This is a genomic window from Citrobacter sp. Cpo090, assembly GCF_030332665.1.
Lineage (GTDB): Bacteria > Pseudomonadota > Gammaproteobacteria > Enterobacterales > Enterobacteriaceae > Citrobacter > Citrobacter portucalensis.
The window spans coordinates 1-57,671 of the sequence record NZ_JAOWHK010000022.1 but is presented as its reverse complement, the minus strand read 5'-3'; the positions used below and the strand labels follow the sequence as shown (position 1 = coordinate 57,671).

The 57,671-nt window shown below is 50.4% G+C and carries 53 protein-coding genes and 2 pseudogenes (1 of these 55 running past the window's edge); 19 read left to right on the top strand and 36 right to left on the bottom strand.

Translation table 11 applies throughout. The features are described 5' to 3' along the window. The 28 genes and pseudogenes from OGY83_RS01600 to tssB form a co-directional block, all read right to left on the bottom strand. On the bottom strand, positions 1–286 hold the 5' portion of the coding sequence (locus OGY83_RS01600) for a hypothetical protein (RefSeq protein ID WP_021580253.1). The gene continues 20 nt to the left of window position 1, outside the view; only the first 286 of its 306 coding nucleotides appear in the window; its start codon is at positions 284–286; the stop codon falls past the left edge of the window. A 65-nt stretch (positions 287–351) separates the two neighbouring features. After that, positions 352–2,097 (bottom strand): 3'-5' exonuclease, encoded by a 1,746-nt coding sequence (locus OGY83_RS01595; RefSeq protein WP_286635076.1) that lies wholly within the window; start codon positions 2,095–2,097, stop codon positions 352–354. A gap of 235 nt (positions 2,098–2,332) precedes the next feature. Further along, positions 2,333–3,577: pseudogene (locus OGY83_RS01590) on the bottom strand (GIY-YIG nuclease family protein). A gap of 155 nt (positions 3,578–3,732) precedes the next feature. Further along, entirely contained in the window at positions 3,733–4,134 is a 402-nt protein-coding gene (locus OGY83_RS01585; RefSeq protein ID WP_286635043.1) for a YdcA family protein, read from the bottom strand. Positions 4,135–4,289: 155 nt separating this feature from the next. Further along, positions 4,290–4,721, bottom strand: coding sequence for a type VI secretion system baseplate subunit TssE (tssE, locus tag OGY83_RS01580; RefSeq protein WP_286635042.1), 432 nt, complete (start codon positions 4,719–4,721; stop codon positions 4,290–4,292). A gap of 79 nt (positions 4,722–4,800) precedes the next feature. After that, entirely contained in the window at positions 4,801–5,838 is a 1,038-nt protein-coding gene (locus OGY83_RS25240) for a cytotoxic necrotizing factor Rho-activating domain-containing protein (RefSeq protein ID WP_502873049.1), read from the bottom strand. A gap of 33 nt (positions 5,839–5,871) precedes the next feature. Then, a pseudogene (locus OGY83_RS01575) lies at positions 5,872–8,097 on the bottom strand (type VI secretion system Vgr family protein); the annotation flags it as partial. A gap of 4 nt (positions 8,098–8,101) precedes the next feature. Continuing rightward, entirely contained in the window at positions 8,102–8,626 is a 525-nt protein-coding gene (gene tssJ / locus OGY83_RS01570; RefSeq protein ID WP_286635040.1) for a type VI secretion system lipoprotein TssJ, read from the bottom strand. Between the two features lie 33 nt (positions 8,627–8,659). Beyond that, the gene (gene tssG, locus OGY83_RS01565) at positions 8,660–9,748 is read right to left on the bottom strand and encodes a type VI secretion system baseplate subunit TssG (RefSeq protein WP_286635039.1); all 1,089 of its coding nucleotides are present in this window, start codon (positions 9,746–9,748) and stop codon (positions 8,660–8,662) included. Beyond that, entirely contained in the window at positions 9,712–11,481 is a 1,770-nt protein-coding gene (tssF, locus tag OGY83_RS01560; protein ID WP_286635038.1) for a type VI secretion system baseplate subunit TssF, read from the bottom strand. The genes tssG and tssF overlap by 37 nt, the downstream gene beginning before the upstream one ends. Positions 11,482–11,514: 33 nt before the next feature. Next, positions 11,515–13,128: a type VI secretion system protein TssA gene (gene tssA / locus OGY83_RS01555; protein WP_286635037.1), complete on the bottom strand. Its 1,614-nt coding sequence runs from the start codon at positions 13,126–13,128 to the stop codon at positions 11,515–11,517. Positions 13,129–13,396: 268 nt separating this feature from the next. Continuing rightward, positions 13,397–16,768: an ImcF-related family protein gene (locus OGY83_RS01550; RefSeq protein ID WP_286635036.1), complete on the bottom strand. Its 3,372-nt coding sequence runs from the start codon at positions 16,766–16,768 to the stop codon at positions 13,397–13,399. After that, a complete protein-coding gene (locus OGY83_RS01545) occupies positions 16,761–17,969 on the bottom strand; it encodes a KPHS_23130 family T6SS system protein (RefSeq protein WP_286635035.1) in 1,209 nt (402 codons plus the stop codon). The genes OGY83_RS01550 and OGY83_RS01545 overlap by 8 nt, the downstream gene beginning before the upstream one ends. A 2-nt stretch (positions 17,970–17,971) precedes the next feature. Continuing rightward, positions 17,972–18,235 (bottom strand): PAAR domain-containing protein, encoded by a 264-nt coding sequence (locus OGY83_RS01540; RefSeq protein ID WP_105494149.1) that lies wholly within the window; start codon positions 18,233–18,235, stop codon positions 17,972–17,974. 551 nt (positions 18,236–18,786) lie between these two features. Further along, on the bottom strand, positions 18,787–19,362 hold the full coding sequence (locus OGY83_RS01535) for a hypothetical protein (RefSeq protein WP_286635032.1): 576 nt from the start codon (positions 19,360–19,362) through the stop codon (positions 18,787–18,789). A gap of 170 nt (positions 19,363–19,532) precedes the next feature. Then, positions 19,533–19,778: a hypothetical protein gene (locus OGY83_RS01530; protein ID WP_286635030.1), complete on the bottom strand. Its 246-nt coding sequence runs from the start codon at positions 19,776–19,778 to the stop codon at positions 19,533–19,535. A 218-nt stretch (positions 19,779–19,996) separates the two neighbouring features. Continuing rightward, positions 19,997–20,188, bottom strand: coding sequence for a hypothetical protein (locus OGY83_RS01525; RefSeq protein ID WP_137520924.1), 192 nt, complete (start codon positions 20,186–20,188; stop codon positions 19,997–19,999). Positions 20,189–20,614: 426 nt separating this feature from the next. Further along, on the bottom strand, positions 20,615–21,058 hold the full coding sequence (locus tag OGY83_RS01520; RefSeq protein WP_286635028.1) for a hypothetical protein: 444 nt from the start codon (positions 21,056–21,058) through the stop codon (positions 20,615–20,617). Further along, a complete protein-coding gene (locus OGY83_RS01515) occupies positions 21,055–23,283 on the bottom strand; it encodes a glycoside hydrolase family 24 protein (RefSeq protein WP_286635027.1) in 2,229 nt (742 codons plus the stop codon). Before OGY83_RS01515 ends, OGY83_RS01520 begins: the two co-directional genes overlap by 4 nt. Before the next feature lie 15 nt (positions 23,284–23,298). Then, positions 23,299–25,656: a type VI secretion system Vgr family protein gene (locus tag OGY83_RS01510; RefSeq protein ID WP_286635025.1), complete on the bottom strand. Its 2,358-nt coding sequence runs from the start codon at positions 25,654–25,656 to the stop codon at positions 23,299–23,301. Next, positions 25,653–28,322: a type VI secretion system ATPase TssH gene (tssH, locus tag OGY83_RS01505; protein WP_286635023.1), complete on the bottom strand. Its 2,670-nt coding sequence runs from the start codon at positions 28,320–28,322 to the stop codon at positions 25,653–25,655. The genes OGY83_RS01510 and tssH overlap by 4 nt, the downstream gene beginning before the upstream one ends. Before the next feature lie 162 nt (positions 28,323–28,484). Beyond that, positions 28,485–28,817 (bottom strand): type II toxin-antitoxin system RelE/ParE family toxin, encoded by a 333-nt coding sequence (locus tag OGY83_RS01500; RefSeq protein WP_286635021.1) that lies wholly within the window; start codon positions 28,815–28,817, stop codon positions 28,485–28,487. A 132-nt stretch (positions 28,818–28,949) separates the two neighbouring features. Then, on the bottom strand, positions 28,950–29,441 hold the full coding sequence (locus OGY83_RS01495) for an Hcp family type VI secretion system effector (protein ID WP_286635020.1): 492 nt from the start codon (positions 29,439–29,441) through the stop codon (positions 28,950–28,952). 5 nt (positions 29,442–29,446) lie between these two features. Further along, positions 29,447–31,138: an OmpA family protein gene (locus OGY83_RS01490; protein WP_286635018.1), complete on the bottom strand. Its 1,692-nt coding sequence runs from the start codon at positions 31,136–31,138 to the stop codon at positions 29,447–29,449. After that, positions 31,138–31,827 (bottom strand): type VI secretion system protein TssL, short form, encoded by a 690-nt coding sequence (tssL, locus tag OGY83_RS01485; RefSeq protein ID WP_001248378.1) that lies wholly within the window; start codon positions 31,825–31,827, stop codon positions 31,138–31,140. Before tssL ends, OGY83_RS01490 begins: the two co-directional genes overlap by 1 nt. After that, a complete protein-coding gene (gene tssK / locus OGY83_RS01480; protein WP_286635017.1) occupies positions 31,824–33,173 on the bottom strand; it encodes a type VI secretion system baseplate subunit TssK in 1,350 nt (449 codons plus the stop codon). The genes tssL and tssK overlap by 4 nt, the downstream gene beginning before the upstream one ends. Before the next feature lie 15 nt (positions 33,174–33,188). Further along, the gene (gene tssC / locus OGY83_RS01475) at positions 33,189–34,733 is read right to left on the bottom strand and encodes a type VI secretion system contractile sheath large subunit (protein WP_286635016.1); all 1,545 of its coding nucleotides are present in this window, start codon (positions 34,731–34,733) and stop codon (positions 33,189–33,191) included. Positions 34,734–34,754: 21 nt separating this feature from the next. After that, a complete protein-coding gene (gene tssB / locus OGY83_RS01470; protein WP_286635014.1) occupies positions 34,755–35,252 on the bottom strand; it encodes a type VI secretion system contractile sheath small subunit in 498 nt (165 codons plus the stop codon). A 506-nt stretch (positions 35,253–35,758) separates the two neighbouring features. Between tssB and OGY83_RS01465 the strand changes: the two genes are divergently transcribed. Beyond that, positions 35,759–35,950 carry a DUF4222 domain-containing protein gene (locus OGY83_RS01465; protein WP_001287796.1) on the top strand — a complete coding sequence of 64 codons (192 nt, stop codon included), beginning with the start codon at positions 35,759–35,761 and terminating at the stop codon, positions 35,948–35,950. Positions 35,951–36,002: 52 nt separating this feature from the next. Here the strand turns inward: OGY83_RS01465 and OGY83_RS01460 are convergent, their stop codons facing one another. From OGY83_RS01460 to OGY83_RS01450, 3 genes are all read right to left on the bottom strand, one after another. Beyond that, positions 36,003–36,236, bottom strand: a complete 234-nt coding sequence (locus OGY83_RS01460) for a hypothetical protein (RefSeq protein WP_105493456.1) — start codon at positions 36,234–36,236, stop codon at positions 36,003–36,005. Positions 36,237–36,331: 95 nt separating this feature from the next. Further along, the gene (locus OGY83_RS01455; RefSeq protein WP_286635011.1) at positions 36,332–36,955 is read right to left on the bottom strand and encodes an ECs1377 family protein; all 624 of its coding nucleotides are present in this window, start codon (positions 36,953–36,955) and stop codon (positions 36,332–36,334) included. 504 nt (positions 36,956–37,459) lie between these two features. After that, the gene (locus OGY83_RS01450) at positions 37,460–37,687 is read right to left on the bottom strand and encodes a hypothetical protein (protein ID WP_155522400.1); all 228 of its coding nucleotides are present in this window, start codon (positions 37,685–37,687) and stop codon (positions 37,460–37,462) included. A gap of 324 nt (positions 37,688–38,011) precedes the next feature. Here OGY83_RS01450 and OGY83_RS01445 point away from each other — a divergent pair, with 324 nt between their 5' ends. Beyond that, the gene (locus OGY83_RS01445; RefSeq protein ID WP_097316295.1) at positions 38,012–38,491 is read left to right on the top strand and encodes a ProQ/FINO family protein; all 480 of its coding nucleotides are present in this window, start codon (positions 38,012–38,014) and stop codon (positions 38,489–38,491) included. Between the two features lie 18 nt (positions 38,492–38,509). On the opposite strand, the gene OGY83_RS25150 is transcribed toward OGY83_RS01445, so the two are convergent. The 4 genes from OGY83_RS25150 to OGY83_RS01425 form a co-directional block, all read right to left on the bottom strand. After that, the gene (locus OGY83_RS25150; protein ID WP_353622037.1) at positions 38,510–39,058 is read right to left on the bottom strand and encodes a UCP030791 family putative phage-derived protein; all 549 of its coding nucleotides are present in this window, start codon (positions 39,056–39,058) and stop codon (positions 38,510–38,512) included. A 283-nt stretch (positions 39,059–39,341) separates the two neighbouring features. Beyond that, entirely contained in the window at positions 39,342–39,578 is a 237-nt protein-coding gene (locus OGY83_RS01435) for a helix-turn-helix transcriptional regulator (protein WP_000958091.1), read from the bottom strand. Between the two features lie 68 nt (positions 39,579–39,646). Further along, positions 39,647–40,222: a hypothetical protein gene (locus tag OGY83_RS01430; protein WP_286635009.1), complete on the bottom strand. Its 576-nt coding sequence runs from the start codon at positions 40,220–40,222 to the stop codon at positions 39,647–39,649. A gap of 383 nt (positions 40,223–40,605) precedes the next feature. Continuing rightward, positions 40,606–41,337: an inovirus Gp2 family protein gene (locus tag OGY83_RS01425; protein ID WP_286635008.1), complete on the bottom strand. Its 732-nt coding sequence runs from the start codon at positions 41,335–41,337 to the stop codon at positions 40,606–40,608. A 1,737-nt stretch (positions 41,338–43,074) separates the two neighbouring features. Between OGY83_RS01425 and OGY83_RS01420 the strand changes: the two genes are divergently transcribed. The 17 genes from OGY83_RS01420 (at position 43,075) to OGY83_RS01340 (ending at position 55,534) form a co-directional block, all read left to right on the top strand. Continuing rightward, the gene (locus OGY83_RS01420; RefSeq protein WP_286635006.1) at positions 43,075–44,109 is read left to right on the top strand and encodes a hypothetical protein; all 1,035 of its coding nucleotides are present in this window, start codon (positions 43,075–43,077) and stop codon (positions 44,107–44,109) included. Positions 44,110–44,316: 207 nt separating this feature from the next. After that, positions 44,317–45,201 (top strand): GTPase family protein, encoded by an 885-nt coding sequence (locus OGY83_RS01415; protein ID WP_286635004.1) that lies wholly within the window; start codon positions 44,317–44,319, stop codon positions 45,199–45,201. A 119-nt stretch (positions 45,202–45,320) separates the two neighbouring features. Beyond that, positions 45,321–45,998, top strand: coding sequence for a hypothetical protein (locus OGY83_RS01410; RefSeq protein WP_187205745.1), 678 nt, complete (start codon positions 45,321–45,323; stop codon positions 45,996–45,998). Positions 45,999–46,003: 5 nt separating this feature from the next. Continuing rightward, complete coding sequence (locus tag OGY83_RS01405) at positions 46,004–46,237, top strand: DUF905 family protein (RefSeq protein WP_001278282.1); 234 nt, start codon at positions 46,004–46,006, stop codon at positions 46,235–46,237. An 89-nt stretch (positions 46,238–46,326) separates the two neighbouring features. Then, positions 46,327–47,145: a DUF932 domain-containing protein gene (locus tag OGY83_RS01400; RefSeq protein ID WP_286635003.1), complete on the top strand. Its 819-nt coding sequence runs from the start codon at positions 46,327–46,329 to the stop codon at positions 47,143–47,145. 91 nt (positions 47,146–47,236) lie between these two features. Further along, positions 47,237–47,722: an antirestriction protein gene (locus OGY83_RS01395; protein ID WP_286635002.1), complete on the top strand. Its 486-nt coding sequence runs from the start codon at positions 47,237–47,239 to the stop codon at positions 47,720–47,722. A 14-nt stretch (positions 47,723–47,736) separates the two neighbouring features. Continuing rightward, positions 47,737–48,213 (top strand): JAB domain-containing protein, encoded by a 477-nt coding sequence (locus OGY83_RS01390; RefSeq protein ID WP_286635000.1) that lies wholly within the window; start codon positions 47,737–47,739, stop codon positions 48,211–48,213. Between the two features lie 68 nt (positions 48,214–48,281). Continuing rightward, a complete protein-coding gene (locus OGY83_RS01385) occupies positions 48,282–48,503 on the top strand; it encodes a DUF987 domain-containing protein (protein ID WP_000692303.1) in 222 nt (73 codons plus the stop codon). Between the two features lie 18 nt (positions 48,504–48,521). Beyond that, positions 48,522–49,163, top strand: a complete 642-nt coding sequence (locus OGY83_RS01380; protein WP_286634998.1) for a DUF8835 domain-containing pootine — start codon at positions 48,522–48,524, stop codon at positions 49,161–49,163. Positions 49,164–49,212: 49 nt separating this feature from the next. Beyond that, positions 49,213–49,581 (top strand): type IV toxin-antitoxin system YeeU family antitoxin, encoded by a 369-nt coding sequence (locus OGY83_RS01375; protein ID WP_061356704.1) that lies wholly within the window; start codon positions 49,213–49,215, stop codon positions 49,579–49,581. Positions 49,582–49,670: 89 nt separating this feature from the next. Then, positions 49,671–50,045 (top strand): TA system toxin CbtA family protein, encoded by a 375-nt coding sequence (locus tag OGY83_RS01370; protein WP_286634997.1) that lies wholly within the window; start codon positions 49,671–49,673, stop codon positions 50,043–50,045. Then, a complete protein-coding gene (locus OGY83_RS01365) occupies positions 50,042–50,533 on the top strand; it encodes a DUF5983 family protein (RefSeq protein WP_286634995.1) in 492 nt (163 codons plus the stop codon). The genes OGY83_RS01370 and OGY83_RS01365 overlap by 4 nt, the downstream gene beginning before the upstream one ends. 11 nt (positions 50,534–50,544) lie before the next feature. Then, complete coding sequence (locus tag OGY83_RS01360) at positions 50,545–50,742, top strand: DUF957 domain-containing protein (RefSeq protein WP_000839282.1); 198 nt, start codon at positions 50,545–50,547, stop codon at positions 50,740–50,742. A gap of 84 nt (positions 50,743–50,826) precedes the next feature. After that, positions 50,827–51,672 (top strand): DUF4942 domain-containing protein, encoded by an 846-nt coding sequence (locus OGY83_RS01355; protein WP_286634993.1) that lies wholly within the window; start codon positions 50,827–50,829, stop codon positions 51,670–51,672. Between the two features lie 70 nt (positions 51,673–51,742). Continuing rightward, positions 51,743–53,278: an EAL domain-containing protein gene (locus tag OGY83_RS01350; protein ID WP_286634991.1), complete on the top strand. Its 1,536-nt coding sequence runs from the start codon at positions 51,743–51,745 to the stop codon at positions 53,276–53,278. Between the two features lie 317 nt (positions 53,279–53,595). Next, the gene (locus OGY83_RS01345; protein WP_123268534.1) at positions 53,596–53,790 is read left to right on the top strand and encodes a hypothetical protein; all 195 of its coding nucleotides are present in this window, start codon (positions 53,596–53,598) and stop codon (positions 53,788–53,790) included. A gap of 82 nt (positions 53,791–53,872) precedes the next feature. Continuing rightward, the gene (locus OGY83_RS01340; RefSeq protein WP_286634990.1) at positions 53,873–55,534 is read left to right on the top strand and encodes a fatty acid--CoA ligase; all 1,662 of its coding nucleotides are present in this window, start codon (positions 53,873–53,875) and stop codon (positions 55,532–55,534) included. A gap of 219 nt (positions 55,535–55,753) precedes the next feature. Here the strand turns inward: OGY83_RS01340 and OGY83_RS01335 are convergent, their stop codons facing one another. After that, positions 55,754–57,475 (bottom strand): SulP family inorganic anion transporter, encoded by a 1,722-nt coding sequence (locus tag OGY83_RS01335; RefSeq protein WP_286635075.1) that lies wholly within the window; start codon positions 57,473–57,475, stop codon positions 55,754–55,756. Positions 57,476–57,671 lie beyond the last annotated feature (196 nt).

The window sequence follows — 57,671 nt, the reverse complement described above, 5'->3', positions numbered from 1 at the left end:
GGGAAAGGTATTCCACCGCGCGGATAATTGCCGGTGTCACATCCCACCGCCGTTTCAGAACCGGTAACAGCTCATTAAGGTTTCTGATATAACGCTCAGTGAACAGCCGTTGTCCGTCCCTGGTTAAATGAAAACCGGACTGATTACAGGTAATGGTGATATGGCAGGTATCGTTGCCAATATATACAGCTTCCTGAGGTCTGAATCTGACATTCCAGTGCCAGGAGTACGGCGAATGGTTCAGATAAAAAAGACGCATCTGAATATCGTTAAATAACGGGTTCATGGCGAATTAAATAAACCTGATAATAACAGTATGGTGAAAGCCCGGAATAAAGAAATGGTCCGGTATTATGCAAAATCCTCAAGGTGGCGACTGATACTGTTTTCACGATAACAGGTCACCAGTAATTCACGGGTTGCCCGGGTGAATGCCACATAAAGCACCGGAATCACTTCAGACTCATCCGCCGCACCAGAATGAACGAAAGAAGCATTGATAACCGCCACATACGGAAACTCCAGCCCCTTACTGCTCTGGTACGTCAGTAAATGCACCACATCCTTGCGTCGCGAGTATGTCTTCTTGCCTTCCTTGTCAAAGCAGGTGGCAAAAGGTATCCCACGCTGTGTCATAACCTCTGTCAGTTGTTTCACTGAAAACTCTGCCGGACACAGCACAGCCATATCACTCCAGTGACCGCACAGGGCATGGCGCTTCTCCAGCCAGTCTGCAACCTGTCTGGCTTCATCACGTTCAGAAGCACAACGCAGGATTTCCGGCTCTGTGCCTTCTTCACCGCCTGCCTGTGGCTGAACGAGCGGTATTTCACGGTTCTGATGTTTTTCAAAATACTCGCGGGAGAATGCATAAGCAAAGTGCAGAATGCGTTTCGGATTACGATAATTGACCGGCAGGACAGAAGTGCGTCCCTGCGCCTGAATCCCCACACTGGCCAGAGAAAAGTTCAGGGCCCGCTCCCGCCGGTAAATGGACTGGGCATCATCGTACATCAGGAGCAGTGAACGGGATGCGTTATCAAACAGACGGGCAATCAGGGCCAGCCAGCGACTGTCAAAATCATGCCCCTCATCCACCAGTACAGCATCATATCCGGTTCGGGTGATTTTTCCGCTGTCCACGGCCTCTTCCAGTGCACTGAAGCATTTCTCCGGGTAATCCTTTCTGTCAGCCGTCACCTGAATACCGTGGCGTTTTACCATTGAGGCACACCAGCTGTGAAAATGGGATACCGTAACCCGTGACGCCAACCCTCTGGCTTCAATGCATTCCCGCAGATAACTGGCCAGGGTAATGTTGTAGCACAACACCAGAATCTTTCCGGGTGTGGTTTCAGCCAGGTAAAGGCAACGGAACAAAAGAATCATGGTTTTTCCGGAACCGGCCACACCATGAATGACACGATGCCCGTCACCAATATTTCTGGCCAGAATCTCCTGCTGAATATCCATGATTTTGATTTGTGAGTTCTGTTTCACGGTCACTTCAGGAAACAGATGGGCGCGCAGAATATCTCTCATCCGGGGTGTCACCCGGGTTCTGAATCCCGTGGTAAACATCCCGGCAATTTTTTGCCGGAATACCTCAGGTAAAACAGACTGCGTCATTTCATCCTGGCAGATTGTCTGTGCTGAAGGAAAAATTTTTTCCACCGTATTCTCATCATTCCCTGCCAGTGTCTTCAGTTGCTGACGGGTAATGCGGGTAAACACCACACCATACGCCCAGGCCAGGTTCAGCCGTCCCTTATACTGACCGTCATTCTGCCGTAAGCCCGGGTCTGCAGGTAAGGCATTAACCGTATCACAGGCATAACGACGAACCTGTACCAGCGGATTTATTTCTGATTTCAGAAGACCGCCGGTTTCCAGCGTGACCTGCTCCTGATTTGCCTGGCGCAGCGTGGAAACCGTCCAGTCCTTGACCTCCAGAAATACCAATCCGTACTCCGGGTCAATAATGACAAAATCCGGATGCCGGTTTTTCCGTCCCACCGGAATATCGTACCAGACAAGGCAGTCATCATTCAGGAAGCTCTCCAGTCGTGAAGCCACCCTCCTCTCCCCTGACGTCATTCTCTCCTCAGTGGACGCCGATACATTTATCAGTTTCGCCATAAACGCACCTTAATCTGTAAACCAAAAAAATAATCACCACCGACACCCACGACGTTATATCGTGAGTGTCGCTTTATTCAGAAATAAAAAACAGAATCATTAACATGACCGGAATACGGTGAACCATGCTGCAGGATATCTGCAGATATCCCTCCTGTTATATCCGGCCGGAATAAAATCAGAACACTGATTGTCAGGCAGCTTCATTTTCCGCGTACTCCAGACTCTGCAGATACTGCAGCGCCGCCGGGTCAGCCACATATTCCACCTGCCCGTGGTGACGCTCCACTTCATTAATGATTTTCTCAAGCTTCACGCGGAAAAATTCTTTACGCAGATTAATCCTGTTGATGCGGTATTTTTCCAGACTGTCATGAAGTATTTTTTCCAGCGCGGGCGCATCATCACAGGAAATCATGGCGTGAACATCAAAATCAAACGGAACAGAAGCACCACTTAACTCTTTGACCCTGTCCATGGGTTCCAGTCGTCGGGTCATGCCAATTTTAAAAACATCCTCACCAAACGAACCAATATTCGAAATGATATAAACATGCCCCTGTTTTGTAAGCTGAGCCATGGATTTAGCACGTTCGTACTGCGCATGCGCTTCCTGAATTTTCTGTTCCAGCTCCAGGCGTTGTTTCTCTAACTCCTCCCTGTGAGCCCCTTCTGCTGCGCGCAGCGCCTCCTCAATCAGTTTCTGCTGCTCAGCAAGACGCCGTTCTTCCTCTTCCGCTTCCCGCTGGCGCCGGTCAAGTTCATCCTGACGCTCTTTTTCTTCACGCATCTGACGCTTAAGCTCTGCCTGATATTCCTTTTCTTCCTGCGCTTTTTCCAGCAATGCCACTTTGTCCAGAAACTGTTGCCTGACACTCTCCCAGTCAGAATTATCTTCCAGGTTAAGAAAGGCAATTTTCTCACTGACAGCAGCGTAAGCCTCTCTTTCCTTACGAAGCTGGTCATATTTGCTTTGCCAGTTATTAATCGTTACACCAGCCAGCAGAGTCTTCGCCTTAAATTTCCAGGCAGAATCAACAATCCGCTGCATTGCACGACTGGCCTTCTGTCTGGCGGTATGAAACTCCTCACGGCGTCTGGCAAGTTGCTCCTTTTCCTGTCGTATTCACCGGGCTATCGCGGCATTGACAGTTTCATTAAAATCCCGCTCCCTCTGAACCAACTCTGAAACGGCCTGCTCAAAGGCTGCTGTTTTCTTTCTGAGTCTCCGGTAAATAAAAAAACGAAGTAAAATTGCAAATACAGTAAGCAAACCAAAAAACAAACCAATAATACCTGCCGGATTCGATACTGCATCAATAAAGCGCTCATTAAGATTTATCAGCGCCCTGACCGCCACATAAATCCCCCAGAGAATAACGCAAATTAAAATCAGGACAAATCCCGCTGCATTATCATCTTTTTTTCTTCCTGCCATGACTTTCCTTTATTTTCCTTCTCAGTAACTGAATATCTCTGATTAACGCCCTCCGGAAATATTTATACCCGGAAGGCTGTCCGGCTTTATGATGCCCGCCAGTACAGAATTAACTGCAGGCTGAGCACAGATTTCTCTGCTATTTCAGTGTCAGATTAATACTGATTACCGGAACAAATGGGCAGATGCGTAAATCCGGGTTTGCTGGCCATATAAAGCGGCGCACAGGTGGGTTTACGGGGTTCAGTGACCGGTACAGCCTCATTTTTCTCAGCCACTAACGGTTGTGACACCTTCCGGACAGCCGCTGATTTTTTCTTCTGAACCGGCTTTGTGGTAACCGGTGATTTCACCTGACGTTTGTCGGGCGCCACGCCATAACCGGAACAAAAGCGCTTCGACTGACTCAGACTTCCGTCATTGCAGACAAAACGTCCGTCAGACGTGCAGTGTGAAATACCACCTTTAGCACCCGAGCAGGGTTTTCTTCCCCGCGCAGCATCTGCCTGAACCGAAAATAAAAGCCCTACGAACAGAAAACAGATAATTTTCTTCATTTAAAACTCATACATTGTTATTGCTGATATGACAGAGTTATCAGAATGATGAAACATTCAGCCAGAGTTGGCATAAGCCAGAATAATGTCACATTCACACCTGACATATATCCATCGCTGTTTATTTATTTCTGTTCTGCCCTCCCTGCTCCGGCTCACGTCTGAACGTACCGCTGCTGTTTCAGATGGCGCAGCAACACCCTGCCCTCCGGCATAAATGTTGTTCCGTAACGAACCAGCCCGGCATCTTTAAGTTCTGCATCAATGACATAATACAACTCACTTGGCTGAGTCTGTTCCTGCATCGTCACGTTGACACGCTTAATGCGTGGCTCGTACTTCAGCAGAACATCTGAAAGCACGCGCATCAGTTGATGTGCCGTACCCGGCATTCTCTGCAGAATGGTTGTCATATCCGGCAGACCATAATCCGGAAGATGTTTAAGGCTTCCGGCCCGGGTATTCAGAATACGCTGCATGTTGTCCAGAATAGAGAGGATAATCTGCTCATCTTCACAAAGAACATTAATTTCAAATCCTTCTGAAAAATTACCATACAGCTTCTCATAAAGAGATAACTCAACCATTAATCACCATATTCTATTTAAGATGCTAAACACGAGCGCCTGCACTCTGACATACAGATTAACCAAATACTCTCAGCAACTAATATAACTGTAATTTTACAGAATCATTTACCGAGATATTTCCATCCATATTAACAATAACATCTTCAGAAATAGTTTTTACTCTTGCGCCTCCCTTACTGATATATATTAACGCATAAGAATATGCAGCTCTGACTTCAAACCCTACACGTTCCCGCTGATTATAGTTAAATGTGACGATATTACCTTTTGTTTTAATCACATTTCCGTCCTTACCCATATATGTAATAATAACACTATCAAAATCAGCAAAGACCTGCAACAAGTCCTCATTTCTATTGCACACTGTTATCTTTTTTCCATTTATTATTGATACAAGAGACGCAAGGGATTGAACACCATCGCCTCCAGTTTTCCAGTTATTATCCCCTGGTTTCTGTCCTGTATGAAAAGCGTAAAAATATCCGTCTTTTATTGCATAGATCATTGTGCACCCGCTCAGTGCACCAGATGAAAAAATTACAGTATCAGACACATCCGCCAAATGAATTTTGGCACAGACTGTTCCTGATTGACCATTTTTTATATGGAAAACCTTTATGTCATCATCTAATGCATGCGATGACCAATAATGACCGATGATGCCTGCCCCTCCGGGCTTTGATGTTATTGACTTTCCTCCTGATATATTAACAACATGCGAAAAGCAATTTGCATTATCAGAATAAAAGCCCTCATTAATTATTGGAAAAAAATCCCGGCACTGATAATGCAGATCATAGCGAAATAACTCAACACCAAATTTAATTAAACAATTATCATGCCCTGAGGAAATTAAAAGACCACGACCACATAAAACTGAGGATATGCCTTTTGCTAACATCGCTGAATCATCTTTCATGTTAAGACTCAGCCTCTTCGTTACAGTAATCTTTCTCCCATAAACAGGTACAGGTGACGTTGGTTCAGACCTGGTATTTTTTCTGAAGCTTAATCTTTTAATTAATGAGGGTCTTTTTCCCTTTTCTACATTAGTCGTCCGGGAACATACCTTTAGTATAGCGCCAGACTTATCTTTATCTGTTAAGGTTTTCACAGTATTTTGATTAGCCCATGTTGCTTCGGATGATATTGCCTCGGCCGAAGTGAGATTTATTCTTTTAACTTTACATAAATATGCACCATTCGTACCATACTCGACCTTCCCGGCTTCAAGCCGCAGATAGCTCCCCCCACCAATCAGCGTGATGCGTTTTTTCCCGGCAAAGGAGATATCACACGCTGAGCTCAGCGTCAGCTTCTTCTCAGCAAACAACCGCATGCTGCCGTTTTGCGCCTGAACATCCACTGCACCTTCCCCGGATTTCAGGCTAAGTTGACCGGTCCGGGCAAAAAGCCCCAGCCTTTCTCCGGCCAGCGCGGTCAGGTTGCCCATTGTTCCGGTACTGATATCACCTCCGGCGTTAACTGCCACATTTCGTGCTGCACTCATCTGCATATCTTCACCGCTGGTCAGCGCCATTCCTTCCGGTGCCGAGAAAAGCACAGCTTCATTGAGCAGTTTCAGCCGCTGCTCAAACATCTGTATCTGACTGTCAATATCAGCCTTCAGCGCCTGTGCCCGTTCTGCGGCATTTTCCAGTTGCTGCAGTTGCTGATTAAGCCTGTCGATTTCCTTCAGCGCGGCATCCATGTCCAGTGCCTCGCCCTGTGCTTTCGCCTGCACATCCGCAGCAACAAAAAGTCCCTTCCCCGCTCTCAGGGTTCCCCACTCATCGGTACGCAGCTCTGTGCCTTTACCCCGCAGTTGCCCCTGGCTGTCCACCAGATGTCCGCTGTTAAGCTGTGTCTTACCGTACTCCGTGGCGAGTTTGATATGCTCCTCGCCGCGCCTGTCCTCCATCCGCAGTTTTGAGTTAGCGGGGGTTCTGAGGATGTTCCGGGTGTGATTGTCCCGGTTCACGGGGTCAGGATGCTCAGCATCGTGCAGTGCATACGCGATGTAGGGCAGGTCAATATCGCCATTGCTGTATGCAATCGCCACTTCAGTGCCATCAATGAGCGGCGTATGCCAGCCCAGTGTTTCACCTGCACAGGGTTTTGCCATCCGCAGCCACAGGTAGCCGAATCCGGGTTCCGTCCCCTCCCGGTCGAAGTCCATCTTCACCCGGTAGCGCCCCTGCCCGTCCAGATGGGCGTAGATATCATTCTTCTCGCGACTCTCAATCCGTGCCGGAAGCGTGCCCGGGATAACCGGACGCGGGATTTCTGCCGGTCGGAAACAATAACGTTCGGTGTAAGGCATTCCCCGGGCTGACACATGCAGCCGGGTATCCCGGGCTCCCCGGTAAGTCACCAGTGTGAGGACAATCCCTTCCTTCAGGTCCGTAATGACATCACCCTGCGGCTCCAGCACCTGCCCCGGGGAGAGGTGTGCAGCGTTGCTGAACAGGTGAATGCGGGCCGACCTGTTAAGCTCCCGCTCGTGGTGAAGCCGGGCGTAAAACGCACCAGACTCGGTTTCCGGCTCCGGGCTGGCATCGTCTCCCGCTTCACGATAAGGTGCTGCGTAACGGTAATGCTCCCCGGTGGTGACCGCATCATTACGCACGCTGACCGTCGCATTCATCGGCGTGGTGGCTGTCCGGTAGTTGTAATCACGCGTGGTGACAGTGCCGGTGGCGACGTTGTGCCAGGTCCGCACATCCCAGACCGATTCTGCTGCGCCGTCGAACACCCCCGAGGGCTCGCTGTAAGGCAACTGCACATCAAACTGGTAGTGAAGCTGGCTGTCGGCAAAAATGTACGTATCCAGTCCGCGCACATCATCCATCTCCGTGCGCCAGTAAATCCCCACCTCAGACAGAATGCGCTGAATGAACTGCAAATCCGTTTCCTGCCACTGGGTGATAATTTCACGCGACGGGTAAGCGCGTTCCAGTCTGAATTCAAAATCAGCGCCCTCCAGCCCGTGTTTGCGCAGCACCTGCTCCACCACCTCAGGAACGGACTGATTCTGAAATACGGCACACTGCCGGGTGTGCTCCAGCAGTGCCAGACGGGAGCTGAGTGTAAGCCGGTAGTGGGACTGGTCTTTCGATGTGGACAGCCATTCCAGACGGGTCACAATTCCATGGACATTTTTGCTGTTACGCATCCGCAACGACGCATATTTCATCAGCACCTCTTCCGGAGGAATGTTCGCATTCCGGGAGGTGAACCCGATGTCCCATCGGAACGGCTCACTCAGTGCTTCCCTGCCACGAAAGCGTAAAACATCAGGCTTTACTGCACTGCCATTAATTTCCAGAAAGTAACGGGTCTGCCCGTCAAAAAACGCTGACCGGTTATCCATCACGTCACTCCTTTACCGGCACGAGGCTGAGCCAGCCATCACCCAGTTCAATGGTGAGGGGCTTATCCGGATTGAGGTCATCACGCGTCAGTATCAGGCGCCAGCGATTGTCCTTCTGATCCGGGCGGTTAAACAGTCCCACCACAGCCACGAACTGCGCATCTTCATCCATGGGCATATTGAGCGTCACGCTACCATCGGGCATCACCAGCAGTTCTTTTGAGGCCAGCACGTCGTCCTTAAGTACGGTATCGGCCCGGCGCAGCAGCATCTGGTAATCGGCGGCATCAACCGCTTTACGATCCCTGAGCTGGTAAACCCGCACCATCGTCGCCAGTGGTGTCTGTGCACCATCAGCGTTAATGGCCGTACGCGGGGTAAAATCCAGATGCAGCGTTTTGATTTTTTTATAGAAGATGGATTTCGTGATGCTGATCGTGCCGTCCGTGACGGTCTGCGTCAGACCGCAGCCTGCGAGCAGGCCACAGGCAATAAACATCGGCGCCCACCAGCGGATTACTGTTACCATTCAGGCATTCCTTTATTGAGAGAGAACAGGTGATTATTCGAAGCGATAATGTCCGTCTTCAGCAGGCGGTAGCGCAGCACATTTCAGCCCTTCGTAGCAGCCCAGACTGACCGTAAGACTCTCCCGGCCATTGCTGAGTTTCCCCGCTTTCAGCCCCAACAAACCGGTACGACCCAGCTGAACAGGCCTGCTTTTGCCCAGGCGGGGCTCAGGCAACAACTGCACGGGTACAGTAAGACGCAGCCGGACGTCACTGCGGTAGCCAAGATAAACGCGCAGCAGGACCAGCAAATCGGTATGGAGGACACCACCGGGCAACCAGCCTTCCGCCTCGTTCGGATCCGCTGTTTCCAGTGTCATCAAGAGCCGGCTGCATGCTTCCCCTGCCGTTTTACCCAGCGTGGCCCGCTGCGAAAGACGGATGCGATTTCCGGCACCCAGTCCACTGCGGTTACCGATATGGACCTTAACCGGATCGGGTTCGGTGATAAGTGCGCGGGTATTCGGTGCCAGCAGACTCACCAGAGCCCGTATGCCTTCAGCATTGCGGGTGGGTAATCGCATGGCACCCAGTAAGGCCAGAAAACGGGAAACCGGCGTTGCCACCCGTTCAGCGGTGCCGGGTATACCGAGTCCGACCAGTCCCAGCAGACACTGCGATGTGGCATCGCGCCCCCCCTCCTCGAAAGTGGCCGGATACGCATATTTTCGCCAGATCCGGTAGTACTGCGTGGTTATGCGGTGGCTGAAAATATCCAGAAATGAGGTGAACGCCTCTTGTCCTTCACGGCGCTGCGCAATATCATCCAGCCAGGACGTCGGCAGAGGTGAGTCCACTCCATACATTCCGAGAAATGTCGTGCGGATTGTTGGGGGCAATGTCGGATGATCTTCGTCGATCTCCACCGCTTTCAGGGTGCTGACCGGGAATCCCATCCCGGGCCAGGGTCTGAATCGCACCGGATCATCACCCGGATGGCTGGTCGTGCCCAGTTTTGGCCCGTCCGGATTTTCCTGCTCCAGTAGCTGACAGAAACGATAAAAACTGACCCGCCAGATATCGTTGTTAAGGGCCAGGCCCCGCGTCAGCCCGGTACGTGCAGGCTGTGATTCTCTTTCCATCTCAGTCGTTTCCCTGTGGGTTGCAGTACCAGTGTGAGCTGGTTGAAAAGGTGGACATCAGCGTAGAGCGCAAAAAAACGGTGCAACATCTCCCCGAAGAGATTCACATCGCCCTCGCCGGCAAAATTATCCATATTCAGCGTGACCTCAATGTCCACGCCACGGAGCATAAAGCCCTTTTCAAAACGGCGGTTCAGGGTGTGCTTCACGGCAACGATGGCTTCAAGCCGGCGGCGGTTCATTTCATCGTCGGTCCAGTCATAGAGCGCCAGCGTCCCCCGTAGCACCTCCGGATTGTCCATCATGCTGAGAAAGTTTGATCCGAGGTGACTCATCACCCGCCAGTGAAACCGGTCATTTGCCGGGGGATACAGTGGCATCGTCGGTGCGGTGAGGTTCATGACTCTGACGGGGACTTTGCCGGTTTTGACCACCCTGTCCAGGAGCGTACTTTCCAGCGCTCTGCGCGGAAGCTGCCCGTTGGTAGCGGTGATTCGCATCGAGAGGGACTCCGGTTTATCAGACAACTGCTCCAGTTCGAACGAACGTCCCCCGAGAACTAACCATGTGTCATACAGGCCGGAGGGTCCCCGTTTCACGCGGGTGTGGTAATAACGTTCAGGAGCATCGTGGCGCATCATACCGCCCCGGTGCCGGAAGCTGGTGAACGGGACATAAGGGTGTCTGCCATTCTTCACCGAACCGTGAATGTTATCGACGCTGTAAATTTCGGTGTGGCCATCCTGAAGGCGCAGCGGCCTAAGCAGGTACTCGTTATCCAGCGGGTTAAGGATCAGCGGGTCGGCTTCCAGGGTAAAGAGATTGATAACCGGCGCACAGTGCAGGCGAAAGTTTTCTGTCTCAAAAGGCAAACCGGATGCCCAGGCTTCACTGAGCACAATGTCGATTTCAAACCAGGTACTGCCCGCCGTGAGCCCGATGGTGTCGAGGCCGCGCAGTTCAACAAACATAAACTTCGGACGGAAGCTGAAATACTCCAGCAGCAACTGGTAACCACTGAAGGCAGTATCGGCTTTCTTCCACAGGCAGTCATTGTCGTCAAAGCCCATGGGTCTGCACCAGCCGTCAAACTGATGACGTCCGGTATATGTCCCGGCATGACGCGCATACATGGCATGTACACGCCGGGTCATTGCCAGATGCAGCGCAGCACTTACCGACGCCTCTGCATTAAGAAAAATGGCGACTTTGTCGATCCCGGCTTTACTCCAGTCCACTTTTTCAGGGCATTCGAAGCGCAGACGGATAGCAGAACGGCCATCGGATTCAGTATGGAGACGGACATCTGCAAGGTGCAGCGGTTGTATTAACACATCACGGGTCGTCCGGTACTGACAGGCGGTTTTATGCGGCCCGACAGGACGGGACAGAACGGAGAAGCCTTCAGCCAGTATTTCGGCCTGACGCAGACTACGCCAGTCAGGCGAGAACTCAACAATGGCCAGCGACGGGATAGTCCGCATATAGTGCGGCCACAGCAGACTCACCAGACCTTCGGTGAGCTCCGGCAGGTCATCATCCAGCTTTTCACGCAAACGTCCCATCAGGAAGGCAAAGCCTTCAAACAGACGTTCCACACTGGGATCGCAGGCGCCAGGCTTATCCAGATTCAGCATTGCTGCCCGATCAGGATGGGCAAGGGCAAACTCTTTACCGGCTTCCCGCAGATAGCGCATCTCTGCTTCGTAATAGCGCAGGGTTAAATCATCCATGCACGGCATTCCTGAAAATGATTAAAGAGAACATCAGCCACAGAGCACCATGGCACGGGCCGGGTCAATGGCGATCAGCCCCGCCAGCAGCGTATCCATCTCAGGCATCAGACGGGCTTTATCAGATTCGCTGCGACCGGCTTTCATCCGTAGCAGCTTCAGGCGTCGGGCCCGGACTTCAAACAGCAAAGCGGGCTCCCAGTCTTCCAGCGTCAGCTGTGGCGCACGGGTAATGAGTTCACCAAGCAGGTGAAGCGCCATATCGTTCCGGCCATACTGCTCTGCCACCCGGGCCATGAGCAGGCGTATCAGCCAGCGATGACGTGATGTATCCATCCCCGGTCGGGACTGGAGCCAGGCAAGCGCCGCTTCAGGCCCTTCCGTGTCACCCTTTTCCATGGCTTCAGACTCAAGGATCAGCACATCGTCAGTCTGGCCATTAACAACGGCAGGAATGGCAGCTTCATCGCCATACATCACCTCTTCTTCATTCACTTTTTCAGCGATCCAGGCGAGGGTGACCTCGTCGGCAAAGGGGGTGCCGTCATTCCATGCCAGTCCTTCAAGACCAGGAAGACGTTTAAGCAACAGCCGCAGATCTGACAGGACAGCGTCAGACCAGGAATCCCAGGGCTGACCAGCATGACTGAGCCCCTGCCAGAGATACCACTGAAGATCGAGCCAGAAATGATTCACCCCTTCGCAATACATCTGACTGGCCAGTTCAATCAGCTCAACCCAGTTTTTCTGAAGCCAGAGTCGCTTAAGCTGAGCGCGATACCCGGTTTTCGGGGGGACCAGGCGGGTGCGTCCGCTACTGTCCAGTGAAGGGAGCTGATCAACCGTATCCCACCGCACCGTCTTCATCAGCCGGTGAGAAGCCAGCCAGCCCTGCGGCTGCCCGCTCAGCCAGCGGGAAAGTAACCTGGCCTGGTCGAGTAAGTCGCGGCCCGATGTCACTGCTGCCAGTTGTGGTGAGTCCGGGGGAGCTGATTCCCCCCCGGGCTCCCGGGTGCTGCTGTTCTGGGGGACCAGAGCCTCCATGCCCCCTGAACGTGCCAGACGATTTTCAAGCGCGGAACAAAGCCCCGCAAAAGACGGCTTCTCAGCTTCCGGCCAGTCTGCCACGGCGGCTCCCAGCAGGCTTATGGCCCCCGCCGTCAGACCGGCCTCATTGCTGTCCACCCCGGGCCATAACAGCAGTGCATCAGTCACTTTTGCACTGTTCAGCCACTCCAGCGCAGCTTTCCGGGCGGCAGGGCGCCGGGGATGACATGCCTGTCCGTAGCGGGTCAGCATCGCAACAAGAAGTAATAAGCCTTCGGACAACCCTTTTTCACCGTCGCGGGTGAGACGGGCCAGCACGTACCAGGTCACGACTCGAATATCTCTGGCGCATTCGCAAAGGCACTTCTGAGCCAGTTCGCATAACAGCGCTGAATCGGTACCTGAAATCTTATTGATCTCTTCACGCATCAGCTGAAAATTATCATCGTATGCAGGATCGTCCCCGGTTTCAGATCCGGAGGTGAACGGATGCAGCCAGTTATCCCAGAGCGACAGGGCCTCATTTGCGCGGGAAATGAGGCTCAGCCTTTCTTCCTGGCTGGCGGCGCAGGCCGTTAACAGGGATTCAGGTGAACTCATTCTTTTTCCTGTTTGTCAGTCTCTTTCATAAACCTCACGACAGCTTCCGGAGAAGCGTCGTCCTTACTGTTGACGATTTGTGGTGGCCTCCATTTCAGCAACATACTTTCTCCTGCTGAGTGGGGTTGCCCTTCCGGTCGCTTACCAGTTGTTTTTTCTGACATGGGGGCGAAAACGCCAACGGGCGTGAAGGAACCGTTCTCTGAAAGGGTGAAAAATGAGCCCATCAGTCCCCGGACCGGCGCCGGATGAATGCCCCTGTTCATCTTTACTCAACACCTTCCGTGCCGGCGGCGACGTTAAAAATGGCGGTGGGCAGCGTAAACCCCTGTAGCTTCAGTAAGGCAAGCGGGCCGTCGCCCAGCTCGCTGCGCATGACGAATTTCAGAGAATTACCATCGGCAGTGATCCACACCAGTTGTGTGCGGCTGGCATCAAGTGGCGTGATCAGGGCTTTGTCCAGCAGGCGAATAAACCCCCAGTTCCCCTGGTGACTGGCGTAGAGTTGCATACCGCTGCTTACACTTCGCCAGCTGAGCGACACACCTGGATAGTAAGTATTCCCCGGCCAGGTGAAGCTCTGCCAGCTTTCCATCTGATTGAAGTAATCCAGATTCTGTTCATCGAGGGTAAGCTGCACTCTGGCAACATCCCGTGAAGGACGCGCCATCAGTTCGAAGTGAACCCCCGCATCGCCCTGAGAGAACACGATATCTGACAGCTCTGCCAGCTGATTAATCGCCCGGAGGAAATCCGGACTGACAACCATCCCCTGGCTTGCGGAAGGATCAACAACCCAGCGACTCCCCTCCTGGTGGAGGAGCCCGCCAAGATGAGTTTTCAGGAACGTCGTGATCCGACCCGAGTCGCTACGCAGGAACTGTGCCAGTAACGGCAGGGAGGCATCGCTGCCGGTGGCTTTAAACGGGTACCGCCCCGCAAAAGCCTTATTCCACTGATCGACTATGGTTGTCTGCCAGCGGGCATTGAGGCTGCCCGCAGCCGGGACAAGCACCTGCCGCCAGGCCAGATCCAGCGGTTGCACAAACAACGACTGACCAAATCCACTCCATTCCTGCCCCAGACTTGCTGCAACCAGGCTGCCGTAATCGCGGGTGTCCGTCAGATCGATGGCTTTGCCCTGAAACACGGCCCGGGCCAGCATCTGCGACATCGCCTGCGGATCCGGGGCGCTGGTAACCTGCTGAAGCTTCAGCCGCATCTGGGTTACACGGGCGAGCCAGGACCGGAAGCTCAGATTACCGTTGCTACCCGCCCCCTCTTTCCCCTCCATCAGCCCCGTCAGCGGTCCAAATACCCCATCGAGCGGGCCTTCAGGGCCCTGTGCCTGTTCAATAAACTGCCTGCCATTTTTATTCTTATCGAGCAGCTTTTTCGCTGAATCCACGATTGAATCAGCCAGTGCCTCACCTTTCAGCCCCGTATTCCCCTGGTAGTTCAGCGTGTTCATCAGTGCAACTAACGGAGACTGACGGACATCACCGATCAGACTCAACTGGGCAATGGCTTCGGAAAGTGACGTGGGTTCATGCCACTGTATGCTGTTGAGCATGTTCAGCCAGGCATTGCCAAAATCGGTAAAATAGCGTTCAGTCAGGCGGGTCTTCAGCACCTCCGGAGAGATATCGCTCCCTGTCTGATTCGTCTTATCCGTCAGTACCCAGTCAATTTCATCGCGGCGTGTTCTGACGACTTCGTTAACCGCATCCTGTACCTGCTCTTCCCAGGCCTGGCGCGTAAACATTCCCGGAACGACTTCGTCAGTGCTGAATACCGTAGAGGCATCGGTGTCACCGGTCATATCCGCAAGTGTTAAATCAGGCCAGTTGCTGGCCACGCGCCTAAGCATCTCCTGATATAATCCGGACTCAGCATTCCGCTGGCCAATTTGCTTAAGCAGAATCTGACGGACCGTGCTGATTAATTCATCGTCAGGCTTAATTTTCCATTCCGGATGCGCCGGAAGGTTTTGCGCATAAAACCCCAGCAGTTTCGGTGCGACGTTCTGCCATATGCCATCCGGCACATTCCGGCGTTTCGGTAAGGCTTTCAGCGCATTTTTTGCCAGCCAGCCGGCGTCCGCTTTGTCCGGACGCGCCAGCATCAGATAACTTTTGAGTATGTCGTAAGTATGCTGTGTGCCCTGCGTACGGGCATCACTGGCAGGAGGGAGTTGCACAAAGGCATTCAGCTGCTGCCTGAGGCTGTCTGCTGTGGCATCCCTCATCAGTTGTGCGTTATTTTTCGCATACAGCGGCCAGAGTGCGGCCAGCATGTCGCCGTCCTGATTAAGACCAAAGCGGGTGTACCATGGCGCACCAGTTGCCTCACGATGTTGCAGACGGGCAATGGTCTGCTGGAGTACGAGCTGATTGTGCAGACGTTCAGCCAGTGGTTTTGCAGTATCCGCTGCCAGCCTCGCCGTTTCCTGCGCCTGAAAAATCTGAGTACGGTTAACGAGCAGAGACAGCAGTGTACCGGCCCCCCACAGGACAATCAGGGAAAGCAGAATCAATCGCAGCATCTTCAGCCAGCTGAAGCCCAGCTTCCTGCCGCTGACGGTATCACAGTCGTCAATAATGGCTTTCCAGGCCGGTGTGTCGGGGCATGTGTTTGGTACCGCTCCGGCAACGGTCAGTTCAGGGCTGAACATGACACCGCGTAGACGCCAGGCCGCAGTCCTCTGCATCAGTCCACTGAGCAAAACAGCCAGGCTGGCTTTCAGCTCCTGCCGCAGTCTGAGTGACAACTGAAGGAGACCAAAATCAGCAGGATCATTCAGTATCTTTGCCATTCCTGCTTTTTGCAGATGTAACGCCAGTGCGGAAAACGCTTCGTCCGCACCTTTCACAGTTCCTTCCGGTCCGAAGATGACCCCTGTTGCGGCCGTTTTCGCGTCCTGCCGGGCACCGATAGCGTTGTCAGTCAGCCACAGCCAGACTGGCGCCTGCCAGCCAAGCTGATGGTCGGCTTTCTGACGGTAACGCAGGAGGGCATCCCGTTCGCCATCCGTCGGGAGGGCTGAAATACTCATCACCTGAATGATGCCATCAACCGGTTGCCCGGATCGCAGACGCTTCAGTTTTGAAAGGAAGATCTCGTCCGGGAGTGACTGGGCGTCTCCGCCATAAATCAGCACGTAGCCGTCGCCTTCCTGCCAGAGGTCATGGCAAAGACCCGGGGCCGCTTTCCGGACTACATCCGGATCCCCCATCACCAGCAGGAGTCGCACCTTACGCTGCCAGCGGCGCCCATAGCGAAAGCGCAAATGTTCTGAAACGGCATCTTCACTGAAAACCGGTTCATCGTCGTCGTCTTCACCGGGAATGGTGTTCGTCACCGGAGTGATACTCTCAGCCTTTTTCTGCCCCCACTGGAAATACAGCCCGGATTTACCAGCTAAGTCGAAAGCCTTCTCCGTCAGCCAGCCAAGTAAAAACAACGTGGCAACCAGTATGGCGCAGAATGTGAGTATGCGCTGCCCGTCATACGGACCGAAGCCGGTGGCCGAAGCGACGTTTTCCGGAAAGGCATAAAAAAGAAATGCCACAATGACCGTCAGAAAAAAGGCGACAGTCACAACAGAGCCAATGAGAGTTTTTACTTTTACCTTAGCCATTCTTGGGCGATTCCTTGCGGACTTCTTCTTTGGTGATGACGGCGACCCAGACGTCGTCTTTGTCAGTAGTGGGCTGGGCGGCGATAACCTGCGCCCCTCGTTGTTCAAAGGCAGCATCAGCAAGCGTGATGGCAAGCCATGGAGCAGCATGGCCGGTATAACCCAGCACGGGATCGATACTGAAATTGTCTTCTGAAAGGCTAAATGTCACTCCGTTCTCTTCGCAGGCATTATTCCAGCCGCTGCCAGACGTCAATGTGGGACCGGAGATCCAGCTTCCTTTGAGCTCATTGGGCCGGGTCTTCGCCCAGAGCAGCGCCCGGGTAAGTGTCTTTGTGAGCGTTGTTTCTGTTCCCCTTTCGGGGCGATGAAGGCGAAGCACATCCGGCCAGGCATGGGTGTTGCGGTTGCTTAATACCACCATTGAGACAGCATCAGCATCTTCTTCCCGGGGGGAGGCAGGTAATGACAGCGTGATGACAACCAGAATGCCCGGGGTGTCCCATCGCTTGTCCAGCCAGGCATCAAACGCCCCCGGCCCTTTTCCGGTCATCAGGCGAAAAATCCTGCCCGTCTTGAGTGAGAGGTCGGCTTTAAGCTGCTCTTCAATCAGGGGATACAGATCGTTATCACAATCCAGCACCAACCAGCATGGTAGCGCGGGCGGAAGCGGCTGAACTATCCCTTCTACACGCGTGGTCAGTTTATTCACCGCCCCTTTCAGAGCCTTCGTTAAATCTGCCTGATATTCTGGTAATGCCGCGTATCTGACCGGTTTATCACATCCTCTTGGGTGCGAGAAATCGATAGCAGGCGCCGCGACTTCCATTGCCTCAAGCAGGTCATCGGCTTTGTTTCCGGCCGGGCTCTGAATATAAGTACCGAGGATCCAGGCGCAGCGCTGACCACGCAGAATTTCACTGTCAATAAGCGCTTCCCGCTCGACATTTCGGGACTCAGCCCCCACCTGCCCGGCTTTATAAGCAAACCGGCGTAAACCGAAAATAAGCCCCCACGTGCAAAATGGAAGCCCCAGAGCGGTGAACCAGAAGACAAATCCTGTTCGTTCTGACGTCCAACACCATAATGTGAGCGCTATCCCCCCCAGCATGATAAATGCCAGGAACAACAGCCAGCGGCGAGTATCGGGGCGCGCTATCTTTGGGGCCTTTTCAGGGATGGTATCCAGCCAGACCGGCATAATCAGGCAACCTTTGCTGCGGCAAATGAGCTGATCAATGTGCAACCACAGACGCATTTATGACCGTGAAATGCCACCGGGATGCCATGATCAAGATAATCAGGATTGCCTTCAATAATGGTGGTAGGACCATGACCAGGGATCGGGCATGACACTTTGTCGCCTTTACGTGCAACACCGATCCCACCGAACTTCATCGTTTCAGAAGCGGTCAGAACGGAACCACCGTGAGTAGTTTTATCGCCTTTACGAATAATCTGAAGCATTATTAAATTCCTCTTTCTTATCTCTTAACTAATTCATCATTCTTTAATTCCCATGTTTCTGCTGGGATCTGCCATCGATAGTGATTGACGGGATTTTTATTATGAATGTTTCCGGGTCACTGATTATTGATAGATAGCGTCCCCTATCGCATGCATTTACCATTGGGTTATCAATAAATACTATTATTTTTTGCCAATTTCATACAAATATGAATGCGATACTAAAAATAGTGCGCAATAAAATTCACATTTGTAACCACCTACATGTTTACAAACTCGTCATTAATTTTTATGCCACAAACATTCTTTTCTGAGGAAATATTTACCCTTGGAATTTCACCTGCAACAGCAAAATTATCACATGTGAGAAATGCAAATAAAGTGCAGAACAATAGCTATGTTTTTCTTAAGTCCATTTGGTTAGCCTAAATTAACATTTATCACGGATTTAGAGTCGAATCTATTAACTCACCCTGAACGTCCACTGATACATGTCGCATCCGAATTTTACTACAGTCGTTTTCTCATCATGATGAATATTTATGAGGGATTCATTGATTGTTACACCCATCCGGTGATTGAATTAATTTCACATATTTATTATTAAAATTAAATAAAGTCGTTTTACATACAGGACTATCACTCTTGCTTACTGAGATAGATTGACCAGTTATTGCAATCATTGAACTATTTTTATAAGTATCAATCTCAAATGGAAGACCAACAGGGGTACCATTATCAGACACATCAGCATAGTTATAACTTCCATTATTATCTGATGGAAGTGTTGCTACAACTTCCCCTGATAGTTTATCAATAACCCAACCACATACCCAATTATCACGAAGGCATTCTTTACCATGACCGCCAAAGGCTGTATAGATTCTAAAGTGCCCTGCAAAATTAACAGGCTTTTTTAGTTCCTCTTGGACTGCATTCTTCCAGTGTTGCGAGTAATTTTCCTGCTCTTTATTAAAGTGAATATTCTTTTCAAATGGACCGTTGCTTACAGGAACTAGGTAGTCAGAAAACTGAGGATTAGAACTGTCTTGTGAGTACGCTACAAACGACAAGAGCATACATGACACAAAAAGCAAAAATTTGTTTGATTTTTTATTGCATCCCATTTTTAGAATCCTCAAGAGCTTTAATCATCGTATCTGGTAATAGGTGAGCTTTATTCAATCCATCACCAGAATAGTACGACTCCCCCTCAACTTCTGCCACCCTAGGTACTAACCTGTATTTCTTTTTACCATTTTTCGTTCTCTTGGGGCATCAATTACCTCAGATATTGTCATTTTGTGAGATTAATATTATAGTGCGGGACAGATTTACCTGTCTTAGTAACATTATATGCCGAATAATCATTTTCTGACTCGACACTTCCCAAAAGGTTTGCAAACTTGCTATGCGCCCACCCAGTATTTTTCTTTATTAATGCTCCAGGAAAGGCAATCGGATGCATATGCCACAACGAAGGGCCCAGTTTCTCCGTGATCACATTCTGCATCCAGGCCATCTTATCCTGTATTTCTTCCATTCCGGTACGTCTTTTTTCAGTGCATTTAAGCATTTTTCATTAGTTTTGAATTCGTTATAAAGTCGTTTAACTCATTGTATTTTGATATATTAATATTTTGAAATTACACTAAATCAATTGATGATATTTGATTAACTTTACAAGTATGGCAATACTAACAAAAATATCAAACCGACCAGATAAGAAACGTAACTATTTTAACTTCGCTAATTTGTTGTTCACTCAGAATTTTTAGAATCATTACCATCTTGAATGCTAATTTTTACTTTAACATCATCATTGTTAATCCCAACAACTCCAATACAGTAATCTATTGACTTATGCACCTGAATTTTATTTTCGGAATCCATAGAGATAATTCTTTTTGCTCCAGCCTCGCAAGTATTTCCCATGGGGAATGGAATATTCAAACTTCTGTCCAAGAGTAAGCAAAGAGAGAATAATATATCAAACAGGAAGGATATTCATACTCACACCTATGCTTCAAAACAACTTTATCATTAAAAGAGGTTTCACATTGTGTTCCATTTTTATTGAAGGAACTGTAAAAAATCGAAACTGTTGTCTATGCTATACATAGATAAAAGTGCAACTATCAAAGATAGAGTTTTTCTCATGTTAACTTCTATATCTTTCTTTTATTCCTAACTTTAGCCTTTCTCTTACGTTAATACTTGCTTCATATTTTGTTATTGCATTATATTTATTCAGGTTTAATTATTTATTATACCGGTTGTAACCCCCATTCACATCAATTTTCCGTAGCAGGTAAAAACCATAGAACTCGACAATAAATACTCTTTACTAAATACTTTCCCAACATGACAATTATTAACTTAATAAAAATCGGGAATAATATCCTGCATAGGTTCCAAATCTAGCATTGTAGATTTCTCATTAATTTCTTTTCCTGATAAATTAAACATCTTGAACATTTCACCACATGAATTACAACCACCTGCGCCGGATAAAATGATTCTATCACTTTTACATGTGGCCCCGTAGAAAACGAAATTCATCATTTTTATTTTTTCGCCTTTAATGTTAATACGTTCAACAAAACCTGTAGACTCTGATAGGTCATGATTTTCCTTACCAAGGGTAAATATTTGTTTGCTACAAATTGGTATGGTAAGTTTATCCTGGTCATCATTAAGATTATTTACACTACAAAATGATTCGATACTGTATTGAATACCACTGCAAGAAGACTTGAAAACAGTAGGAGTGTTTGCATTACAAAACACTGGAATTAGTAACAGGAAAATGAATTTTTTCATAGGTACTCTGGGTAATTACCTTCAATAAATTTTACTATGTTTTCTGTGGTGGCATGTAAACTTGTTTTACCTTCTTTTTCTTCAGCTAAGTAGAGTTCATATTTTTCCATAATCATTTTTTTATTTGCAGTTGGTTGACCATGCGGTGAACCGGGTAAACTGGCCCACTCAATACGACATAAATGTATGGCTTCGCTAATCTTACCCTGCATTACTACATCTAATGCTTTTCGACCTGCAATGAGCGCTATACAACCGAGATCTTGATTGCTCGGACTGAAATCTGGAAATGAATATCTACGTTGCAAATTTCTCCATGTTCCGTATAAAAATTGATAAGCTCCAGCAGCAGTCGAAACAACACCATTAGCTTCATGCCTGATATTGGGGTGTTTACTAAAATCTGTAAATTTTACACCAGTAAACATCGTTCTGTATCCGTCTTCCTGAATTGTCCCTTCACCGATGCGGATCATTCGTAGAAATGCACGTAAACGAAGAATTCTAATATCTTCATTAGGTTGAATTAGGGAGGCTAAAAACATTATTGGATGCATATGCCATAACGAGGGGCCCAGCTTCTCCGTGGTCACATCTTGCATCCAGGCCATCTTATCAAGAAAATCCTCACTGTACTTCTTCCATTCAGGTGCATCTTTCTTTAGTGCATTCAGAAATGGTTGCCAGATTGCATCGTCTTTTTTGAAGTACCAGTCGCTGGGATGTTTAACGATTGTTTTCTGAAGAACATCACGATAATCGGGATTATGAAGAGCTCTCCAGTATTCCATTGGGGAGTAACGATTACTTCCACAATCAATTTTATCCAGCAGGCGCTGATAATTATGTTTCACCAGCGCATGACTGGTTCGCGAATCATCGATCGCAGCCTCATAGAGTGAGTTGATAAGACTGCGGAAGAATCCAGTGGGCTGTTTTTTTCCATCCAGGTAATCAAAGCTGGTAGGCTCTGCGATTTCAGTTCTGAACCCCAGCTTTGCCAGATCATACTGTGACAAAAGTTGAGGTTCCACCTGACCTTTTGGCACGTACGCGTTTTCTGGCCGCAATTGCCAGTATTCCTGTTTGGTAGACTTATCGACTTCTGTTTGCACCTGTTTCAGTGGCAGAATTCCCGTCCTGGCCGTCACTCTCGTGTCCTTCGTGAATGTTCCTGTAAAAACATCTTTCTTGTACAACGCGAGTCCCGGAGCGTATTTCAACCAAATCGGGGTTTTCTCCCCCACTTTTTCTGGGTTGGTCAGGAATTTCTCCAGATTGTCATCCATACTCGTGCATTCGATATGTACCTGATATCGTGCCTCATACCCCCCATCCTTTGGTGCCTGATAGTAGCCCATGTGCCCAATCGGGTCACCGGCCTTAATGGCAAACGGAGAACTGAGGCTTACTGTTTTATCGAATACCATGACTTCCTTTGCGGGAGGCAGCAATTGTCGCCACCAGCCGGGCCCGGCCCCCGGCGCTGGCTTAACGTTGTTGTTATCCACAACAATCCAGTAGCGCTGACCGGGGGTGAGAGTACTGCTGTTTTTTTCTGGTAAACCCTTTAGCGTCACAAGACCGTATTTTCTCTTGTTACTTCCTGTAGCGTTAAGATTGCCGTCTGCCGGGTCCCACTCCACTTTGGCCCCTTCAGGCATGTGCCCTGCAAGTTGTGGAGAAGTTTCATCTGAAGTCAGTTTCGCCGTCAGCCAGTCCATTTCAGAATATGCTCTTAGAGTATCCTGAACGACCCACTGATTTTCTGCTTCAGCCTCATAAGCTGAATACGGCGCAAGATGCATATACAGAGTATAGAAATGCAGTCCACTGGTTTCTTTCTCACCCGGCTGGATATAGTGTTTCACCAGAACAAATGAGCCGGAAAAATTCAGCGGACCGGATTCCCATGCAATCGTCAGATAATCCCTGCTGATGCGGTAAGCAATCACTTCTCCGTCAGCCATGCATCGGATTGCCTGCTCACCTTTAAAAGGAACCGGAAAATCTATCGCTTCAAGTGGAGACTTACCGCTAAGCGCACACCATGGTGTCGTGGCTTCGGTGATATGGATCCCACCATGCCACATGCCACTACGGCCTATCATGTACAGCCCGGTAGATTCTCCCCCCAAATGAGAGAGGATCTCTTCCTGATTTTTGAACTCACTTCCCCGACGGCTGGAGGGGATCGGCCAGACGATTTTGGGTAATACAGACACGATTCATACTCCCTGTCAGTCGTTAAAAGACTTACTGCTGATTTTGCTTTCCTGTGTGATATCCGTCAGGCTGAAACCAGGTGCTTCGTTGGGGAGATTTGCGCCAGAACCAGGCACCAGATAGTCAGACGTCTTCACAATAAACTCACCCGATGAGCCGTGCTCTATCCCGTTCTTACTCAGTCTCAGGTAAGACCCGCCACCGTTCAGCGTCAGAGTTTCCGGGGTGCTGATAATAATTTCGTCTTCACTACTGGTCACCGTCAGCTGTTTTTCTGAAAACAGCGCCATCGTGTTGTGCTGAGCCTGAATCTCAATATCTCCCTGGTTGGCTACCAGCTTCGCCCCGTCTTTATGCACAAACAGACCAAGAGCTTTTTCCACCGTTACCGACAGATTTTTCATCGCACCGATATCAAGATGCTGGCCTGCATTGATCATGGTGTTACGGGTACTGCAGAGCTGAAGGTGTTCACCTGAGGTCAGGGCCACCCCCTGCGGCGCGCTACCCAGCAGGACCGCAGACTGGAGCTCCCTGATTTTGTCGGTTACAAACCTAATCTGGGTATTGATATCACAGAGCAGGGCGCCGGCGGCTTCTGCAGCGTTGTTCAGGGCCTGCATCTGACTGTTAGCCTGGTTAATCTGACTTATCGCTGCCGCCATTTCCAGCACCGGCCCCTGAGCTCTGGCCTGGGCATCTGCCGTCAGGAATAACCCTTTTGCCGCACGTACAGCACCATGCTCATCCGTTCGCAGTTCAAAACCGGCACCTCGCTTTTCACGCCGGCTGTTGACCAGGTGTCCCATGTTCAGCTGCGTTTTGCCATATTCCGTTGCGAGCTTGATATGCTCTTCCTGGCGCTTATCCTCCATCCGCAGCTTATTGTTCGCCGGCGTGCGCCACACGTTCCGCGTATGATTGTCACTGGTGACATGATCCGGATGCTCTGAATCATGCAGGGCATAAGCAATGTAGGGACGATCCGGATCTCCGCCGTCAAATACAATGGCCACTTCAGTTCCGTCGATAAGCGGTGAGTGGAAACCGTACGTATCACCGGCACAGGGTTTAGCCAGCCGCAGCCACAAATAGGCATAACCCTGTTCAGTACTGTTGCGGTCAAAGTCCAGCTTCACCCGGTACCGTCCCTGATCGTCCAGATGGGCGTAGATATCGTTCTTCTCATGACTCTCAATCCGCGCCGGAAGCGAGCCGGATATCACCGGGCGACTGAGCAGTGCCGGACGCCAGCAGACCGTTTCGCTGTAGGGGATCCCCTCAAACGTCAGCGTAAAGCGACTTTTGCGTGAACCGCGGGAACGCACCGTGGTGATAACGATGCCTTCCCTGACGACATCGGGTAACGTGCCGTCCGTTTCAAGTACCTGACCCGGCGTCAGATAAGGACTGGAGGAATGCCCGCTGACACAATACTGCGCGTTCAGAATGCGTTCGTGACGCAGACGGGCAAAGTATGCCCCGGTCTCCGGGCTTTCAGCGTCACCTGCCGTCAGGAAGGGTTCAGCATAATGGTACGTTTCTCCGGTGGTGATCCCTTCCTTACTGAAAATACTTTCGGCACTGTCCTGAGGTTTCAGCGCTTCACGGTAGTTGTAGTCCCGGGTGACCACACTTCCGCTCACCACGTTACAGGTGGTCTGAATATCCCAGATGCTCTCCTGTCCGCTGTCACTCATCCCGGCCTGATTGCGCAATGGCAGCGTGATGCCAAATTCATACTGCTGCTGGCTGTCCTGGAAAATCACTATGTCCTGCTCAAGACGGCTGTCCATTTCATAACGCCAGTAAATCCCCACCTCCGCCAGCAGGCGCCGGATAAACTCAAGGTCAGTCTCCCGCCACTGGGTGATGAGCTCCCGGGGTGGATACTCCCGGGAGAGCCGGAATTCAAAATCCTGCCCTTCCAGACCATGTTTACGCAATACCTGCTCAACCACTTCAGTGACTGACTGATTGAGGTAGATTTCGCTCCCTTTCGTATAGTTCAGAAGGGCGATACGGGGAACAATCGTCAGTGCGTAACGGGTCTCATCATTCGAGGCAGAGACGCGGCGAAACGACTCAACCACGCCGAATACCGTCCTGAGCGGCAGGGCCGGTGTTCCGTCAGACTCCGGGGTCTGGAAAGTAAATGACGCCGGCTTCAGCAGTAACGCGTCACAGGCAATATCCGCAGAGGAGCAGGTGACAACCACGTCATAGCGCCAGGGCTGGCTGAGGGACTCAACCGCGCTGTAACGCAACACATCCAGAAAATGGCTGCATTCATGCACATGAACCCGGTACCGTGATTGCCCTGAAAGCTGCTGTACAACGCTGCCAGCCTTGCTGGTCAGGGAACGGTTCATGACGGCTCTCCCTCTGCCTGTGCATCAAATACCATCACAATACCGTCCTCGTCACTCCATGTCAGAGTCAGCGCCTGTGGTTTCTGCTTCGCGGCCATATGGCTCAGCAACTGCCGGCTCAGTACCGGCAGCAGTTGCTGGTTCAGCAGACTCTCCACATTCCGGGCGCCCGTATCCGGCAGCAGGCAGGCTGATGTCAGGGCATCGTACACACGTTTATCAACCGATGTGCTCAGTCCATAGTGGCAGTGCAGGCGTTCGCAGACCTGTGCAAGCTTCATCTCCACAATGGTGCGCATGGCAGACTGTGTCAGCGGACGGTAAATCACGGTCTGGAAACGGGCGAGCAGGGCAGGCCGGAAGTGGTCGCGCAGTATCGGGCGCAGCAGTTCGTGCAGGCTGGCCTCAGTGGCTTCCGGTTGTTCGTCCAGCAACTGCATCAGGTGGTCGCTACCGAGATTGGAGGTCATCAGAATGACCGTATTACGGAAGTCAATTTCACGCCCCTCACCGTCGCGCATAAAGCCCCGGTCAAATACCTGATAAAACAGATTCAGCACATCCCGGTGGGCCTTTTCCACTTCATCCAGCAGCACCACACTGTACGGACGCTTACGTACAGCTTCCGTCAGAATACCCCCCTGACCGTATCCCACGTACCCCGGCGGTGCCCCCTTAAGCTGGGAAACCGTATGGGGCTCCTGGTATTCCGACAGATTGATGGTAATCAGTGATTTTTCACCGCCATACATCACGTCTGCCAGCGCCAGTGCCGTTTCGGTTTTTCCCACACCACTGGGGCCGACCAGCAGGAACACCCCCTGGGGGCTGTTACCGGATGTCAGACCCGTTTTCGCCGCACGCAGACGCTGCGCAATGGCTCCCAGTGCCACGTCCTGTCCGACCACCCGTCTGCCGATATCCTTTTCCAGATGCAGCAATTCCGTCTGTTCATCCTTCATCAGTGAAGATAACGGCACCCCGGTCCAGTCCGCGACCACACCGGCAACGGTGCGTACGTCAACATCCACACTGAGCAACGGCTGATTATGCTGAATCTCGTGCAGTGCCTGCTGCAGATGCTGTGTCTCACTCTGACGGGAAATATCGCTGCGGCTTTCAAGTAACTCACCGGTGAGTTCGCGCTCCCTGGCGTACTGCTGCTCCAGGTCATCTCGTGCAGTCATCAGCTCGTTCTCTTCCTGCTCAATGGCAGACAGACGTTCGCCGTGATTCTGATGACCAACGGCAATATCGTCCAGCAGTGCCTGTTTTTCCATACCGAGGGAAGCGAGCTGTGAACGGATTCGGGTCAGCTGTTCCGGCACCGTGTCGAGGCTCATACGCACACGGGCAGCAGCGGTATCGAGCAGGTCAACGGCCTTGTCCGGTAACTGACGTTCTGTCAGATAACGGCGCGACAGCGTGACGGCAGCGCGAACCGCCTCATCGGTGATGTGCACGTTATGATGTTCCGCATAACGGGATTTCAGGGAGCGCAGCATCAGACAGGCCGTCTCATCATCCGGCTCGTCCACTTTGACCATCTGAAAACGCCGCTCCAGGGCTGCGTCACGTTCAAAGTATTGTTTGTACTCAGACCAGGTGGTGGCGGCAATGGTGCGCAGTTCACCCCGCGCCAGCGCAGGCTTCAGCAGGTTGGCCGCATCCGCGCCGCCGACCTGATTACCGGCCCCGATAAGGGTATGGGCTTCATCTATAAACAGCAGTACAGGAGCCGATGACTGCTGCACGGCATCAATCACGTTTTTCAGACGCTGTTCAAATTCACCTTTCACGCCGGCACCGGCCTGCAGCAGACCGAGGTCAAGGGTGCGCAGGGTGACGGGTCTGAGTGATTCCGGTACGTTATCTTCCGCAATACGCAGGGCGAGCCCTTCCACCAGAGCCGTTTTCCCCACACCGGGGTCCCCCACCAGAATCGGGTTATTCTTGCGGCGGCGGGAGAGAATATCCACCATCTGACGGATTTCCGTATCGCGTCCCGATACCGGGTCAATTTTCCCCTCTCTCGCGCTGGCCGTGATGTCCCGGGTGAATTTATCCAGCGCACTCTGTAACACAGGCGGCAGGTCACCTGACGGTATACCCGCCGTATCCGCACCGACGGGACGCCCGATAAAGGTCACATTGTCTCCCTGAGGCAGCACAGGCTCTGCATCCTGTAATCTCTCCGGACACTCATCAGACTGCGCATCCAGCAGCGGGGACAGACGCTGCAACCGGCTCTGACTCAGTGTCAGCAGGGGCCACAACCCGTCACAGCGAACCAGGTGCGGATTTTCCGTCAGGGCACCCAGCAGATGCACGCTGCGGATATGTTCTTCCCCCTGTAATGAGGCCACCATCCAGGCCTGTTTCAGCAGAGCATTCAGGGACTGCGCAAGCTGCGGGCGACTGCGTACACTACGGGGCTGGTTATCCAGCCAGCCGAGAAGCGACTGCCATATCGCGTCCATATTCCAGTCATAACGCCTGCCCAGCACGGTAAGGTCTCCTTCCCCCTGCTCCAGCAGTTTCAGTAACCAGTGCTCCGGGGTGATTTCCGCATGGGCCCGGGTCTGGCAAAGGGAGGCTGCGCCTTCCAGCGCACGGGCACAGTAATGATTAAGACGACGTAATAACGTAACTGACCGATACTCCATAAAAATCACATCCTCCCAATATATATCAGCAGACTATATTTCAACTGCCTGAGTTCCTGCCCTATGAGTTCAGCTATTGCCTCAAATAAAAATTAAACTTTGCCCAATCAGGAAAAAATAAACTTATCTGGAGATATTTATTATTAACAAAAGAAATAAGCGTTAATAATGGCCGCCAATCGTATAAACCGTAACAGACTCATTTTGTACAGAAAATACGACACGATGCTCCTGACTTAAGCGGATTGAATAAAAACCATTTCTTCCTCTGAGTCTTTCATAATGCAAATCGCCAACTTTTGCAGCGGCATCTGCGGGAGAAGAGCCCCCATCCCGAATCAATCTTCTCCATTCGTAATATTTCCGCATCCCAGCCTGGGGAACTGCGTTTATATTTCCGTTCCATGCGTTTCTGACTCTTGAATCATCAAATATCATATAGTTCTCTCCCAATAAATCCTCGCAGGTAAACATATGTCGCAGCCCTTCAGGCACGCTACCGCCCTTCGCCGTAACCCAGGCGCATCAGGTCAGTATCCGGATTGAGGGTTCTTTCTTCAGCACCTACGAACAGATGCTGAAGAAAAAATAAAAATGACGGACAGAAGCCCTGTCCGTCCGGGAGAATTACGCGGTGGTTCGTTCACTCCATGCGTCGGAATGAATGATGTTGCCATCCTTGTAAGTCCAGGTGATTTTCTCGTAACGCAACTCCACCTGTTCAAGGTGGTTATACTTTTCGTATGCTGGATTTTTGATGTTGTGCATTACGGGGTGTACTCCCACCACCTTCACGCTCTCAAGCTTCGTATTGAAGTACTCCACTTCCTGACCGGCATCATTGATTTTGTACCACTTAAACTCAGCAGACTTCAGGGTCTGCCCGGTGGTCACGGCCTTGTAAAGATACGGGCTGGAAGAATCAATCTCCTTGGTAAACAGGAACGGCGTGTGAATACGGGTGCCGGTCAGCTTGCCGGTATTGTTGTCCGTCGGAATGTAGAGGCAATGCTCCTGAGCCACTACCTCAATACTGCCCTCACGGTCCTGAACATCCACAGACCCTTTGATATCTGCACCGCCATCATCTTTAAGCCACAGATAAACTGGAATCGCCATAAAAATTACTCCGTTATGTTTTCTGATGCGCCCTCTTCCGGCGCGGGGGAAGCGTCCGGCAGACGACAGGCATCGGCCTGCGGTACCAGACTGATTTCAACACGGCGGTTACGCGCACGGCTTTCCGCCGTGTCATTCGGGGCCACAGGGCGGCTTTCACCGTATCCCTGTACGGCAAAACAGCTCTGGGGAATATCACCGTTATCCCGCATCCAGTCGCGAACGGCCTCTGCACGTTTCAGGGACAGGACCTGATTGCGTTGCGGGTCACCGGTATTGTCCGTGTGACCACTGACCACAATCAGCCAGCCGGCTTTTGCCTTAATATCCACCAGGGCATTCACCAGCCATTTTGTGGCGCCCGGTTTCAGCGTCCCTTTGCCGGCATCAAACAGCGCCAGGCTGTCGAGACGGATGATTTGCGGAGGTATTTCCGGCTCCGACTTCGACTCCGGCGATGGTAAAGGCGGAACCCAGGTATCGATAGCCTGCTGCAGGGCCAGCCACAGACGTTGCCCCGGGTAATAGCCCAGGCTGTAACGTAAAGGCGCGCCCTGACGCTGCCATTGCTCAAGCAGAAGCGCATCCTGTTTCAGTACGGCCAGCGATTCCGCTTTAGGACGGTAGTGATCCATCGGGACAGCATTCCATCGCTGTAAATCGGTGCTTACCTGACGGATCAGATCACGATTGTTAAGCGCAGAAATCCCCAGCGCGGTCAGGACACACAGCCACATCAGCAAAATCAGACGACGGGTACGCTGACCTCCCTGTACCGTCGACACAAAAGGTGCCAGCAGCGGCAGAACCGCATCCGGGAACATCCCTGCCGGCACTGTCTGCCCTGGTTTTCGGGAAAACTGCAAACAGGTACGGGAACAGAGCCAGTCGGACCAGACTGACGGGGTCCCCGGAAGAACAGCACCAAGGCGCATTGCAACGGTAAATGTTCGTACAGGTGGTGTCAGCCGGTCAGCTTTTTCCAGCTCATCAGCCAGCGTATTACGGATAAAGGAAAATGCCTCGCTGACGGTCGGCAGCGCCAGAATATTGTCTTCCACCTGCAGCCAGTCAGTGAACGCCTGAGGTGCATGATAAACCGGGCATACAACCGGTTTATCACCCCGGACGATTATCCACGGTGTTTCAGGCCCGGAAAATTCGGCACTCAACACCACCGGCAGTGCGAACCCCGTCAGGGATTTAATCTGATTACACTGCTGGCGGAGAGTTTTCAGTGTGAAACGAAGAACCGCTTCATCATGATGCCAGTCTGGCAGGCAGCAGTACATCACAGAGAGCTGACCAACCTGGCGCGGGAACTGCGTCTGTATGCTGCGGACAACGTCAGTTAAGCGGCTGACGTCACCGACCCGCAGCCAGCATCCCCGGGCTGTTTTACGCAGCGGACCGTCCTGAAACAACGCTTCCGGCATGTCACCACACACCAGTACAACAGGGGCCCGGGTGTCGGATAATGCCAGTTCAGCATCCGTCAGGGTAACGTCAGATGTGAGCTTTTGCTTTTCATTCCGGCAGTTTTTAAAAACAGTCCAGCCTGCCAGAAGAAGGATCAGCAGAGTAGTCAGACCGTTAAAAACATTGCCTGCCGGAATGAAATACCAAAACAACCACAGCAACGTGGCAACAGCCACCAGGACGTGCAGGGCTACCGGAATGATGACAGAGCCACGCATCAGCCATGCAACTCCGGTATTTGTGATGACAAAAGAGACTGGAGCCAGAGGTGCCCCCCCCACCAGATAACGCCGGTAAGAATGACGGCGAGCACTATCCAGAACCAGACTGAGCGCATCAGACGCCAGCGATGTTTCTCCATCCGGTGAACAACCAGGGACAGACCGGCATCAGGCGGTGAAACGCGTTCAGAAAGGGCTTTCATGACCTCATCACGCTGCGACTGGCTGACTGCTTTCAGGCAGTACACCCCCTGAAAACCCAGCGCTGTCACCCGGTGATAGCAGGTTAAAACGGCCGGGTCCGGTGAAGGCTGACGCAGAACCTCTGCAATGCGATCCCACAGAGCCTCACCAGCCCGAAGTGAGCCAAAAAAACGGGCCTGAAGCGGCACTTTACGCCAGGCCACCTGGCCTTCATCAACGTCCGGCTCCTCTCCTTCCTTGCTCTTTTCAGGCTTACGGCTCATCACCGTTTCGTCCAGGAGGGCACATTGTGCATAGGTAATATGCTCCACACTGGCATCGTCATAACCGGCACGCTCCAGTGCTTCCCGCACACTTTCGACCTGTTTAACGCATTTGTTGTAAAGCGCAGTGCCATCGGGCGTGAGTGCACCTTTTTTCAGCATGGTGACGGTAAGCCATGTCTCCATCATCAGCTGGTCGATATCAATATCCTGTCTCATGAGCGCAATACCGCAAACAGTTCAAGTTCCAGGGCACCAAGTAACTCAGGCACATAGAACATACACACTCCCTGCTCCAGCATTTCATGTGCAGCGGGACTTTCCATATCAAGTGCAAAGTACTGGTTTTCCATGCGTACAGGCAACGCAGCCGGAACCCTGCTCACCGGGATCAAAGGGATCCCCCGGAGTGCCACACCATAGATTTCACTGACATTATCTGGTGACCCCGCCAGACAGAGTGCCGGAAATTTCTCAGCAACCTGCCAGGCCGGGATATCCGAGCGCACAGACAGCCAGAGGTCAGCCTCTTCGCGCAGGCGGATATCGTGAAGGCTGGCCTTCCAGGTCTGTCCATCCGGCCGGGACATTTCCAGAGCAATGACCCGGGATGGCAGACTGGCTTCCAGCAGACCCGTTATCAGGTCGAACAACGGAAGAAACGCACTGGCAGGATCCTTGTGGTCATAATCCGGTATGGCGTCAGGATCATGATCCAGGGAAAAAGTCAGCATACTGCCTGCCAGACGAGCGAGCTCCGCCCACACCTGTTCAGGTGGGCGGGAAGGAAAACGTTCGTATTCCGTCAGTACACTGGCGTGGGAATTCAGCGCATTCAGCAACCAGAAAAGGGAAACATCAGCAACAGCAAAATCGGCGAGTCTTTCGTTACTTTCACGACGCATCGCCATCAGACGCTGGCGTCGGGAGCGTAACTGACGATTGAGCAACACCAGACGTTCGCGCAGGACCGGACTTGCCCCAAATGACGCCACCGGAGGAATAAAAGACGGATCCTGTCGCCACGCATTCTGACCATTTCTGATCAATCTTGCTACCGGGCAGACTGTCCATGAGTCATTGTTTTCATGGGCAAACCGAATGGTAAAATTAAACCGGGCAACGGCCATGGGCTCTTCTTCAGAGCCAAAAGCATCCTGCAACGTTACCCACTCTTCCCGATAGCGAACGGGTCTGTCTGCACTGACACCTTCCTGCTCAACATTAATCACGCCAGGCTGCATGTGGGGAAGTGCAATAACGACAGTTACCGCATCGTGGTCAGCCAGCTGGCCGGCATCTAACTCTCGCGGTGCCGGAGGCAAATCGCTCCTTTGAGCATCAATAAGTGTTCCGTCTTCCAGCCAGAGGCGTAACTGCGTAATCTGGATCAGCCCGGATGACAGAAGACTGTCATTAAGCTCAACCTTTTCCACTCCCCAGGGAAACGGGGATGCCAGCGCAGAAATACCGGCACTGCGAAAAGACTCCCATTCAGTCTGCTGCTGAAACTGCTGAGGGGAGAGCAAAACACCTTCGCTCCACAGCGGACGGTAAATCTTCATTTCCCGACGCCTGCCTTACGCTTTTGCCTTCGGCATCTGCGAAACCAGTGACAGGCTGACATCCATACCTTCCACCTGGAAATGTGGTACAGCATAGAGTTTCACGCGGAAGAATCCCGGATTGTCTTCGATATCTTCCACCACCACTTTTCCGTCACGCAGCGGATGCGAAGCCTGCAGCTCATCACCCGGATCGATCATCTCCGTCACCAGTCCCCGGATCCAGTTATTCAGTTCCAGTTCAAGCAGACGACGATCTTTGGTGGTACCAATATTTTCCCGCTGAATGATCTTCAGGTAATGCGCAATGCGGGACAACAGGAAAATATAGGGAAGACGGGCATTAATACGACTGTTCGCTGTCGCATCCGGCGTATCGTACAGCGCCGGTTTCTGGGCGGAGTTGGCGGAGAAGAAGCAGGCATAATCCCGGTTCTTGTAGTAAGAAAGCGGAATAAAGCCCAGATTAGCGAATTCAAACTCCCGCGTTTCCGGGATCATCACCTCTGACGGTATTTTGACCTGATTACCGGTTCCCAGATCATACAGATGGATTGGCAAATCCTGCACCGCACCACCAGCCTGAGGCCCGCGGATCTGAACACACCAGCCATTGGTGACAAAACTACGCACCATGTTGGCGGCAAAGGCAAAAGACGCATTCGTCCAGAGATATTTATGGTGATCCGGTCCTTTCACCTCTTCAACATAGTTAAAGCTGCGGACAGGTACGGTATCAGGGCCATACGGCAGGCGTCCCAGCACACGTGGCATCACCAGACCAATATAACGGGCATCGTCCGTCTCACGGAAAGCGTTCCACTTGATGTACTCGGCACGCTCAAAGTGGTTGCCAATATCCTTAATAGCAGCCACCTCTTCCATGGTTTCTTTCTGGAAGAAAGCCGGGCCAACTGAACCAATAAACGGCATATGTGCAGATGCCGCCACCCGGGAAATATTTTTCAGCAACGCCACGTCCTGTGCAGATGCATCAAACTCCCAGGCTGAAACCAGGGCGGCAATGGGCTCACCACCCGGCGTGTCATACTCAGCCACATAGGTCTGCAGATAAAGGCCGCTCTGAATAATTTCCGGCGCATCCTCAAAATCCTGGCGCAGATCGTCTTTGGACAGATCCAACAGCTCAATTTTCACATTACGGCGGAAGTCCGTTTTATCCACCAGGGACTTCACGCCCCGCCACAGCGACTCCACTTTCTGAAATTCCGGATGATGAAGCACGGCATCCAGTTGACGGCTGATCTGATAATCAAGCTCTGCAATATGATGGTCAATCAGCGCTTTATCGAGTTTTTCCACCTGCGTACCGGCTTTTGCCAGACACTCCATAAACACCTGCATCCCTGCCGTCAGGCGTTCATCTGCAGACGCTTCTGACATGGCCTGTGGATCCTGCCAGATATCCAGTGCACTCAGGGCAGATACCGGGTTCAGGTTAATTTTTTCAAACAGGGAAGCATATACGCTGTCACCGGCATGCGCTTCAGATACCACGCTCTCTGCAACGTTCTTTTCTTTCTGTACAGACATCAGCATTTTCTCTCGTAATCCGTTAAATCACGCCTTTTCCGGCACCAGTGCACGCAGTTCATCACGCAGCGTCTGACTCAGTGCCGGGTCACGCAGAATTTTTTCCAGCTCTTTACGGAAAGTCACGTTATCCAGCAGATTGGCTTTCAGGTCCCGCAGAAGGCTGCGCATGGCCAGCATGGCTTTAAGACGGGGAATCTGTCGGGCGACCTGCTCTGGCGTGAAATCGTTCATATTGCGGAAAGTCAGGCTGATGCTCTCTTCAGAGCCATCACCGGCAAGCGAGTTCTCCACATTCAGACGCACAGACGGAGAGATATCTGCCAGAACATCATTAAAATTGTTTTTATTAATATCCATTTTTACGCGCTCTGACAGTGGACGCTCTTCCTGTCTGTTACTGAAATCACCGGCAACCAGCAGTTTGAGCGGAAGCTCCACTTTCTTCTGCCCACCACCTGTATGTAAATCTAATTTCAGATTTACCCTTGCTTTCGGGATTTCATTCTGAAACGAACTGCTCATGACTCTCTCCTGTGAAACCTGCATCTCAGGGGTTCCATCACCGCAGATGCCTCCCCTTGTGCACTAATTTAATTTTGATCATTATAGAACAAAGATCTGCAAAATCTCAATATTACAGATATATCGATCGATATAATGCAAATACTCAGGACCTTATTCTAAAAAATGTCGCAAAACAATGAATATTCAAAGCTTATAACCATTGTTAATGTAAAAATACAGAAAATTATTCCACAAAATACTTTTGATACAGCCAGTTAACATAAACACTGTATTTTCTTGATTTCAGTCATTGAAAATCACAATGAGTAAAGTTTCAGCAGCATTGACGTGATTTCTGGAAAGCGGGAAAGATATGGAGGAAGGGCACAACAAAATGCAATGAGAGAAGGAGTGAGGGGATTTCTAGTAAAAACAGAAGATTAACAAAACACATCAGGAGGCAGAGACTCCTGATTCAGTGCTACCACATGAAAATTTAGTTAACTGTTACCGTTCTGAAATCTATGTCAGAAGATATTCCATTACCGAAAATCAATCAGCGATACAGAGACGATCATGGTGCGCTTGTCACCGTGACCAGTGTTGAGGAAACCCGGGTGGTGTTTATGCGGGACGGCTATCCGCATCCCTGCATGCGACCGATGTACAACTTCCTGGGAAAATTCAAACCCGAACCCCGGGAAGAAACAGAATAAAACGAAATCCCTGCCGGCAATCACACTGCCTGATGGCAGCATAATCCTCTTTTTAATTCTCATCCCCGGAGACAAGCCCTAAAAACCACTCCGGGTGTTCACTGTATGCTGTGTTCAGCGCATCCCAGGAAACGTTGATATAAAAGCTGTCCTGCAATTTCCGGGTAACCACCTCTGCCAGGCGGTTCCGATTATCCACCAGTCCGGCATAACCTCTCTCTGCCAGCCACTCATTCAGTTCATGTTCCAGAGACAGATTGATAATATCATAATCGGACCTTGCCATTCCCGTTTCCTTAGCACATGTTTTCAGGCACGGGGATAAAGTATAAAGAATGTCGTACTGCTGCTGCCAGAGCAATATTCCCCCTGATGGTTGTATCAGAGATGGTATGCCGGTACTTTGCGGGTTGTTCCTGTCAGGTTATCGTGCACCTCCACGGTCGTGGTCACCACCGGCATTCCGGCCTTTCTCAGCCTCAGAACATCAGCCGCAATACGCTGACTGCCAAACCAGAACAGGCCGTCCAGTGCAGTCACCAGTAAACCCGCCTCCAGTGCATACTTCAGCCGTTCACGGGGCGCTTTCACTTCCCGGGCAACCTGCTGATATGGCAATGATGTGTTTTCATTCCCAACCACGCGACAAATACGGTGAGACAGATGATACCGGAATGTATCCGGCACACCAGAAAGGCTGGCCTTCAGGCTGTACACGCAGCCAAACCGTTTATCGTTAAACACCACATTTTTCTGACTGATGTCCCATTCTTCACGCAGCGCGGCAATCAGTTGTGGTGTCCGGGTAAGCAACAAGCGAAAAGGCAGTTCAAAACTGGTGACGTAATCCACATTCAGCAGTGCAATACGCAGCCGTTCTTCTGGCCCGGCCTCTGTCTGCCGGCACTCCTCCAGAACATCCTGCCACTGCTGGCGAAGACGGGGGGATTCGTTCCGTTCTGTAAAACAGTATTTATCCGCCAGATAATCAATTCGTGTACACATACTGAAAAAAATTCCGTATAAAAATTCATCTGACAAACTTTATCAGTCCATAAAAATCAACGGAAGCACAGATGATTCACTCGTCCATTACCAACGGATTTTGCCAATAACCCTGGCGTTGACAACGGGTAACATAAAAGACAAAGACTGAACAACTGTTTTTAACGGCGATACTGCATGATTTCATCGCCATCCGTCACCGTCATATCCACCAGATGAAACAACTCTGTGCAGGTTTTATCCGCAATATCCGGATTATCAAAACACGTCGGTCAGTTCATGTTGTACGGGGACGGGCTGCGCTCCCCATGACAGAACATTATCGATATCACCAGCATACGTGCCACTCAAAGTGTTACGGCATCGTACGGCGTGGTCATGTTCTTCTCTTTTTCCTGTTCACAATAACCTGCTTAACGGTCAGAAGGCATTTTCACCAGGATTATATTCACCTGCACAACCATGTTCAGCCATGACCGCTGATAAGTGAACATCCGGAGTATATTATTCTGCCGCTGTTGAATTGCCGGTAAGCTCCCGGTCCTTTGCTCCGGCACACTGTTTTTGTTCCTGGCTCTCTGTCTGAGGTGAAACCTTCCAGGTATGTCGCCCCATTTTTGTTCGTCTCCATTTTTTTAAGAAGTGCTCAAGTGAAAAACTTTTTACCTCTCCGGGAGTTGTCGTATTTGCTGATATTGTTCGTTTGTTTAAAGAACCTGCTGGTCTTGCCATTAATATTACCTGCTGATTGCTTCACGCCCGGGCTCCTCGCACTGTGCGCGGGTTATTGTTTCGTTTTCAGTCCCGGGGGCGCCAGGACTCTGTTTGCAGACCATAATGGCCTGACCTGTACTGTTTCTTCGGCTCTTTGATGCCCGTTTACGCCATTTGTTCCCTGCCCCTCTGTCTGATAACGAATACGCTCACTACGCACAGCACTGAACAATACCGGCAACAACATGTCTTACATGACATTCGCTGTGCCATCCACCGGAAAACATTTTCAGATACCGGATGAGGTACCACTTCCATTGACAGCAAGAGGTAACAATACTGATGGTAACGCTGACCATTAACCGTAAACCGCAGGGTATTTTCAGTAAGTCACCGGCAACGCCGCTGCAGAATAAAACGAACACAGTACACAACGAGAAGCCTCTTCGGGTGAGGAATCAAACACCATGGCGACATATGACAAAACGCCAGCGCAAAAACCGTAAGCGTATAAATCGTCTTGTGGAACTCTGGCCTGAGTTATTCAACCGGGAAAAACCAAAACCGCTTAAAGTGGGGATAACTGACGACCTGATACAAGATATCGCCATCAGAGAACTGGCGTTTAGCGCAGGTGCATTACGCGCAGCAGTAGCGTCTTATGTGCAGTCTCCGCGCTATTACCGTGCGTTAATGGCTGGCGGCGCTCGTTATGACCTGAAGGGGCTGCCGTGCGGGGAAGTGACTCCACAGGAACAGAAAGAGGCAGAGACCCGGCTAATGGTGCTGAATGACCGACGAAAAGCCAGAAAACCTCGTTGACTGCACAACTGCGCTGATTCACTGAGCTGTAATCAATGTACAGCGCTGTACCGGACGATAGATAATGGCGGTCACAACCGGTAACCCCAGAGACAATGCGACTGTTTTTAACGCAACATACTGGCCAGATGTATCACCCCGGGCGACCTGAAAACGCTTTTCCACCCGGCATTGTCCGCCAGCACTTATCACCTGCCAGCTCTGTTGCAGTAAATCCACCACTTGCGAACATTCTTCATCAACTGTCACACTGGCTCGCGGATGGCAGAAAAGCTCCTGGCTGAACAGCAACAGGCATCGTATTGTTGCTCCTCCATGTTGTTCCCGCAACCAGCGTAATACCACCGGCGATGATGGACTGGCCGTGTGATTACGTTCAGTAATACGTTCGTGCACCTGTCGGTAAAAGGAAGTACAGAATGCATGAATCTGTTGCCCGTTGATGTTTCCTTCTGCCGAATAGAGCGTGAAGTGAAATGCCAACAGATTTGGCCAGTGGTCCACCGCCTGCTGAACAAAACGCCGGATGTCTCCCGGCTCTGAAAGTAATGCTTCGGTTATTTGCACGAAATGTTCCTTTTCAAACCCTGTTGAATTTTGTTAAGCCGGTGCAGACACACAGGAAAATACGCATCAACACCGGCACGATACGATACAAACACCAGTGACTGGCGGGACGAAGGGAATGACGAATCGGTCAGGAAAGAGCTACAACCTGCTGGTTGACCGGAGAATGTCTGCAGGAAGATGAGCGGGAGTTGTCAGTGCCAGCACCAGGGGCAGGGCTGGCTTCCACAATACCAGCGCCGGCATTTTGCACATTACCAGCGTACCGGCATCACAACACGTTTCATGCTGCTGCTCCTCGTGATTCCTCTATTCGCTGCTGCATCCACTGCTCCACTTCGCTTTTGTACCAGCGACTGCTGCGCCCCAGTTTGATGGGTTTAGGGAAATGACCTTCACTGATCAGCTTATAAAACCATTTATCGGTCATGCCGGTGAAACTGGTGATGTAGTTCATGTCGATCAGGGGATCGTCAGCACGCAGCAATACGCTGTCGTGGCCTGTTATTGAGGTCAACATAGTCAGGATGTCCTCTGTGAGATTTATGGAGGTTGGGCAAATGCTGGTGAATCTGCTGAACTGAGCTTTCAGAACAGTCCTGCAGATCCGGGATAGCCGGGATTACCGGCGAGGCAACGGGCTTCCGGATCGCACACACCACGACGATCGCGGGCGAAATCACTGAACGCCCAGATCAAGTCTTTGAGGATGTCTTCGCAGTCCGGTGAACGACTGTCCAGCACCACATCCCGGGTGATCTGCTTCTGGTACGGTGCTGCTTCACCCGGTGATGCGAAGCCCAGTACGTTGCTCCAGGCATCCAGAATCAGCCGGTCCAGCTCAGGGCCGTCGAAATACTCTTGTCTGACGCATAACACCACGTGGTATTCCGGCTTTTCAGGATGACGGGTCAGGAGCCAGCAGAGATCTCGTCCAGGTGTTGCATTCATCAGCGCACTGACGGTTTCGATAAAGTCCATACCGAACCAGATCTTTCTGCTGCTGAAGGCGTTGTCATGTTCCCACGGCAGACGAAGCAGGATCCGCCGCACCCGGGAGCAGGACTGTTCACGCAGCGCACGGTTGAGAACACCGATGATTTTGTTCTGATAAGACGGCCAGAAGGGCGCCAGGCTATAGTCGAAATGAGGGATACCATTCATAAGATATGTTCCATATAGAAACGCACGACACATCCCCGCCAGCGAAAGACGAGCGTATTGTAAAACTGAAGGCGTCGTGTACAGAGGTTGTTGATGTAATAACCGTGGAACCGGGGATGGCAGATGTCGTATGCCAGGACAGTCAGGAGACCAGACAGATGTAAAATTCCTGAGGTGGGTTTAAGGTGAATGATCTCCGTTGACTTCGGTTCACATCATTAATCAAGGCGGTAAGTTTTTACCGACGGAGTGTTTCCAGGAGCGGAAGCAGATAAAAATACCGTTGCATGACTTCAGAATGAGTGATCAGAATACGAGTTAAGGGCGTTGGCTGACGCCCTACCGTGACATACACTCAGGCACCGGATGCCGTTTTACAGGGTTCACCTGCCATCCAGTAGACGCCCCGCTCCACGACTGCAACCATAATTACGTTGACCAGAACCGTCATGCTGCTTCGTCTCATACTTCACGAGATAGCGGGCTCTCTCCATGGCTTTCTGCATCGCTTCCACATCACCACGCTTGACCCAGAGCACAGCGGATCCACCAGATTTTTTGTCAGAATCCTTCCGGGTATCAGAACATCCACCAGGCACAGGCGTATCATCGGAAGGAGGGCGAGCATCAGATGATGTCGGTTTACGGAAAGGCGTCCGCCTGGAAAAATGAACCAGTCCATTACCCTGCCAGGGCTCGAGATGCAGAGCACTGCACCATGCCAGTTGGATCAGCGTCGCCAGCGAAGAAGGAACGGTGAAATCCCCTGGCGAGCACCAGGTATCTTTGTTGAGCAGTAATATCACGTGATAATGTTTCCTGCCTTTTTCCTTGCCAAACTCCCGACACCAGAAATAACGCAGAGTGGTTGCACGCACACGCTTGTTGGCACGTCGTTTATGTCGCTGGTAAGCCTGAATTTTTGCTTTCAGGGATGCAAAAAAACGAGAAATCACCGCTGAATCTAAATCGGTATCCATGATGGTGGCAGGCATATACTCAGGGAAACGTAAATCCACCCGGATTAACGAGACGGCACGGTGTTGCGCCAGGGCACTGTTGAGAATACTTTCAAAACGGGATAACCAGTAAGCATTGTGTATTGGTTGATTCATGATGAGAGATCTCCGTTGATTTGGATTGACTTCACATCATTAATCACTGTGGTAAAACTTTACGGCATCCCGCCATTGAGCAACGCCAATGGCTCCTGATTAAAACAGAATGAATCCCCCACGAAGAAAAAATAAACCTACACGCAGAGTAAAACACACAACAACGGCATAAATGGTTTTTAAAAACTACAAAGCCTGAAGGGAAACGGATCAACAGAACGTGCAAACAAAACGTCAGAAACGCAATCAGAACGCTTTCTGGCGCTGTAAATCAACAGCAACACCACACCTACAGCTTAACCACACAACTCAATCACAGAGCCGAACAGCGCGATTAAAACCTGTTTACAGACACCCCCGCCCCAAGAACAAAAACCACCAACATCAGAATCGATTTTCTTATACTGAAAACGTTACTTTTAACTACGCTCCATAAAAACGGTTAACCATCGATAACGTAAACCTCATCTGAATCAAAACACCAGAACCAATCATCACGCTTTTCCTGAAAAGAGTCTTGCGCTGAGAAAAAACACCAGGGCCAGTTAATCATCTCATCAATCTCATCGTTACAAAATCATCCATAAAACCATTTAACAAAATCATCGTAAGCACACAGTAAATCACGCCAGGTTATCTCAGCCGGATTTGCGTTTTTACATAAAGACACTTGTCTCAGGTTAACGACTAAAAACACAAAAACTAAGAAAAGGTTAAACGTAACTTCAGAAAAATAGAATGTCATCTTGATTGCTTAAACAGGAAAGATTGTTTTGTAGCAGCTTTAAACTGATTTTAGCTAACGTAAAGATTTACTAAACTGGATGTGTATCAGACAAAGCAATGTGTATAGCAATACTTAATAAAAACACTTGTAGAAGTGTTTATGAAAATACGTGTATATCTGGTAAAAAACTTAATAAAAAATACGTGTATATAGTATCATACCGACATTCTCAACTCTTCCAAACATCCATGCAGACCGAATATTGATTTCTCGCTTTTACGACCGGCATGACGTTTCCTGTTCTGAAAACAGAACCGCTTTACTCTGGAATTATTTCCCTGACACCACGTTCAACATCGTAAAAAACATCCGTAGCAAAATAACTATATCCGTTCAGCATCCGGATAACAACAATACCAATGACTTACGTACCCTTTCATAGCCTCGCATATAACACATTTTCATTTTATCTTTACCTTGTTATATAGAATTTCACAACCAGCATCAGAAAATTAAAACCACATACCAGATATAAAGACAAGAACCAACAAGATGACAAGTAAACACCTCCTCCACTATGCATTAATATCAGAGTAATGCTGGAATACACGATATAATCAACGCTTAATCCAGATGACTCTCTGTTCTTCTCCATATCAGTCTGTTTGCTTTGTGACGCCGTCACTGCCAGGTATTCTTATTCCATTCCCTGCTCGCATACTGTCCAGTCAGATTTCTACTGAGCGATTCTTTATGCCAGAACCCCCCCCCCCTGGCATGCTCATCCGTAGTTGTTTGCAGATGGCAGAAACACCAGCCTTTTACCGCATAAACTAAATTTTTAACGGCCAGAAAACATCTAAAAACCTCATGATTCATTCAGTTTTACATATAGAAAACCACGATATGACTACAAGAAAACTTTTTTAGTGACATACAAACTACAGGTTGTGTACAATAAAACACCAAGAAAACCACTTCGTAGTTTATACAAAGAGAGATAGAAAAATATGCCACCACATGTAAAGTTTAATATAGATAATTATCTGAAAAACATTCATGACATTCGCGTCTACAATTTTTACAGAAGATTTCTCTACTTAAATGGCATGCAGATCAGCGATGTGAATTACTATACGGATATTGATAGTTGTAGGAGAGAAATCACTCATATTTTTGACTGTGCAGATATGGTCACACAGGAAAAAAAAGATTTATTAATGAGAATGGATATTGCCAGAGAGAAGGAAATTCTCCCGTTGCATGAATTTGGCTGGTTACATAATGATGAACGAGCAACTTTCTGGTTATGCAGTTATTTATTTTACAGTGATAACTATAATAAGATGATTACTGGAATTGAAAATTCATTCATTCAAAACGCCTCAATAATGCCAGGCACAATCCAATACCCCCCTAATGAATATAACTCACTGGGATTTCATAACGTGCCTGATAGTCATAATGGGAGAGTTGAACGCATCATCAGATTCTTTGATACATTAACCCAGTTTCCCTATCATAAAGATAAAACAAACATGACTGCTAATCCTCTTATGAAAGATCAGGTGCTTTTTAATTTTAAAGACAAATGGAAATCAATATATCAAAAACCTCTTCCTGTCAAATGGCTACCAAATCAGGAAGAGGCTGTTTCATGGGCGTGGGATTTTTTGAAAAAACACGTTAACAATTGCGCAATTAAAGGGCAATTCGAGTGTGATGTTCCTCATGTCACACGTTCATTTGTACAAAATACAAAACCTCTAAATCATGCAGAAAGATTACTATCTGTACGTGCAGCATTTGACCTTTGGGAAGGTAACGATGACAGAAAGAAACTACTTTTGATGAATTTTAATAAAGCGTGGAATCAGAAAAAACTTCGTGAAACGCGTGTTGATAAAAAAGCATTAAATACGTATTTAAAAACAAAGACAAAAATGCAACTGGATGAGTTAGCTGAACATTATGATATGCGTATAAGCGATACGCTGGAAAAATTAATTACTCAGCATTACAAGCAACTGTTCCAGGGCAAATAATTTTATTTCTAAGCGGTCCGTCATGAGCCATGATGGGCCGCTGACAAATTATTTTTATCTTTTTCATCCCCCCGAGATTAGCATTTCGACATATTCTTTTTGTTAGCTTCTGCTGCAGCATTACTCCAGATTTTTTCACGTCCATATTACCTGAATGATAAACCGGATTAGTGTGATCCGGTTCAGTGAAATCAACAGGATACCGGTATGCCATTCAGCAATTCTTCCCTCTCCGCACAAGTGAAATCATATCTGACGTTTCTTCCTGAAGAAATACGCCAGAAAATCCTTGAACATCTCCACGGTGTTATTCATTACGAGCCCGTGATTGGCATTATGGGTAAATCCGGCACTGGCAAAAGCAGTCTGTGTAATGCCATTTTTCAGTCCCGTATCTGCGCCACACATCCTCTGAACGGCTGCACCCGCCAGGCTCATCGTCTTACCCTGCAGCTCGGTGAACGCAGAATGACGCTGGTCGATCTGCCCGGCATTGGTGAAACACCGCAGCATGATCAGGAATACAGGACACTTTATCGCCAGCTGCTACCGGAACTGGATCTGATTATCTGGATCCTGCGGGCTGATGAACGTGCGTATGCTGCCGATATTGCCATGCATCAGTTTTTACTGAATGAAGGTGCAGATCCCTCTCGTTTTCTGTTTGTTCTCAGCCATGCCGATCGCGTGTTTCCTGCTGAAGAATGGAACGACACAGAAAAATGCCCGTCCCGTCACCAGGAACTCTCACTGGCAACAGTAACATCCCGGGTGGCAACCCTGTTCCCTTCATCATTTCCGGTACTCTCCGTTGCCGCACCTGTCAGCTGGAACCTTCCGGCGTTTGTGTCGCTGATGATCCACGCACTGCCACCACAGGCAACCAGCGCGGTGTATTCACATATCCGGGGGGAAAACCGCTCTGAACAGGCCCAGAAACACGCACAACAGACTTTTGGTGAAACCATCGGGAAAAGTTTTGACGACGCCGTTGCCCGTTTCAGTTTTCCGGCCTGGATGTTACAGCTTCTGCGCAAAGCCCGGGACCGCATTATCCACCTGCTGATCACACTGTGGAATCACCTGTTCTGAGCGCCCCGGAGTCCCCCCGTGGCAACCGTATACCTTTACACGACAACGGGTTACGGCAGCTACTGCCGTATGCCGTCTGTCATTATCAATAACGCACTCTTTAATTTCAGAGGTCAGTCATGAATACCAGAATTCTTTTTCCCCTCCTGTTCACTGTGGCATCATTCTCCGCCTCCGCCGGCAACTGGGCTGTCAAAAACGGCTGGTGTCAGACCATGACGGAAGATGGTCTGGCGCTGGTAATGCTGAAAAATGGCACGATTGGTATTACCGGCCTGATGCAGGGATGCCCGAATGGCGTACAGACGCTCCTGGGCAGCCGTATCAGTATTAACGGTAACCTGATCCCCACATCACAAATGTGTAATCAGCAGACAGGATTCAGGGCTGTTGAGGTGGAAGTCGGACAGGCGCCGGAAATGGTCAAAAAAGCCGTTCACTCCATAGCAGAGCGTGATGTGTCCGTTTTACAGGCATTTGGTGTACGAATGGAATTCACCCGCGGTGATATGCTGAAGGTCTGTCCGAAATTTGTCACATCACTTGCCGGTTTTTCCCCGAAACAGACGACCACTATTAATAAAGGCTCCGTACTGCAGGCTGCCCGACAGGCATACGCCCGTAAATACGACGAGGAAACAACAGAAACCGCTGATTTTGGCTCTTACGAAGTAAAAGGCAATAAGGTTGAGTTTGAAGTGTTCAATCCTGAAGACCGTGCGTACGACAAAGTGATCGTCACGGTTGGTGCTGACGGTAATGCCACCGGAGCCAGCGTTGAATTTATCGGAAAATAGCCGATATGTCGGACTGTCACCCTGTTTTATTGCCCGAAGGCCCTTTCTCACGCGAACAGGCGATGGCTGTCACAACAGCTTACCGCAATGTGCTTATTGAAGATGACCAGGGAACGCATTTCCGGCTGGTTATTCGCAATGCTGAAGGGCAGCTACGCTGGCGGTGCTGGAATTTTGAACCTGATGCCGGAAAACAGCTAAATCCGTATCTCGCCAGTGAGGGAATTCTCAGGCAATAAACGTCTTCATTTCATCCATCAGGCCGCGTCTTCTCCGGGAGACGCGGCCTTTTCGTTTATACCGCTAACTCATTCATAAGGAGCAAAGTATGCAATTAGCCAGTCGTTTTGGTCATGTAAATCAGATCCGTCGGGAGTGCCCACTGACACGCGAAGAACTGATGTACCACGTCCCGAGTATTTTTGCAGAAGACCGGCACACCTCCCGCAGTGAACGGTATGCGTACATTCCCACCATCACCGTCCTGGAAAATCTGCAGCGGGAAGGCTTTCAGCCGTTCTTCGCCTGCCAGAGCCGTGTGCGCGACCAGAGCCGTCGGGAATATACCAAACACATGCTGCGTCTGCGGCAGAGCGGACAGATAACCGGCCAGCATGTGCCTGAAATTATTCTGCTCAACTCCCATGACGGTTCATCCAGCTACCAGATGTTACCCGGATATTTTCGTGCCATCTGCACCAATGGCCTGGTCTGCGGTCAATCGCTGGGAGAAGTCCGGGTGCCACATCGGGGAAATGTAGTGGAGAAAGTTATCGAAGGGGCTTACGAGGTGGTGGGCGTTTTTGACCGGATTGAGGAAAAGCGTGATGCCATGCAGTCGCTGGTTCTGCCGCCACCGGCACGTCAGGCACTGGCACAGGCAGCGCTGACTTACCGTTATGGTGATGAACATCAACCCGTCACCACTGCCGACATTCTGACACCACGACGCCGAGAGGATTACTGTAAGGACCTGTGGAGCGCATATCAGACCATCCAGGAGAATATGCTGAAAGGCGGGATTTCCGGCCGTAGTGCAAAAGGAAAACGTATCCATACCCGTGCCATTCACAGTATCGACACCGACATCAAGCTCAATCGCGCATTGTGGGTGATGGCGGAAACGCTGCTGGAGAGCATGCGCTGATGCTGTTTCCCTGAAAGTGCAGCCCTGACTCACGTCTGTACCAGTCCCCAGGCATTCTTCCATTCATTTGCTTTTTATAAGGAATAATCTCATGACAACCTCTTCGCATAATTCCACCACACCTTCTGTTTCCGTAACAACTGCATCAGGGAATAACCAGTCTCAACTGGTTGCCACTCCCGTCCCTGATGAACAGCGCATCAGCTTCTGGCCGCAGCACTTTGGCCTCATTCCACAGTGGGTGACCCTGGAGCCCCGTGTCTTCGGCTGGATGGACCGTCTGTGTGAAGACTACTGCGGTGGTATCTGGAATCTGTACACCCTGAACAACGGCGGGGCATTTATGGCACCCGAACCGGATGACGATGATGACGAAAAATGGGTACTGTTCAATGCCATGAACGGTAACCGCGCTGAAATGAGCCCGGAAGCTGCCGGTATTGCCGCCTGTCTGATGACGTACAGCCATCATGCCTGTCGTACGGAGTGTTATGCCATGACGGTCCATTATTACCGGCTGCGGGATTACGCCCTGCAGCATCCGGAATGCAGCGCCATTATGCGCATCATCGACTGAGCAGGAGAAGTACAATGCAACAACTTTCCTTTCTGCCCGGAGAGATGACGCCCGGCGAGCGCAGCCTCATTCAGCAGGCCCTGAAAACCCTGGACCGCCATCTTCATGAACCCGGCGTGGCCTTCACCTCCACCCGTGCAGCACGGGAATGGCTGATTCTGAACATGGCGGGACTGGAGCGTGAAGAATTCCGGGTGCTGTATCTGAATAACCAGAATCAGCTGATTGCCAGTGAAACCCTCTTCACCGGCACCATCAACCGCACGGAAGTCCATCCCCGGGAAGTGATTAAACGTGCCCTGTACCACAATGCCGCTGCCGTGGTGCTGGCACACAATCACCCGTCCGGTGAAGTCACACCCAGTAAGGCAGACCGGCTTATTACGGAACGTCTGGTACAGGCACTGGGCCTGGTGGATATCCGGGTGCCGGACCATCTGATAGTCGGTGGCAGCCAGGTTTTCTCCTTTGCCGAACACGGTCTGCTTTAACCCGTCACCGTCACAACCACATCATACCTGTTTTCACTTTTATCTTCTGTCTTCAGAGGTATCACATCATGAAAATCATCACCCGTGGTGAAGCCATGCGTATTCACCAACAGCATCCGGCATCCCGTCTTTTTCCGTTCTGCACCGGTAAGTACCGCTGGCACGGCAGTGCTGAGACGTATACCGGTCGTGAAGTGCAGGATATTCCCGGTGTGCTGGCCGTGTTTGCTGAACGCCGTAAGGACAGTTTTGGCCCGTATGTCCGGCTGATGAGCGTCACACTGAACTGAATCAGGAGGGGGATTCTGATGAGCAGAATTATCACCACCGAGTATACGCTGGATGAACTTTCCTGCCCGGCACGGGAAAAAGCCCGCGACTGGTACCGTCAGCATCATGCTGACAGCAACTGGTATGAAAACGTGTATGAGGACCTCAGGGAGGTCTGTGACATTTTCGGGATTGACCTCCGCCAGCGCGTTTTCCGGCTCAGCAACGGCAGGTTTATGGAAGAGCCGTGCATCTGGTTCAGCGGATTCTGCAGCCAGGGGGACGGAGCCTGTTTTGAAGGGCGCTGGCACTGGCAGCCAACGGCACCCCGGAAAATCAGGGAATATGCCCCGCAGGACCGTGAGCTTCATCGTATCGCGGATGCCCTGCAGGCGGTGCAGAAACGTAACTTCTGGCAGTTGCAGGCTGAAATCAGTCACCGGGGACGTTACTGCCATCCGTACAGCATGGATATCACCGTCACCCGGAACAGTCCGACTGGTCAGGCTATGACAACCGATGCGGAAGCCGCAGTCAGCGAAGCCCTGCGCGACCTGGCCTTCTGGCTGTACCGCCAGCTGGAAAACGAGTACGACTGGCTGACCTCAGACGCCGCTGTGGATGAGGCCCTGCTCATCAACGAATACACCTTTACCGAAGCCGGTCTGCGCGCCGGCTGACCCGTCATCGTTAAACTATCATTCACCGATTTTCTGTGAGGACTTTATCGTGTCAGACACGCTCCATGAAACAAATTATCCCGACGACAACAACGACCGCCCCTGGTGGGGGCTACCCTGCACCGTGACGCCCTGTTTCGGGGCACGTCTGGTGCAGGAAGGGAACCGGTTGCATTACCTTGCAGACCGCGCCGGTATCAGAGGCCGGTTCAGCGACGCGGATGCGTACCATCTGGACCAGGCCTTTCCGCTGCTGATGAAACAACTGGAACTCATGCTCACCAGCGGTGAACTGAATCCCCGCCATCAGCATACCGTCACGCTGTATGCAAAAGGGCTGACCTGCGAAGCCGACACCCTCGGCAGTTGTGGCTACGTTTATATGGCTGTTTATCCGACGCCCGAAACGAAAAAGTAAATCATCAGAATAATCTTCTGCTCCGGCCTGGTGTTTTCACAACGCCACTTTCCCATTTTTCATCTCTGCATATCAGGAAAATCTTCAGTATGAACACATTACCCGACACACATGTACGGGAGGTATCTCGCTGCCCGTCTCCCGTCACCATCTGGCAGACACTGCTCATCCGACTGCTGGACCAGCATTATGGCCTCACACTGAATGACACACCGTTTGCCGATGAACGTGTGATTGAGCAGCATATTGAGGCAGGCATTTCACTGTGTGATGCAGTTAATTTTCTCGTGGAAAAATACGCGCTGGTACGTACCGACCAGCCGGGATTCAGCACCTGTCCCCGCTCTCAGTTAATAAACAGTATTGATATCCTCCGGGCTCGCCGGGCGACCGGCCTGATGACCCGCGACAATTACAGAACGGTAAATAACATTACCCTGGGTAAGTATCCGGAGGCGAAATGATGAAACTGGCCCTGACACTGGAAGCCGACAGCGTTAACGTACAGGCACTGAACATGGGGCGCATTGTCGTTGACGTCGATGGTATTGAGCTCGCTGAACTGATTAACATGGTCTGCGATAACGGCTACTCCCTTCGTGTTGTTGATGAATCTGACCAGACCTCAGCAGAATGCACGCCACCATTTGCTACCCTTACCGGCATACGCTGCAGTACCGCACATATCACGGAAACGGACAACGCCTGGTTGCACTCGCTGTCACACCAGACCAGTGACTTCGGTGAATCAGAATGGATTCATTTTACAGGTAGCGGATATCTGTTACGTACCGATGCGTGGTTATACCCGGTTCTGCGGCTTAAACGCCTGGGGCTGTCAAAAACGTTCCGTCGTCTGGTCGTCACACTCATCCGGCGTTATGGCGTCAGTCTCATTCATCTGGATGCCAGCGCTGAATGCCTGCCGGGTTTACCCACTTTCGACTGGTAACCAGGAACAACATGAAATCATTAACCACGGAAACAGCGCTGGATATTCTGATTGCGTGGCTGCAGGACAATATCGACTGCGGATCGGGAATTATCTTTGACAACGATGAGGATAAAACGGATTCAGCAGCACTGTTGCCCTGTATCGAACAGGCCCGGGAGGATGTCCGTACCCTGCGTCATCTGCAGCTTCTGCACCAGAACCGGTGAATATCACTCACCATACTTCATTCCTCTGACGCCAGCCTGAATACAGCTGGCGTTTTCGTTTATAAACCAAAAGGAAAACCGATAATGTCAGACATCACAATCTCCCGTCCGGAAGTGGTCACCGGGCATACGGACGTTATCTGCTCCACCAGTATCCGACACGTTGTGACGGTACGGAATGCAGCACTGCAACAAACCGAAACGCTTATCCGGCAACTGGCAGAAATCTCAGTGCTGACAGCAGGCATTGGCGGCAAAACCGCCCTGGACTGGGCGATGAAACAGAATTTTCGCTGTGGCTGCTGGCTGATGGAAAAACCGGAAGCAGCAATGAAAGCCATCCCCCGCAATCTCGATCGAGAAATCTGGCGTGACCTGATGCAACGTTCAGGGATGCTTTCCTTAATGGATGCACAGGCCCGTGATACATGGTACCAATCACTGGAATATGATAATTTTCCGGAAATCAGTGAAGCGAACATTCTGAGCACATTTGAACAACTGCACCAGAACAAAGATGAAGTGTTTGAGCGAGGGGTGATCAACGTCTTCAGGGGACTGAACTGGAATTACAAAACTAATTGCCCCTGTAAATTTGGCAGTAAAATTATCGTCAACAATCTGGTGAGATGGGACCGGTGGGGATTTCATCTTATCACCGGGCAACAGGCAGATCGACTTGCCGACCTGGAAAGAATGCTGTATTTGTTCAGCGGCAAACCGATTCCCGACAACCGGGAAAACATAACCATTCATCTGGATGACCACATCCAGTCTGTTCAGGGTAAAGAGGACTATGAAGATGAGATGTTCAGCATCAGATACTTTAAGAAGGGCTCCGCGCACATCACGTTCAGGAAACCAGAGCTGGTTGACAGACTGAATGACATTATTGCGAAATACTATCCGGAAACCTTATCGCCCGTTTAACCCAAAGCACAGACTCAGTACATACACAAAAACATTCTGATAAATCTGGCGTCATTCAGAGCAAAAAAACATGTTTTCCAGATTATTTGTAAAAAAACATACTCCAGCTATGGTGGCAGGTGGCCTGGTATTCCTGTTCATTGTTCTGCTGACATTTTTCTGGAAAAAAGCAGAGCTGGTGAATGACAGCCAGATCAGAGTTAATTTCGCACTTGGCTATATAGAAAACATTCTCAATCAGAACAACAGCATCAGCCAGGAAGCAGAACATTTGCTTCTGAATAACTGTAACGCAGATACTCAGCATGAATTAAGCAATCTGCTGCTGAAACGCCCACAACTTCGTGCACTGAGCCTGGCAAGACAAGAGGCTGTATTTTGTAGCACCCACCCCGGTTTGCCTGTCGGTCCAGTTGCTGAAAAGGAACAGTGGCGGCACGATATGCTGATTCGTTTTCCTGAAGATACAGGTACTCTGCCCTGGATCCTGTTAAGAACACCTTACAAAAACGGCACGGTCATTACCGCCACGGATTATTATTTTATTCAGGACATCATCTCTGTGGTTCATGCGGTTCCTGCAATACGATTCCGTTTGGGAAACACGGTCCTGTCAGCCAGCGGAAAAAATGTTACTCTGCTCCCGGACGACAGCGGCATACAAAAAGAAAGTCATTCAAAAAAATATCCGTTCTCCCTGATTTATACCATCCCGGTGAAAATGCAACTTATCTACGCCTGGAGACAGGCCTGGTATATGTTTCCTGTTGCCATCTTCGGTGGAATACTCACAGCCTTTCTGCTGTCCCGCCGTCGTCCATCTTCCCCGCTCGATATGCTGAAAAATGCACTTGCTCACGGAGAGTTCAGACCTTATTTTCAGCCCATCATTTCCGCTAAAAATCACCAGCTAACCGGCTGCGAAGTACTGATTCGCTGGCATCACCCCGTCAGCGGAATTATCCCACCAGATCAGTTTATCCCGCTGGCAGAGTCCACCGGATTAATTGCCCCGATAACGCAACAGTTGATGTCTCAGGTCGAACATAGCCTTAATTCTGTTGCGCATTTTTTACCGAATCAATTTCATATTGGGATCAATATTTCACCAGCGCATTTTCTGTCTCCGGGACTGGAGGATAGCTGTATGAAGTTTCTATCCACCTTCCCGAAAGGGAAAGTGAAACTGGTTCTGGAACTGACAGAACGAAACCAGCTATCCGTCACAGCAGAATCAAAAGCGTTATTTGCGAAATTACATCAACAGGGAGTATTGTTTGCACTGGATGATTTTGGTACTGGCTATGCAACCCACAGCTACCTGCAGTCGTTTCCTGTCGATTACATCAAACTCGATAAAGGGTTTGTACAAATGGTCGGCGTGGATGAAATCTCCGGGCATATAGTAGAAAATGTTATTGAGCTGGCTCGCCGGTTAGGTATTGATATCATTGCCGAAGGCATTGAAACCGAATCACAGGAATTGTTCATGACAGAGAAAGGAAGCTGCTATCTGCAGGGATACCGCTATGCACCTCCACTACCCGCTGAACAGTTTATTGCTGAGTGGGTATACAACAGCGGAAACGGCAAAAACCAGAGATAACACATACTGAAATGGACCAGGATATGCGTCCCCCCCCTTTCACCTCATCTCCCAACTCCCGGGTTTGATTCCTTTTTCACAGCAAAAGGGACTGAGGGTACAAAAGAGGGTACATTTTTAACCAAACCAAACAAAATTAACCAATATCAACATGATAGAAGCAATCTTCGATTCCGAGTCCGGGCACCACTATTTAGAAAAACCAGCCTTAGGGCTGGTTTTTTGCTTTCTGGGGTCCGCCAGATTTCTGATCGTTCTGTCCACAGCGACTCCAACCCTACCTCATCACGACACTTAAACCTTTCACTGGCACCACGATGGTACTGCAAAAAAATAGCGGTATCAGGTACACCTCTTTTTCTGGCGTGCTTAACCGTAGGCCATATCTGAACAACCTTGGGCACAATACTGTTGCGGGAGCGCCAGGTTGCACCGCCCTCTTCCAGATGGCGTTACAGGGTACGCACATTCATCCCCAGGGGCTGGAGTTGGTGCGCCGCCTCGACATCTGAAGCAAACGCCAGGGAGCAAAAGCCAACCTTCATCTACAATTGCCATCATACCGAGCAAATAGTGAGTCAACGAGGAATCTGGATGGTGAAAACAAGAATCATACAGTCAGCACAGGGAGCCCATGCCTATCCATTGCTGATCAAGAGCCTACTGCTGTCGGGTGGGCGTTCTCATCCCGAGCGAGAAATCGTCTACGCCGATAAACTGCGTTACGACTATCGTACCCTCAAACAGCGCATCCATCGCCTGGCAAACATGCTGACAGCGGCCGGTGTCATGCCTGGGGACACCGTCGCCCTGCTAGATTGGGACAGCCATCGCGCCCTCGAGTGCTTCTTCGCGGTGCCCATGATTGGCGCCGTGCTACACACGGTGAACGTCCGCTTCTCGGCGGACCAAATCGCTTACACCATGAATCATGCCGAGGACAACCTGGTGCTGGTGCACGACGACTTCTTGCCGGTTGTCGAGTCACTGGCAGAGACGCTGACCACTGTCCGGGGATACATCCAGCTTAGCGACGAAGAATCGAAGGCGACCAACCTGCCGGTGCAAGGGGAATATGAGACCCTGCTGGCCTCAGCGGGGGATCGCTTTGACTTCCCCGACTTCGATGAAAACTCGATAGCTACCTTGTTCTACACCACAGGAACCACGGGGAATCCCAAGGGTGTCTACTTCAGCCATCGCCAGCTGGTCCTGCACACGCTCAATGAGCTGGGCCTCCTGGCAGCCCACGAGGGACAGTCGCTGCTACGATCAAACGATGTCTACATGCCGATCACCCCTATGTTCCACGTGCATGCCTGGGGCGCTCCCTATGTCGCAACAATGCTGGGTGTGAAGCAGGTATACCCCGGTCGTTACGAACCCAACAAGCTTGTGCGGTTGTATCACGATGAGGGTGTGACCTTCTCACATTGTGTGCCAACAATTTTGCAGATGATCCTTGAGTGTGACGAAGCCACACAGACCGATCTATCGGGATGGAAGATGTTGCTGGGTGGCAGTTCACTGTCCCTTGGACTGGCGACACAGGCCCACCATAGGGGCATACGCATTCACGCCGGCTATGGCATGTCTGAGACCTGTCCCCTGCTCTGTATGACCCACTTAAGCGATGCCGAGCTGGCCCTTCCCATGGATGAGCAGTTACCCCTGCGGATTCGGACCGGCCTGCCTGTCCCGTTGGTAGATCTGCGTATCGTCAATAGCGAAGGTCGGGAGGTGGTGCACGACGGAGAAACCCTGGGCGAAATAGTGGTGCGAGCCCCTTGGTTGACTCAGGGCTACCTGAAGGAACCCGAAAAAGGGGCTGAGCTATGGAATGGCAGTTGGCTGCACACCGGCGATATAGCCTCTATCGATCCCCATGGGATAGTAGAAATCAAGGATCGCATCAAAGACGTAATCAAGACAGGCGGTGAGTGGATAAGCACGCTGGAGCTGGAGAGCCTCATCAGCTCACACGCAGCGGTCAGGTCGGTAGCCGTCGTTGGGATACCTGATGAACAGTGGGGCGAACGCCCCCTGGCTCTGGTAGTTTGTAAGGAAGGGGAAGACCTGGAGCCGCAGGCCATAGCGGCACATCTACAAGGATTCGTCGACCGCGGCCACATCACTAAATGGGCGATCCCACGACAGATAAGGATAGTCCCAGATATTCCCAAAACCAGCGTCGGCAAGATCAACAAGCGCCTGATTCGAGAGCTTGAAGCCAGCAATGGGAAGGATAGCATTTAAGCGATTTGTCGCATTCACTGCGTAAGGTTAACAACAGTCACACTGCTTATATTTCAGGTAGCTTGCCAATATCAATGCTCTGCCGGGGAACACACCGTCCCCGCGCGGATGCTGATCCCCCTTTTAGTAACATGGGGTTCCGTTCGATGTCAGGTCCTGCTGGACGAAAAATCCGCCCCCAACCCTTCCATCCAGCCTGATCACTTACCTAAATCTGCTTTATTCAACAACGCCAGATTCATCCTCACTCATGCTTTCTTTGCTTTGAATGAACCGGAGCGCCAAATAAAGGTCTGGTGCCAGAATCATGTCGTCGTCTTTCATTGTCGGTCGACTCTCCTTAAACCAGCGTGTTAACTCCGTTTTCCGGCCCGCAAGAATTAGCTTAATCTGCCGCCCCTTCAGGTCCCGTTTTAACTCATTAATGGTTGCCAGAACGCTGATATCTGAATAGGTAAAGCAAGAAACGGCGTCAATGACCACCCATTTAGGTTGTAGTACTGCACCATCGACCAAATTTAAAACACGGCGCTTAAAATAGGCCACATTAAAATAGGTCAGCGGTGAGTTAAATCGGTACATCAACACGCCAGGGATCATTTTCACATCAGTTGAATTACCTAATGAGTGAATCATCCCATTTTCGTCAATTCCCAATAAGTGTTCAGTAGGACGAAAAACTGTGCGCAGGAACTGCAACAGACCCAGCAATACCGCAAGGCCAATCCCCTGAATAACACCAATAATCAGAACACAACCAAAGGTGAAGAATGCCAGGCGAAATGCGGATTTATTTCTTCGTCTCAGATTCCAGAGCCCGCGTAAATCAATCAATGACCACGATGCATAAATTAGAACAATACCTAATGCAGATACCGGAATAAATGGTAATGGCTGCGTGAAAAATACTACGACGATTCCGATGATTAAGGCTGCAACAACGGAAACCAGCTGGCTTTTTCCTCCAGAGGAATCATTTACCGCAGTCCGGGAATCGGCTCCGCTAATCGCAAACCCCTGAGATAAGCCAGACATCAGATTCGCGACCCCTAAAGCCCTGAACTCAGCATCAGCATTTATTTCGTATCCATTTTTCGCGGCAAAACTGCGAGCGGTTAGCATCAGGCTAACAAAACTGACTAATGCCAGGTTCAGCGCAGGGATCAATAAATCACGCGCCAGACCAGGCTGAAACGATCCCCAGTGAACGACAGGCAAACCAGGCTGGAAGCCCGATCCCCCAATAGTAGCAATCCCATACTGCTGCGCAGATGTGAGCCATACCAGTGCCGTTGTTATCACAATAGCAATCAACGGTGCTGGCCATTGACTACGAAACATTTTGATAGCAATTAAAATCGCTAACGTTAGGATGGAGATCCCTAAGGTTAATAAATGAATTTCTGAGAGTCGGCCTGGCAGGGCTATGATCTTCTCAATCACTTGCTCTTCATCAAGCGTAATCCCCAACACTTTACCGAGTTGCCCGACAATAATCGTCACGGCAACGCCGTTAAGCAAACCCGTTAGAATGGGATGCGAAAGCAGGTCAGCAAGCGCGCCCAGGCGAAATTTACTGGCAAGCAGGCACCATCCCCCCATCATCACGGTCATGACGATTGTTAACTGCCAGTGAAGTTCTGGGTTTCCGGCAGAAAGAGGAACCACAACGGCCGCAATCACCGCGCAGGTCGTGGCATCAGGGCCAACAATCAATTGGCGGGAAGAACCAAACAGCGCATAAGCTAGCATTGGCAAAACGCAGGAATATAACCCGACGATAGCCCCAACTCCCGCCAACTCAGCGTAAGCAATCGCAACCGGTAGTGCTACGGCAGCAACGGATAACCCGGCTTTAACATCATGTTTTAGCCAGCTTTTATTGTACGCTAATAAATTTTTCAGTCCCGGCATGTAGTTTAATACCATTTTTCCGAACACTTTATTCTCCGGATAGCCCCTTACTAATAGATAAAGGTACACGTAACTGTCGCAGGAGATCCTGATATTTTCGGGAGGTAATACAGAAAATTCATATTGGGGGTTTACCGCGTATGCCGCAGGATGGCTTGTGTTATGGAGGTTCAGGATATGGCTTTGCACCCGATGGTGCGATGTCGTGATGTGCCTGATGCGC

Coding starts and splice junctions, on each gene's coding strand:
- OGY83_RS01435 (WP_000958091.1), bottom strand. CDS start 39,578: ATGTTGACCTCAATAACAGGCCACGACAGCGTATTGCTGCGTGCTGAC.
- OGY83_RS01455 (WP_286635011.1), bottom strand. CDS start 36,955: ATGTGTACACGAATTGATTATCTGGCGGATAAATACTGTTTTACAGAA.
- tssH (WP_286635023.1), bottom strand. CDS start 28,322: ATGGAGTATCGGTCAGTTACGTTATTACGTCGTCTTAATCATTACTGT.
- OGY83_RS01410 (WP_187205745.1), top strand. CDS start 45,321: ATGAATACCAGAATTCTTTTTCCCCTCCTGTTCACTGTGGCATCATTC.
- tssB (WP_286635014.1), bottom strand. CDS start 35,252: ATGAGCAGTTCGTTTCAGAATGAAATCCCGAAAGCAAGGGTAAATCTG.
- OGY83_RS01340 (WP_286634990.1), top strand. CDS start 53,873: ATGGTGAAAACAAGAATCATACAGTCAGCACAGGGAGCCCATGCCTAT.
- OGY83_RS01450 (WP_155522400.1), bottom strand. CDS start 37,687: ATGGCAAGACCAGCAGGTTCTTTAAACAAACGAACAATATCAGCAAAT.
- OGY83_RS01355 (WP_286634993.1), top strand. CDS start 50,827: ATGTCAGACATCACAATCTCCCGTCCGGAAGTGGTCACCGGGCATACG.
- OGY83_RS01595 (WP_286635076.1), bottom strand. CDS start 2,097: ATGACGTCAGGGGAGAGGAGGGTGGCTTCACGACTGGAGAGCTTCCTG.
- tssK (WP_286635017.1), bottom strand. CDS start 33,173: ATGAAGATTTACCGTCCGCTGTGGAGCGAAGGTGTTTTGCTCTCCCCT.
- OGY83_RS01425 (WP_286635008.1), bottom strand. CDS start 41,337: ATGAATCAACCAATACACAATGCTTACTGGTTATCCCGTTTTGAAAGT.
- OGY83_RS01360 (WP_000839282.1), top strand. CDS start 50,545: ATGAAATCATTAACCACGGAAACAGCGCTGGATATTCTGATTGCGTGG.
- OGY83_RS01445 (WP_097316295.1), top strand. CDS start 38,012: ATGGTAACGCTGACCATTAACCGTAAACCGCAGGGTATTTTCAGTAAG.
- OGY83_RS01350 (WP_286634991.1), top strand. CDS start 51,743: ATGTTTTCCAGATTATTTGTAAAAAAACATACTCCAGCTATGGTGGCA.
- tssA (WP_286635037.1), bottom strand. CDS start 13,128: ATGAGTTCACCTGAATCCCTGTTAACGGCCTGCGCCGCCAGCCAGGAA.
- OGY83_RS01510 (WP_286635025.1), bottom strand. CDS start 25,656: ATGAACCGTTCCCTGACCAGCAAGGCTGGCAGCGTTGTACAGCAGCTT.
- OGY83_RS01430 (WP_286635009.1), bottom strand. CDS start 40,222: ATGAATGGTATCCCTCATTTCGACTATAGCCTGGCGCCCTTCTGGCCG.
- OGY83_RS01400 (WP_286635003.1), top strand. CDS start 46,327: ATGCAATTAGCCAGTCGTTTTGGTCATGTAAATCAGATCCGTCGGGAG.
- tssJ (WP_286635040.1), bottom strand. CDS start 8,626: ATGGTAACAGTAATCCGCTGGTGGGCGCCGATGTTTATTGCCTGTGGC.
- OGY83_RS01405 (WP_001278282.1), top strand. CDS start 46,004: ATGTCGGACTGTCACCCTGTTTTATTGCCCGAAGGCCCTTTCTCACGC.
- OGY83_RS01520 (WP_286635028.1), bottom strand. CDS start 21,058: ATGAAAAAATTCATTTTCCTGTTACTAATTCCAGTGTTTTGTAATGCA.
- OGY83_RS01535 (WP_286635032.1), bottom strand. CDS start 19,362: ATGGGATGCAATAAAAAATCAAACAAATTTTTGCTTTTTGTGTCATGT.
- OGY83_RS01420 (WP_286635006.1), top strand. CDS start 43,075: ATGCCACCACATGTAAAGTTTAATATAGATAATTATCTGAAAAACATT.
- OGY83_RS01460 (WP_105493456.1), bottom strand. CDS start 36,236: ATGGCAAGGTCCGATTATGATATTATCAATCTGTCTCTGGAACATGAA.
- OGY83_RS01585 (WP_286635043.1), bottom strand. CDS start 4,134: ATGAAGAAAATTATCTGTTTTCTGTTCGTAGGGCTTTTATTTTCGGTT.
- OGY83_RS01385 (WP_000692303.1), top strand. CDS start 48,282: ATGAAAATCATCACCCGTGGTGAAGCCATGCGTATTCACCAACAGCAT.
- OGY83_RS01545 (WP_286635035.1), bottom strand. CDS start 17,969: ATGCCGGTCTGGCTGGATACCATCCCTGAAAAGGCCCCAAAGATAGCG.
- OGY83_RS01345 (WP_123268534.1), top strand. CDS start 53,596: ATGGTACTGCAAAAAAATAGCGGTATCAGGTACACCTCTTTTTCTGGC.
- OGY83_RS01550 (WP_286635036.1), bottom strand. CDS start 16,768: ATGGCTAAGGTAAAAGTAAAAACTCTCATTGGCTCTGTTGTGACTGTC.
- OGY83_RS01415 (WP_286635004.1), top strand. CDS start 44,317: ATGCCATTCAGCAATTCTTCCCTCTCCGCACAAGTGAAATCATATCTG.
- OGY83_RS01370 (WP_286634997.1), top strand. CDS start 49,671: ATGAACACATTACCCGACACACATGTACGGGAGGTATCTCGCTGCCCG.
- OGY83_RS01365 (WP_286634995.1), top strand. CDS start 50,042: ATGATGAAACTGGCCCTGACACTGGAAGCCGACAGCGTTAACGTACAG.
- OGY83_RS01465 (WP_001287796.1), top strand. CDS start 35,759: ATGTCAGAAGATATTCCATTACCGAAAATCAATCAGCGATACAGAGAC.
- tssC (WP_286635016.1), bottom strand. CDS start 34,733: ATGCTGATGTCTGTACAGAAAGAAAAGAACGTTGCAGAGAGCGTGGTA.
- OGY83_RS01380 (WP_286634998.1), top strand. CDS start 48,522: ATGAGCAGAATTATCACCACCGAGTATACGCTGGATGAACTTTCCTGC.
- tssF (WP_286635038.1), bottom strand. CDS start 11,481: ATGGATGATTTAACCCTGCGCTATTACGAAGCAGAGATGCGCTATCTG.
- OGY83_RS01495 (WP_286635020.1), bottom strand. CDS start 29,441: ATGGCGATTCCAGTTTATCTGTGGCTTAAAGATGATGGCGGTGCAGAT.
- tssE (WP_286635042.1), bottom strand. CDS start 4,721: ATGGTTGAGTTATCTCTTTATGAGAAGCTGTATGGTAATTTTTCAGAA.
- OGY83_RS01490 (WP_286635018.1), bottom strand. CDS start 31,138: ATGCGTGGCTCTGTCATCATTCCGGTAGCCCTGCACGTCCTGGTGGCT.
- OGY83_RS01540 (WP_105494149.1), bottom strand. CDS start 18,235: ATGCTTCAGATTATTCGTAAAGGCGATAAAACTACTCACGGTGGTTCC.
- tssL (WP_001248378.1), bottom strand. CDS start 31,827: ATGAGACAGGATATTGATATCGACCAGCTGATGATGGAGACATGGCTT.
- tssG (WP_286635039.1), bottom strand. CDS start 9,748: ATGGAAAGAGAATCACAGCCTGCACGTACCGGGCTGACGCGGGGCCTG.
- OGY83_RS01530 (WP_286635030.1), bottom strand. CDS start 19,778: ATGGAAGAAATACAGGATAAGATGGCCTGGATGCAGAATGTGATCACG.
- OGY83_RS01395 (WP_286635002.1), top strand. CDS start 47,237: ATGACAACCTCTTCGCATAATTCCACCACACCTTCTGTTTCCGTAACA.
- OGY83_RS01390 (WP_286635000.1), top strand. CDS start 47,737: ATGCAACAACTTTCCTTTCTGCCCGGAGAGATGACGCCCGGCGAGCGC.